The 57,671-nt window shown below is 38.3% G+C and carries 53 protein-coding genes and 1 riboswitch (1 of these 54 cut by a window edge); of the genes, 41 read left to right on the forward strand and 12 right to left on the reverse strand.

Going from position 1 to position 57,671, the window contains the following annotated elements:
- The first annotated feature begins 61 nt into the window (after positions 1 to 61).
- The 12 genes from BM137_RS04730 to BM137_RS04795 all read left to right on the forward strand — a co-directional run bounded on the left by BM137_RS04730 (position 62) and on the right by BM137_RS04795 (position 6,269).
- Positions 62 to 259 (forward strand): helix-turn-helix transcriptional regulator, encoded by a 198-nt coding sequence (locus BM137_RS04730; RefSeq protein ID WP_092480012.1) that lies wholly within the window; start codon positions 62 to 64, stop codon positions 257 to 259.
- Between the two features lie 2 nt (positions 260 to 261).
- Complete coding sequence (locus BM137_RS04735; protein WP_092480013.1) at positions 262 to 708, forward strand: hypothetical protein; 447 nt, start codon at positions 262 to 264, stop codon at positions 706 to 708.
- A gap of 29 nt (positions 709 to 737) precedes the next feature.
- Positions 738 to 1,175, forward strand: coding sequence for a hypothetical protein (locus tag BM137_RS04740; RefSeq protein WP_092480014.1), 438 nt, complete (start codon positions 738 to 740; stop codon positions 1,173 to 1,175).
- A 60-nt stretch (positions 1,176 to 1,235) separates the two neighbouring features.
- Positions 1,236 to 1,616 (forward strand): hypothetical protein, encoded by a 381-nt coding sequence (locus tag BM137_RS04745; RefSeq protein ID WP_092480015.1) that lies wholly within the window; start codon positions 1,236 to 1,238, stop codon positions 1,614 to 1,616.
- A gap of 211 nt (positions 1,617 to 1,827) precedes the next feature.
- A complete protein-coding gene (locus BM137_RS04750; RefSeq protein WP_092480016.1) occupies positions 1,828 to 2,193 on the forward strand; it encodes a hypothetical protein in 366 nt (121 codons plus the stop codon).
- A 224-nt stretch (positions 2,194 to 2,417) separates the two neighbouring features.
- Positions 2,418 to 2,948 (forward strand): SF0329 family protein, encoded by a 531-nt coding sequence (locus BM137_RS04760; RefSeq protein WP_092480018.1) that lies wholly within the window; start codon positions 2,418 to 2,420, stop codon positions 2,946 to 2,948.
- Positions 2,945 to 3,388 (forward strand): hypothetical protein, encoded by a 444-nt coding sequence (locus BM137_RS04765; protein WP_092480019.1) that lies wholly within the window; start codon positions 2,945 to 2,947, stop codon positions 3,386 to 3,388. The genes BM137_RS04760 and BM137_RS04765 overlap by 4 nt, the downstream gene beginning before the upstream one ends.
- A gap of 136 nt (positions 3,389 to 3,524) precedes the next feature.
- A complete protein-coding gene (locus tag BM137_RS04770) occupies positions 3,525 to 3,920 on the forward strand; it encodes a hypothetical protein (protein WP_143084236.1) in 396 nt (131 codons plus the stop codon).
- A gap of 45 nt (positions 3,921 to 3,965) precedes the next feature.
- Positions 3,966 to 4,301 (forward strand): hypothetical protein, encoded by a 336-nt coding sequence (locus BM137_RS04775; RefSeq protein ID WP_092480021.1) that lies wholly within the window; start codon positions 3,966 to 3,968, stop codon positions 4,299 to 4,301.
- Positions 4,302 to 4,441: 140 nt separating this feature from the next.
- Positions 4,442 to 5,335 (forward strand): SDR family oxidoreductase, encoded by an 894-nt coding sequence (locus BM137_RS04780; RefSeq protein ID WP_092480022.1) that lies wholly within the window; start codon positions 4,442 to 4,444, stop codon positions 5,333 to 5,335.
- Positions 5,336 to 5,540: 205 nt separating this feature from the next.
- On the forward strand, positions 5,541 to 5,726 hold the full coding sequence (locus tag BM137_RS04785) for a hypothetical protein (protein WP_092480023.1): 186 nt from the start codon (positions 5,541 to 5,543) through the stop codon (positions 5,724 to 5,726).
- A 276-nt stretch (positions 5,727 to 6,002) separates the two neighbouring features.
- Positions 6,003 to 6,269 carry a hypothetical protein gene (locus BM137_RS04795; protein ID WP_092480025.1) on the forward strand — a complete coding sequence of 89 codons (267 nt, stop codon included), beginning with the start codon at positions 6,003 to 6,005 and terminating at the stop codon, positions 6,267 to 6,269.
- A gap of 158 nt (positions 6,270 to 6,427) precedes the next feature.
- On the opposite strand, the gene BM137_RS04800 is transcribed toward BM137_RS04795, so the two are convergent.
- A complete protein-coding gene (locus tag BM137_RS04800) occupies positions 6,428 to 6,850 on the reverse strand; it encodes a hypothetical protein (RefSeq protein WP_092480026.1) in 423 nt (140 codons plus the stop codon).
- A 267-nt stretch (positions 6,851 to 7,117) separates the two neighbouring features.
- On the opposite strand from BM137_RS04800, the gene BM137_RS04805 reads away from it, so the two are divergent.
- The 7 genes from BM137_RS04805 (at position 7,118) to addA (ending at position 18,544) form a co-directional block, all read left to right on the forward strand.
- A complete protein-coding gene (locus BM137_RS04805; RefSeq protein ID WP_092480027.1) occupies positions 7,118 to 7,579 on the forward strand; it encodes a hypothetical protein in 462 nt (153 codons plus the stop codon).
- Between the two features lie 35 nt (positions 7,580 to 7,614).
- Positions 7,615 to 8,319 (forward strand): tRNA (adenine(22)-N(1))-methyltransferase, encoded by a 705-nt coding sequence (locus tag BM137_RS04810; RefSeq protein WP_092480028.1) that lies wholly within the window; start codon positions 7,615 to 7,617, stop codon positions 8,317 to 8,319.
- Positions 8,316 to 9,437, forward strand: coding sequence for a Nif3-like dinuclear metal center hexameric protein (locus BM137_RS04815; protein ID WP_092480029.1), 1,122 nt, complete (start codon positions 8,316 to 8,318; stop codon positions 9,435 to 9,437). The genes BM137_RS04810 and BM137_RS04815 overlap by 4 nt, the downstream gene beginning before the upstream one ends.
- Positions 9,438 to 9,522: 85 nt before the next feature.
- Positions 9,523 to 10,758 (forward strand): peptidase T, encoded by a 1,236-nt coding sequence (gene pepT, locus BM137_RS04820; protein WP_092480030.1) that lies wholly within the window; start codon positions 9,523 to 9,525, stop codon positions 10,756 to 10,758.
- Positions 10,759 to 10,761: 3 nt separating this feature from the next.
- The gene (locus tag BM137_RS04825) at positions 10,762 to 11,022 is read left to right on the forward strand and encodes a DUF1294 domain-containing protein (RefSeq protein WP_092480031.1); all 261 of its coding nucleotides are present in this window, start codon (positions 10,762 to 10,764) and stop codon (positions 11,020 to 11,022) included.
- 117 nt (positions 11,023 to 11,139) lie between these two features.
- Entirely contained in the window at positions 11,140 to 14,757 is a 3,618-nt protein-coding gene (locus BM137_RS04830) for a PD-(D/E)XK nuclease family protein (protein ID WP_092480032.1), read from the forward strand.
- Between the two features lies 1 nt (position 14,758).
- Positions 14,759 to 18,544, forward strand: coding sequence for a helicase-exonuclease AddAB subunit AddA (addA, locus tag BM137_RS04835; protein ID WP_092480033.1), 3,786 nt, complete (start codon positions 14,759 to 14,761; stop codon positions 18,542 to 18,544).
- Between the two features lie 410 nt (positions 18,545 to 18,954).
- Here the strand turns inward: addA and BM137_RS04840 are convergent, their stop codons facing one another.
- From BM137_RS04840 to BM137_RS04850, 3 genes are read right to left on the reverse strand one after another with little or no spacing between them, the layout of a single operon-like run.
- Entirely contained in the window at positions 18,955 to 20,166 is a 1,212-nt protein-coding gene (locus BM137_RS04840; RefSeq protein ID WP_092480034.1) for a putative glycoside hydrolase, read from the reverse strand.
- A gap of 1 nt (position 20,167) precedes the next feature.
- The gene (locus BM137_RS04845; protein WP_092480035.1) at positions 20,168 to 21,004 is read right to left on the reverse strand and encodes a polysaccharide deacetylase family protein; all 837 of its coding nucleotides are present in this window, start codon (positions 21,002 to 21,004) and stop codon (positions 20,168 to 20,170) included.
- Between the two features lie 20 nt (positions 21,005 to 21,024).
- A complete protein-coding gene (locus tag BM137_RS04850; RefSeq protein WP_092480036.1) occupies positions 21,025 to 21,654 on the reverse strand; it encodes a YkyA family protein in 630 nt (209 codons plus the stop codon).
- A 239-nt stretch (positions 21,655 to 21,893) separates the two neighbouring features.
- Here BM137_RS04850 and lspA point away from each other — a divergent pair, with 239 nt between their 5' ends.
- From lspA to pyrR, 3 genes are read left to right on the forward strand one after another with little or no spacing between them, the layout of a single operon-like run.
- A complete protein-coding gene (gene lspA / locus BM137_RS04855) occupies positions 21,894 to 22,364 on the forward strand; it encodes a signal peptidase II (protein WP_092480037.1) in 471 nt (156 codons plus the stop codon).
- Positions 22,365 to 22,385: 21 nt separating this feature from the next.
- On the forward strand, positions 22,386 to 23,297 hold the full coding sequence (locus BM137_RS04860; protein ID WP_092480038.1) for an RluA family pseudouridine synthase: 912 nt from the start codon (positions 22,386 to 22,388) through the stop codon (positions 23,295 to 23,297).
- A 34-nt stretch (positions 23,298 to 23,331) separates the two neighbouring features.
- Positions 23,332 to 23,883, forward strand: a complete 552-nt coding sequence (gene pyrR, locus BM137_RS04865; RefSeq protein WP_092480039.1) for a bifunctional pyr operon transcriptional regulator/uracil phosphoribosyltransferase PyrR — start codon at positions 23,332 to 23,334, stop codon at positions 23,881 to 23,883.
- Between the two features lie 322 nt (positions 23,884 to 24,205).
- On the opposite strand, the gene BM137_RS04870 is transcribed toward pyrR, so the two are convergent.
- Positions 24,206 to 25,912 (reverse strand): NFACT RNA binding domain-containing protein, encoded by a 1,707-nt coding sequence (locus BM137_RS04870; RefSeq protein WP_092480040.1) that lies wholly within the window; start codon positions 25,910 to 25,912, stop codon positions 24,206 to 24,208.
- Positions 25,913 to 26,112: 200 nt separating this feature from the next.
- Between BM137_RS04870 and BM137_RS04875 the strand changes: the two genes are divergently transcribed.
- From BM137_RS04875 to BM137_RS04925, 11 genes are all read left to right on the forward strand, one after another.
- A complete protein-coding gene (locus BM137_RS04875; RefSeq protein ID WP_092480041.1) occupies positions 26,113 to 26,811 on the forward strand; it encodes a carbonic anhydrase family protein in 699 nt (232 codons plus the stop codon).
- 419 nt (positions 26,812 to 27,230) lie between these two features.
- Positions 27,231 to 28,220 carry a tryptophan ABC transporter substrate-binding protein gene (gene trpX, locus BM137_RS04880; RefSeq protein ID WP_092480042.1) on the forward strand — a complete coding sequence of 330 codons (990 nt, stop codon included), beginning with the start codon at positions 27,231 to 27,233 and terminating at the stop codon, positions 28,218 to 28,220.
- A gap of 24 nt (positions 28,221 to 28,244) precedes the next feature.
- The gene (locus BM137_RS04885) at positions 28,245 to 29,138 is read left to right on the forward strand and encodes an ABC transporter permease (RefSeq protein WP_092480043.1); all 894 of its coding nucleotides are present in this window, start codon (positions 28,245 to 28,247) and stop codon (positions 29,136 to 29,138) included.
- A complete protein-coding gene (locus tag BM137_RS04890; RefSeq protein WP_092480044.1) occupies positions 29,138 to 29,947 on the forward strand; it encodes an ABC transporter ATP-binding protein in 810 nt (269 codons plus the stop codon). The genes BM137_RS04885 and BM137_RS04890 overlap by 1 nt, the downstream gene beginning before the upstream one ends.
- A 219-nt stretch (positions 29,948 to 30,166) precedes the next feature.
- Positions 30,167 to 30,628 (forward strand): MarR family winged helix-turn-helix transcriptional regulator, encoded by a 462-nt coding sequence (locus BM137_RS04895; protein WP_092480045.1) that lies wholly within the window; start codon positions 30,167 to 30,169, stop codon positions 30,626 to 30,628.
- A gap of 4 nt (positions 30,629 to 30,632) precedes the next feature.
- Positions 30,633 to 30,947, forward strand: coding sequence for a hypothetical protein (locus tag BM137_RS04900; RefSeq protein ID WP_092480046.1), 315 nt, complete (start codon positions 30,633 to 30,635; stop codon positions 30,945 to 30,947).
- A 93-nt stretch (positions 30,948 to 31,040) separates the two neighbouring features.
- Positions 31,041 to 31,637: an ECF transporter S component gene (locus BM137_RS04905; protein ID WP_092480047.1), complete on the forward strand. Its 597-nt coding sequence runs from the start codon at positions 31,041 to 31,043 to the stop codon at positions 31,635 to 31,637.
- Positions 31,638 to 31,788: 151 nt separating this feature from the next.
- A complete protein-coding gene (locus BM137_RS04910; RefSeq protein WP_092480048.1) occupies positions 31,789 to 32,430 on the forward strand; it encodes a YrrS family protein in 642 nt (213 codons plus the stop codon).
- Positions 32,431 to 32,574: 144 nt separating this feature from the next.
- Positions 32,575 to 33,789: a YcjF family protein gene (locus BM137_RS04915; protein WP_092480049.1), complete on the forward strand. Its 1,215-nt coding sequence runs from the start codon at positions 32,575 to 32,577 to the stop codon at positions 33,787 to 33,789.
- A gap of 29 nt (positions 33,790 to 33,818) precedes the next feature.
- Positions 33,819 to 34,394 carry an RNA 2',3'-cyclic phosphodiesterase gene (thpR, locus tag BM137_RS04920; RefSeq protein WP_092480050.1) on the forward strand — a complete coding sequence of 192 codons (576 nt, stop codon included), beginning with the start codon at positions 33,819 to 33,821 and terminating at the stop codon, positions 34,392 to 34,394.
- 1 nt (position 34,395) lies between these two features.
- On the forward strand, positions 34,396 to 35,025 hold the full coding sequence (locus BM137_RS04925; protein ID WP_092480051.1) for an NUDIX hydrolase: 630 nt from the start codon (positions 34,396 to 34,398) through the stop codon (positions 35,023 to 35,025).
- Positions 35,026 to 35,061: 36 nt separating this feature from the next.
- Here BM137_RS04925 and BM137_RS04930 read toward each other — a convergent pair whose 3' ends face one another.
- Positions 35,062 to 36,462, reverse strand: a complete 1,401-nt coding sequence (locus BM137_RS04930) for a YfcC family protein (RefSeq protein WP_092480052.1) — start codon at positions 36,460 to 36,462, stop codon at positions 35,062 to 35,064.
- Between the two features lie 152 nt (positions 36,463 to 36,614).
- A riboswitch (Lysine riboswitch) is annotated at positions 36,615 to 36,760 on the reverse strand.
- A 202-nt stretch (positions 36,761 to 36,962) separates the two neighbouring features.
- Between BM137_RS04930 and BM137_RS04935 the strand changes: the two genes are divergently transcribed.
- The 8 genes from BM137_RS04935 (at position 36,963) to BM137_RS04970 (ending at position 47,192) form a co-directional block, all read left to right on the forward strand.
- On the forward strand, positions 36,963 to 38,738 hold the full coding sequence (locus tag BM137_RS04935; protein ID WP_092480053.1) for a sensor histidine kinase: 1,776 nt from the start codon (positions 36,963 to 36,965) through the stop codon (positions 38,736 to 38,738).
- Positions 38,716 to 39,453, forward strand: a complete 738-nt coding sequence (locus BM137_RS04940; RefSeq protein ID WP_092480054.1) for a LytTR family transcriptional regulator DNA-binding domain-containing protein — start codon at positions 38,716 to 38,718, stop codon at positions 39,451 to 39,453. Before BM137_RS04935 ends, BM137_RS04940 begins: the two co-directional genes overlap by 23 nt.
- Positions 39,454 to 39,593: 140 nt before the next feature.
- Positions 39,594 to 41,075 (forward strand): carbon starvation CstA family protein, encoded by a 1,482-nt coding sequence (locus tag BM137_RS04945; protein WP_092480055.1) that lies wholly within the window; start codon positions 39,594 to 39,596, stop codon positions 41,073 to 41,075.
- Between the two features lie 423 nt (positions 41,076 to 41,498).
- Positions 41,499 to 41,972 (forward strand): hypothetical protein, encoded by a 474-nt coding sequence (locus BM137_RS04950; protein ID WP_092480056.1) that lies wholly within the window; start codon positions 41,499 to 41,501, stop codon positions 41,970 to 41,972.
- Between the two features lie 145 nt (positions 41,973 to 42,117).
- Positions 42,118 to 42,807 (forward strand): SatD family protein, encoded by a 690-nt coding sequence (locus BM137_RS04955; RefSeq protein ID WP_092480057.1) that lies wholly within the window; start codon positions 42,118 to 42,120, stop codon positions 42,805 to 42,807.
- Positions 42,804 to 43,553 carry a DUF3307 domain-containing protein gene (locus tag BM137_RS04960; protein WP_092480058.1) on the forward strand — a complete coding sequence of 250 codons (750 nt, stop codon included), beginning with the start codon at positions 42,804 to 42,806 and terminating at the stop codon, positions 43,551 to 43,553. The genes BM137_RS04955 and BM137_RS04960 overlap by 4 nt, the downstream gene beginning before the upstream one ends.
- Before the next feature lie 146 nt (positions 43,554 to 43,699).
- Positions 43,700 to 46,594, forward strand: coding sequence for an insulinase family protein (locus BM137_RS04965; protein ID WP_092480059.1), 2,895 nt, complete (start codon positions 43,700 to 43,702; stop codon positions 46,592 to 46,594).
- A 55-nt stretch (positions 46,595 to 46,649) separates the two neighbouring features.
- Positions 46,650 to 47,192 (forward strand): cysteine hydrolase family protein, encoded by a 543-nt coding sequence (locus BM137_RS04970; RefSeq protein ID WP_092480060.1) that lies wholly within the window; start codon positions 46,650 to 46,652, stop codon positions 47,190 to 47,192.
- A gap of 1,244 nt (positions 47,193 to 48,436) precedes the next feature.
- On the opposite strand, the gene BM137_RS04975 is transcribed toward BM137_RS04970, so the two are convergent.
- The 6 genes from BM137_RS04975 to parE all read right to left on the reverse strand — a co-directional run.
- Positions 48,437 to 49,366, reverse strand: a complete 930-nt coding sequence (locus tag BM137_RS04975) for a manganese-dependent inorganic pyrophosphatase (RefSeq protein WP_092480061.1) — start codon at positions 49,364 to 49,366, stop codon at positions 48,437 to 48,439.
- Between the two features lie 51 nt (positions 49,367 to 49,417).
- On the reverse strand, positions 49,418 to 50,365 hold the full coding sequence (locus tag BM137_RS04980; protein ID WP_177192498.1) for a LysR family transcriptional regulator: 948 nt from the start codon (positions 50,363 to 50,365) through the stop codon (positions 49,418 to 49,420).
- A 104-nt stretch (positions 50,366 to 50,469) separates the two neighbouring features.
- Complete coding sequence (pflA, locus tag BM137_RS04985) at positions 50,470 to 51,240, reverse strand: pyruvate formate-lyase-activating protein (protein ID WP_092480063.1); 771 nt, start codon at positions 51,238 to 51,240, stop codon at positions 50,470 to 50,472.
- A 69-nt stretch (positions 51,241 to 51,309) separates the two neighbouring features.
- A complete protein-coding gene (gene pflB / locus BM137_RS04990) occupies positions 51,310 to 53,538 on the reverse strand; it encodes a formate C-acetyltransferase (protein WP_092480064.1) in 2,229 nt (742 codons plus the stop codon).
- A 295-nt stretch (positions 53,539 to 53,833) separates the two neighbouring features.
- Positions 53,834 to 56,305, reverse strand: a complete 2,472-nt coding sequence (parC, locus tag BM137_RS04995; protein ID WP_092480065.1) for a DNA topoisomerase IV subunit A — start codon at positions 56,303 to 56,305, stop codon at positions 53,834 to 53,836.
- A protein-coding gene (gene parE, locus BM137_RS05000) for a DNA topoisomerase IV subunit B (RefSeq protein ID WP_092480066.1) crosses the window boundary here: on the reverse strand, positions 56,295 to 57,671 show its 3' portion. It continues 621 nt past the right edge of the window; the window shows 1,377 of its 1,998 coding nt (coding positions 622-1,998); its start codon lies off the right edge, out of view — the gene reads right to left on this strand; its stop codon occupies positions 56,295 to 56,297. The genes parC and parE overlap by 11 nt, the downstream gene beginning before the upstream one ends.

The following is a 57,671-nucleotide window of genomic DNA, read 5'->3' on the forward strand; positions in this document are numbered from 1 at the left end:
AAAACTGTATGTTATAATTGTCTAAATGTAAAATATAGTTGTCATTAAAAGGAGCAGATATATGGCTAAAAACATTCGATTAAAGACAGCTCGTACACAAAAAGACCTCTCCCAAGAACAACTAGCAGATGCAGTGGATGTCACTAGGCAGACGATCAGTGCTATTGAAAGAGGAGATTATAATCCAACGATCAACTTATGCATCAAGATTTGCAAAGTACTGGGTGTAACATTAAATGATTTATTCTGGGAGGAATAATAGTGAAAAAATATGATGAATATCAAATTTTCATGAAGTACAAGTGCGCTAACCATTCTTTTAATCTTCTTACTGGTCTACTGTTGGTGAATGCTTTCTTAGGAGTCCGATTAGGTTCCCGATGGGAATGGGGAACAATGAAAGAGGTAGAGGTACTGGTGATTCTGCTTATAGCATCGCTGTTCAATACGATTATCAGTGTTTACCATAATGCGTGGTACACAAAAGTGAATGAAAAACGAGGGTATATGTGGTTTTTCTTGATAAGTGGGATTATAAATTTAACTTTTACTATTGAATATTTCATTTCTAATCCAAATAGTCTTCTGATTAATGGCAAAATCGGATTTGAAATTTTTAAACTCATGCCTGCATTATTAGGATTATCTATCTCAATCCCTTACTTTATTCGAGAATGGAATGAAAAAAGGATGGAAAAGAATGAGTAAATAATCAATCACATGGAGGAGGAATAAAGATGAAGGATTACGATGAGTATCAAAAAATAATGCGATATAAATATGGATACTATTCATTTATTTTACTCTTAGCTCTTTTATTGCTGAACGAATTTATTATGACTTCCCCCGATCCTCAATGGGGAGAAACTAATGGGCTTGAAACATTATTTATTATGGGTATAGTACTTTTTGTTTTTAACATTGCTACTATTTATCATAATGCGTATTTTAGTAAAAGAGAGAACGTCGCTTGGTATCTGTTATTCGATGTCCTAATGAGCGCGTTTTATATATTTATTCTTTTCTCTAATAAAGCAGGATTTCCTGACAATTTATTTATTGAAGGAAAATTAAGTTTCAATTCTTTTAATCTTTTAATTGGACTGATATTTTTAACTCGACCTATTACTTATTTGATCAGGAAAGGAATAGACAAATTTAGGGATAAAGAGTAGCGTAGTAATAGAGATAACTTTTTATCTTGAAGCTTATGTAAAATTAGGAGGAGAATTTTAATGTCCATTAAAATAATCAGAAAAACCGGATTTATGGGTATGGCAGTTCGTTTAGCAGTAAAAGTAAATGGAGAAAAAATTGCTAAAATATCTCATCAAGAATCTTTACAATTAAATATTAAAGAAAAAGAAGCTTTATTAAGAGTTTCGCAGTTAGGGACTATAAGCAACGAGATAAAAGTTAATGATGGAGATGTAATTGAAGTCAAAATGTCAAATTGGAGTTATCTCTTCGTTTTTTTATTATTTTTCAATATATTATTAAGTTCTTTAAACATACATTCTGGTTATCAAATAGCTGTAATGGCTATTGTAGTTATATTATGGCTGCTAACTCTGTTTGTTCTTAACGGTTTTCGGTTGAGGAAAATAAATGAATAAAAAAATATTTTCTCAAAATACATACAAGTAACCATTCATAAATTGAATGGTTATTTGTTTAGGCTTTTTTTCTAAAAAAACTATTGTATCTGGACTACTTCAATAAGAACATCTTAAACAAAGTGAGTTTTTTATACAAATTGTTATTTCACTTTCTTTCAACTAAGGTATAATGATGTTGTGAACGTTATCACAGAAAGTGGTGTGTAAGATGAGTAACAGAGACCATCAAAATAAATACGATAAAGAGAATAATATTTCCAGTTCTATGTATGACCGGGTAAACGCGAGTCAGACATCAGGTAATACAAATACTAATCGTACTACTGGCAGCATGAACAACAGTGACGAAAAAGCACCAGATCCTTCTTCATTTTCTACGACACTGTTTAATTATATATTTCGCTTAGTATTTACTTTAGGTTACATTTTTATTGGACTATGGGTCTTTAAGGATTACTTTTATGGAGAGAGCATTGATCAATTACTGCCTTCAGTAATTTTACTATTTGTTTCAATCGTTTTAGGCTTTATTTCTACAAAAATGATTCAAAAAGCAGTTTATAAATACAAATAGAATGGAGTGTCGATTGATGAAAATTCTTTTGAAACGATTCTGGAACCATATGACTCAACCCAGCTCAGTCATGTGGGCATTCATGTATTCTCTTTTTACCTATTTTATAAGTAGCCCCAGCACAAAATACTTAAGTTTTATTTTTTTAGCTATTTCTATAATCTTTTTAGCAGGAATGATTTATCAAAAGAAAAAGAATCCTACTATTTAGAGGAGGGAATGATATGCCTGACCAGCATTGGAGTAAGCTAAGGAAAAGGTTAGAAAATTTAATTTGTGAATCCTTAAGAGATCGCGTCAAATTCACGGTAACAAATTATCGTAAGGCTCATGATCAACTGGGGAGAGCTTTCATTTCTGTCGACAAAAATGAAGTGTTCAATATGTGTACTTTAACCTCTAATAATGCGCTTTTTGAAAAAGAAGAAGAACTTCTGGATGATCTCCAACTGAAATATGACGTATTTAATAAAGAACAAAACTGCAGTATTCAAAATAAATCTCATGAAATAATCACGACAGAAGGAATTTTTGCTCAACACGATTTTTTTGAAGCTGTAGAAAAATATCTCAATTCTTCTATTGAAGTATCCTTGCAGTCAAATCATATCATCATTAAGATTCTATCTTTGATTGATAGAAGAGTTGGGAAAAGAACGTTAAAAAAGATGGCGGATTTTATAGCACAAGAAAAAGAAATCGTTCAATACTTTTATCATTTACGTTGTGAAGCAGAAGGGCTAGAAAACATATGAAGAGAAATATAAACCGAAATATAAAAGGAAACAAATACAAGAATTTAATCAACCAACTCAGTGAATCTGCGGTCACTTTTTCTTTTGTAACTAGGGAAGACATCGGCATCAGTGATAACTCTATAAGAATCATAGAACGATTAACAGATTACCTTGTGAATTCTTATCCCACAAACGCGTGGTTGACCAATGAAGTTATAGATAGCCCTATTATTGGTCATATTTATTTTTATAAATTGAATTCAGAAACTAAAAATATTTTATTAGAAGTTTCGAACTCCTTATTTGAGTGGGGTGACGATGCTATAAGTGATTTACCCGAAGATATAGCATTTTACGATAAAGAGGAGAAACCTCTCTTATATGTTAACGGGCATGAAAATTACGCGGTGATAGAGGCATTATCCTTAAAAGATTATCTTAAAATAGTATTGCTTTAACAATGTATATTTTTAATAATTAGTAAATTAGAAAATGTAAATGTCCCAAATTGTCTATGAATATATACTTCTGAAGTTGAGAATTCAGTAAGATTAAACTAGTTTCTAAACTAAAAATAGGGAGATGAAAATGTCTATGAAAAAAACAACTTTTTATGGTTTGTTTGTGTTAATTCCGACAATTTTGATGATTGGTTACCGATACTTTTTACAAGTAACAGAAGAAGCTTTTTTGAGAGGTGAATTTATTTCAGAACCCCATGTTCAGGTGCTTTATACCTTAACTCCTACTTTCTTGGTTATGTTACTAATCTTTATCGCGTTATATTCAGTAAAATATATGAGAGAAGTGAATTTTCGTTTGATTGCTTTTGTTTGTTTCGCAATTTATTTGACGCTGTCTGTCTCTCATTTATTCACACCAATTTTGATAGAAAATGTTTCAGCGATTAGATATCTTTTACAAGATTTTCCTAAATATGCGGGGTTTTATGGTGGGATTTTTGTATACTCTATATTCCATAAAAAATAAAGTTGATTAAAGAGCCTTTATTTCTATTGAAAGGGAGATGTTCATTTGGCAGAAGAAGTTGTTTATTTTGAAGTGTTGAATGAGAAAGATTTACTAGAAGCGTTTCAACGCAAAGAAGACTACATATTGATTAAAGGTGAATACAATCAGGAAGTAAAAAGATTAGTAGACACCAAGTTGTCTGATGAGGAGCTGTTAGGGCTTGAATTAGGTTCTTCAGGACTGATCTATATAATTTCAGAATTGGTTTATAAATTATTAAACGCATTCAGCGATGAGCCAAAAACAAAGAGAACATTAGAATATGCTATTAGACAGTACAATGCAAAATTTGATGAAAAAAAGAGAATTATTTTGTATTTAAGACAGCTTGACTATTGATAAAACACATAACAGTTTTCCTAAAATCGATGTTTGGGGAGAACTGTTTTTTATTGATAATGTGATGCGTATCAATAGCCATATAAAAATTATCTTGTTATCCTTATTTATGTAATCATAAAAAAGGGAGATGACTTTTGATGGAAAACTCACATTTAACAGATCCACGTAACAAGTATTATGCGGATAAATTTCCGGAACAAGAACAAAATACCCCAGCATTACAAAGTAAGATGGAGCCTAGACCAGATTGCGGTGAAGAATCGTATAAAGGGTATAACCGACTTGAAGGACGCAACGCTTTAATCACAGGCGGCGACTCAGGTATGGGACGAGCAGCTGCTATAGCTTATGCTCGAGAAGGTGCCAATGTGGCGATTCATTTCTTCCCAGGTGAAGAAGAAGACGCGAATGAAGTAAAAGAATTGATCGAAAAAGAAGGCAGAAAAGCATTGCTATTGCCATATGACTTGCGTGAAGATGGGGCAGCAACAGAAATCGTTGAAAAAACGGTTGGGGCTTTTGGCGGCTTAGATATATTAGTATTGAACGCTGCTCAGCAAATTGCTCGCCCTTCGTTAAGCGATTTGTCGATGAAACAAGTACACGATACGTTCAAAGTAAATATCATCAGTATGTTTGAATCTGTAAAAGCTGCAGAAGAACATTTAAAACCAGGAAGTGCGATCATCACGACAACTTCCGTTCAATCATTTAATCCAAGCGAACCATTAATGGACTATGCGTCTACAAAAGGTGCAATCAGCAACTTTACAGTTTCCTTGTCTTCTTACTTTGCATCAAAAGGCGTGCGCGTCAATGGTGTAGCACCTGGTCCAATTTGGACACCGCTGCAATTGGACAATGGAAAACTAGAAGGGCAAGTTCCTGAATTTGGACAAAACAGCCCACTTGGACGTGCAGGACAACCTGTCGAATTAGCTCCAGTCTATGTTTTACTGGCATCAGATGAAGGAAGCTATATCACTGGTCAAATCTATGGTGTAACGGGTGGGCAACCAATCGATCTATAAACTTGATATTGATTATCGAAAAGCCTGAAACATTTCTGTTTCAGGCTCTTTTTATGTATCGTTTGAGAATTTCTATATTATATTGCAACTAACTATAGTCAAAAGAGACAAGGAGGTTTAAAATGATAGTAATAAATCACGGTTATTATTTATACATATCAGCATACAGAAAAATTTATGATATTCCATAAATGGAGGTCACATGATGTCAGTTAAAACGACTGTTCAAACAATACTCAATTTTTTAGCACTCGATATTATTTTTAATCCAATTGCAAATGCAGTTATTCCTATTAATGGAATAGGTGTCTTCTTGAGCTTTACTTATTGGGGGATATTGGCTCTTTTCGCATACATAGTGACTCATTTCTTGAATAAACAAACACGATGATTTCTATAAAATGTACAAACTTCGTTAGCCAAATTAATCAGAAAAGAGGTTTTTTTAGTGGGAAAGAAAGTTATCAGTTTTATTCTGCGTATATTGATATTGGTTATTTTTTATATCTGGGCTTATGAATATTTATTAGATAGATCTATGTCTGCTTTGTTTATCGTTATCGGCGTTGTAATAGTGCCTGAAATAATTCTATTCTTTTGGAGATTGTTCAAAAAAAGACGCAGTACTCCTGACGCAACTAAATAATGAAATGGGGCCTAGTTTAAGATGAAATCCACAAGATTGTATGTTAGCTTACGAATAGCGATTTTTGTATCGATGTTATTACTCTTGATTCCATATTCTATGCACAAGATAACTTTCGGTACTTGGCAAGTGTCAACTTATATCCTATTAGCTGGAAACTTTACTTTGATTGCTTTGAGGCATTATAAAAATCCCGTTCAAGGAGCTAAATTTGCTGTCGTTTTGAACAGTTTAGTAGCTGTCTCTTTCTTAATTGCAGCTTTTTACTGGGCTGTTTTTATTATTTGAAGATGAAGAAAAAGTTTTATTACAACTGAGAGAAGAAGGACAAAAAAAACAATAACTTTTCAATTATCAACTACCTATAAACAACACTACACCCCTCGTACTTATCTAAATAAGATAGGCACGAGGGGTGTAGTTTTTAGTATAATTAATATATATATTTATTTCTGGATTAAATTCAGAAAGGACTGCGTATTTTTCACTTGAATATCTGATCCAAATTGGTCATTTACCATTTCAATGAATTCAGTTAACCAAGATCCAGATGGATAATCAACTTCAAAATCACAGTTCAAGCCAAAAAAATCGACAGAATAATCAATATCGTATTTGTAACTTAATAAACCCTCAGCAAAAGACAATATCCATTCTTTTTGTTTTTCAGTTAAATCGTCTAATACACCAACTTTTACAGAAAAGTCATTGTCTGAAGGCTCGAAGGAATCATCAAATAGAGCTTTTCCATAAGACTCAGGAGTACGATTTTTTGTATCGGTTATTAGGAAGTAAGCAATCGTTTCGGAATTTTCATCAAAACGGTAAAACTCATGCTTCTCCGTTAAAAAGTATCTTGAAAAATTCAAGAGACCACCTCTTTTGTAGATAATTCCGCAATTTTGGTTTCCAACGAATGAATATCATTGTTTTATTGCCTTCTCGTTATTTTATCCGTTTACAGAACACTAATCAATAGTCTTAGATTTTATAATCGGTTTAAGACCATCATATAATACTCGTCCACATGTTTATTCGTAAAGGATATCTAACTAAAAAATCATACTTATCTAAGTAATTTCACTGAAAAACTGCTATACTGAAAAGGAACGAAAGTATGAGTGAGGAGCAATTACATGTTATCATTTGAAGAAAAAAAGGCTATTTTTGACAGCTACCCAGAACTAACAGCTACACCTGTATCCATGAACCGAGTGAATTATCATTTTGAAGGAAGTGCTATTGCCAAAACGATGGTCGTACGTTTCTTACACCCAAATGGCAATGCCTTGATTTATGCAGGGTACATGCCTAAAGAAGAAACGGAAAAAGAAGGGTATATTTCTGTTTTAGAAGCTTCTGAAGCGGAAATCAGAGACCTAGTAGATAAAGCTTTAGAGTATTTGAAGAAAAAAGAAAACGGCTATGAAGTGGGATACCAAGAATTATGGACCAATCATTACGGCGAAAAATTGATTTTGCAGTATGATCACCCTATGTGGGCTGTACTCGTTGAGAACGGACAAATCGAAGGCATCTTCAAATCTAAAGAGGCAGCTGAAGGCTACTTGATGGATGAAGGATTCTTGGAAGAGTAATTTAAAGAAATTGTACGTGGAGGAACGTTGTTGATATGGATGAAAAAAATTTGTCTTTGCGTCTGGAAAAAGTCGCAAACTATGTCAGAAAAAATGATCGTTTGGCAGACATCGGTTCAGACCATGCTTATTTGCCTAGTGCATTAGTCTTGAATGGAACGATTGACTATGCGATAGCAGGAGAAGTAGTGGATGGACCTTATCAATCTGCTAAATCGCATGTTTCTGAATTGGGATTTGAAAATAAAATCGATGTTCGTTTTGGAGACGGACTGGACGTCGTAGAGTTGGAAGATAATATTACAGCCATCTCGATCTGCGGAATGGGCGGCAGCTTGATTGCGTCTATTTTAGATAAAGGTTTCAACGCCGGGAAATTGAGTGGAAAAGAACGTTTATTGTTGCAGCCGAATGTTGGAGAATATACTTTGCGCAAATGGTTGGTCGAACATGATTACAAAATCGTTGCTGAAGACTTATTGGAAGAAAATCATAAACTGTATGAGATTATGGTTGCTGAGAAGAGCGATCAGCCTGTAGAGGCAACAGAAGCTGATTTGCAATTCGGATTTTTATTAAAAGAGGATCAAACGCCATTGTTCAAAAAGAAATGGCAACAAGAATTGCAGAAAAATCAGTATATCCAAACCAGTCTTGAGCAATCAAAGTCAGATCAGACAGAAAAACTTAAAATCGTGAAAGAGACAATTCAACAAATAGAGGAGTTGTTAAAGGCATGAGAATAACTGGAAAAGAACTTGTACAAAAATTCGAAGCATTTGCACCGTCTCATTTAGCTGAAGAGGGAGACCCAATCGGCTTGGCAGTTGGAACGTTAGACAAGCCAGTTTCGAAAATGATGGTCACATTAGATGTGCGTCCTGAAGTGGTGGCAGAAGCGATTGAAAACGGAGTGGATTTTATTTTTGCACATCATCCGCCGATTTTCCGTCCTTTAAAAAATTTGACGAGTGATATTCCGCAAAACAAGATGTTCCATGATTTAATCAAGCATGACATTACGGTTTATGCAGCACACACCAATTTGGACATTACAGAAAACGGGATGAACGACTGGTTGGCAGAAGCAATCGGTTTATCCGACACAGAAGTAATGACAGAAACGACAAGGGAGTATTATAAAAAATTGGCTGTGATGGTGCCAGTTGAAAACGCTGCTGAAGTACGAGATGCTTTAACAGCTGCTGGAGCTGGACAAATCGGAACGAATTACGTCGATTGCAGCTACACGATTAAAGGAACGGGAAGATTCACGCCGATAAAAGGGGCGTATCCAACCATTGGGGATGTCAATGAAGCGGAAGAAGTGACGGAATTAAAAGTAGAAGTTGTCGTGCCGAATCGTTTAGTGAAAGCCGTAGAACAAGCGCTGATTCAAGCTCATCCTTATGAAGAACCGGCTTATGATCTATACACGATCGAAAATTTATACGACAGTTTTGGGTTAGGCCGTGTAGGAAATCTAGCAGAACCGATGACATTCATTGATTTTGCTCAAAAGATGAAAGAAACGTTCCAAGTAGAGGGACTGCGCTATATCACGGGTGATGAAAACCAGCTCATCCAACGAGTAGCCGTTTGTGGAGGTGATGGCGGCAAGTTTTATGCCGACGCACTCAAAAAACAAGCGGATGTCTACATCACTGGAGACGTGTATTACCACGTTGGACATGATATGGAAGCAGACGGCCTTTCTGTTATAGATCCAGGACACCACATTGAACAAATTTGCAAACCGAAGCTGGTCGAGTTGTTTACAGAATGGAAATCCGAATTGGATTGGGATGTAGAAATCGTCTCTTCCTCTTTGAATACAGATCCGTTTAAATTTTTGTAGACTAGTACTTGCACAAAAGGACTATAGTAAGAGATAATATTCTAATAAGAATCATCATTACCGCAATGGAAGGAAGTTAATGCACATGTATGAAAATCTAATCCCACGTTTTATCCGCTATGTCAAAATGGAAACTCGTTCAGACGAAACTAGTACAACGATTCCAAGTACACAGTCACAAGTAGAATTTGCTGAAAAATTGATGGAAGAGTTGAAAGAAATCGGCTTGTCTGATGTTTCTTTCAACACTAAAAACGGTTTTGTAACAGCTACCGTTCCAAGTAATGTCGATGAAGACGTTCCTACGATCGGATTTATTGCGCATATGGATACAGCTGATTTCAATGCAGAGAATGTATCTCCGCAATTCCACGAGAACTACGATGGAGAAGCAATCGTTTTAAACGAAGCAGAAAATATTGTACTTTCTCCAGAAGATTTCCCCAACTTGAAAAATTATGTTGGCCAAACATTGATCACAACAGACGGCACTACTTTACTAGGTTCTGATGACAAATCAGGTATCGCTGAAATCGTGACCGCTATGGAAACATTGATCAACGATGAGAACATCAAACACGGAAAGATTCGTGTAGGGTTTGGACCCGATGAAGAAATCGGAATCGGAGCGGACTTATTTGATGTAGAAGAGTTTGACGCTGACTTTGCGTATACGATGGATGGCGGTCCAGTAGGAGAGCTGGAATTTGAAAGCTTTAATGCAGCTTCAGCAATCGTTACGATCCAAGGGAAAAACGTCCACCCAGGTACGGCTAAAGGAAAAATGGTGAATGCCATCAAATTGGCGATGGCTTTTGATGCTAAATTGCCTCAAGATGAAGTTCCAGAGAAAACTGAAGGCCGTGAAGGTTTCTATCACTTACTAAACATCTCTGGAGAAGAAGAACAAGCTCAGTTGTCTTACATCATTCGTGATCACGACAGAGCAAAATTTGAAGAACGCAAATCAACGATTGAACAAATCGCAAAAGAAATGAATGAGACATTAGACAGCGATCGCATCCAAGTGGTCTTGAAAGATCAATACTACAATATGGGTGAAATCATCGAAAAAGATATGCGTCCGATCGAGTTGGCTAAAGAAGCGATGGAATTCTTGAACATCGAACCGGTTATCGAACCGATTCGTGGCGGAACAGACGGCTCGAAAATTTCTTTCATGGGTCTTCCTACACCAAATATCTTTGCCGGTGGAGAAAACTTCCACGGTCGTTACGAATTCGTAGCGGTTGAAAGTATGGAAAAAGCTACCGATGTCATCGTGGCTATTGCTCAATTGAACGCTGCTAAAGGAGCATAGAACATGCTCTTAGTGTTTTATTTCCTTTTGGTGAATGTATGGCTATTTATTCTAATGGGCATCGATAAAAAAAGAGCCCAACGGAATCAATGGCGGATTTCCGAAAAAAGTTTGTTGCTGCTGGGTTCAGCTGGCGGAGGTTTAGGCGGTCTACTCGGTATGAAACGGTATCGACACAAAACTAAGCGAGCAACCTTCAAATTTGTTTATGGGATAGGCTTCCTGATTATGGTAGGGAGTTTAGCTTACGCTCAATTAAGATAAATTAGAGAACGAAAAAAGCGGACAAGTGTTCTGTTTTTTTCGTTCTCTTTAGTTATTAGACAGTTGGATATATGGTAAAATAGAGAAAGAATAGTCAAAAAATAGGCGGTGAAATTCGTGGGATTACAATTTAGATTAGGAAGAGCCAATACAGATAAACGAGATGGCATGTTGGATGAAATTTCGGAGCTGTTAAGTGAAAATAGAGAAACACAAGTGTTTTATCTTGTGCCGGAACACATCAAGTTTGACGCTGAAATGACGGTCTTAAAAGAATTAGGGGAAAGAGAACCATTTAATCGCCAAGAATTGCTGGGAATGATGGACGTCCAAGTCCTCAGTTTCAGTCGTTTAGCTTGGTTTTTATTGCAAGATTCAGATCTGTATGCACGACCACAACTGACACAAACAGGATTATCAATGCTGTTAAGAAAATTATTGCTGCAATATGAAGAACAGTTAACTATTTATAGAGGCGAAGTACGGAAAAACGGATTTATCCAAAAACTGAGTGATTTGTTTTTTGAGTTGCGCAGCGGACGTATCTCAACAGAAGATTTAGCCCAAATGGTGCATTTATTAGGCGAAACACTTCAAGAAGCTGACTTTAAGTTAAAACTGCAAGATATCTCGTTAATTTACCAAGCATATGGAGAAGCAGTCAAAGGCAAATACATCGAGTCAGAAGATGTGATCACAGCACTTATTGACAAAGTCCGTACCATGGATATGTCAGACACCTATGTTTATATCGAAGGATTTTACCAATTTACAGCTCAAGAACAAGAACTGATCTTGGCTCTGATGCAACAAGCCAAGAAAGTGACGATAGCATTGACGTTAGACAAGCCCTATCCAACTGAAAAACCAGATTTGTTAAGTTTGTTTCGAGTTACGGGAACGACGTATTACAAAATCTACCAAGCTGCCCGTACTAACGGGATTAAAGTTTACTTAGACAACATCATCTCTTCAAAAAACAATCACTATTGCGGAGAACTCAATCAGTTAGAAGAATATTGGGTGGAAAGCAACGAATTGTCTCCTGTTCAATCAAAACAGATAGCAGACCATTCTACGATGGGCGAGTGTATCGAAGTATGGGGAGCGGAAAACAAACAAGCAGAAGTCAATCATGTGGCTACTGAAATCATCAAATTGGTCGCCAGCGGGAAATACCGCTACAAAGACATTCTAGTTTTGGCGCGTAACCCAGAAGAATACCGTACGCTTCTGGAACCAACATTTGACAAGCATCATATTGAAATGTTTTTTGATAGTGCAGAAGTCATGTCTCACCATCCATTGAGTGAATTATTAGACGCTTTATTCGCGATCAAAAAGAACAATTGGCGTTATTCAGATGTGATGCGCTTTTTAAGAACGGAATTGTTCTTGCCGGCTTTTACAGCGCCATTGACTACTGATCGTCTGGTACGCACGAAACAATTCATAAAACATGCGCAGCAATATAGAGATGCAGTAGATATTACAGAAAATGTCGTTTTGGCGTATGGATACGAAGGGTACCATTGGACGAAAAAAGACCCATGGAAATATACCCGGTTCCATTATGACGAAACGGATTTCCAATCAGATGCAGACGTTATTTTTGAGCAGACAGCCAATCAAATCAAAGATTTTTTAAACCATACATTGGTTCCGTTTTTTAAACGTCTGGATAAAGCTGAGACCAGTATGGATGCTGCCCGTATTCTTTATCAATTTTTAGAGTCTAATGGTGTTCCGGAACAACTGTTGTTCTGGCGTGACCAATTGATCGAACAAGAGGATTTGGAAGGGGCACGAAGACACGAACAAGTGTGGCAAGTGTTTACCGAGATGTTAGATGAATACGTGGAAGTGCTAGGCGAGCAAGAATTTGACGAAGAAAGCTTCCGCATGATCTTGATTACTGGGTTTGAGAATGCTTCTTACAGCATTGTCCCTCCGACGATCGATCAAGTAATCTTTTCAGGGTTAGCCGGAACTAGGATTGGTACGGCTAAAGTGACGTTCATTCTCGGAATGACTAATGTCAATTTGCCGATCAAAGCAGAAAACAAGACGATGCTGACAGAAGAAGACCGTTCGCTGATTGAAGGCTATCTCGCAACGGAAGAGAAATACTTGAAACCATCTGTTGAATCTCAAATGGCTGCGGAACCTTTTATTGCGTACCAAGCCTTTCTTGATTCTTCAGACAAGTTGTATTTGACTTACCCAACCAGCAGCGAAGCAAAAGAAAGTCCAAAACTGTCTCCATATGTTCAGCGGATCGCGGATCATTTTTCATTGAAGATCCAACCGAAACAAGCGGATATTACTTCACTGACAGAATTGACCAAAGAAACGGTGCTGTCTTTTATCGGTTCACGAGAAGCAACTATGGGACAACTTTTAATGGTATTGAGAAAAGCACAAGACAGCCAAGATGATTTACATCCGTTTTGGAAAATGTTGTACTTGTACTTTAAAAATAATGACCGCACAGCTAATCGATTCAAGCGTCTTGTGGCGAGCTTGCGTCAAAAAAATATCCCGATTCCATTGACAGAAGATCTGGCAGAAAAATTATATGGAAAAGACCTGTATTTATCCGTTTCTCAACTTGAATCGTATTATGCAGATCCGTTTTCTCACTTTTTGACGTATGGATTGAAGCTACGAGAACGGAATGTCTTCGAATTATCACCGGCAGGAACGGGAGAATACTTCCATGAAGCCTTGGATTTGCTGTTCAAAACGCTGATCGACCGAGATGTGACATTTGACCAACTGGATAATCAAGCTTTGGAGCGATTGACAGAAGAAGTATTGGAATCTCTAGTTTCTAAAAGCAAATACCAGATTTTATCTGCGTCTAACCGTATGCATTACATTCGCGAGCAATTAGCCAAAACCATCAAGCGAGTAGCATGGGCGATTCAACATCAAAGTAGACGGACCAATATGGAAAATGCGAAAACAGAAGTGCTGTTTGGGCGAATTGCTGCTCAAAAAGGGATCGAAGGGCATGTTTTCCCATTGGATAATGGCGGAGAACTGCATTTGAGAGGGAAAATCGACCGAGTGGATGCGATGGAGATCAACAACAAGCATTACTTGTCTGTAGTCGATTACAAATCCAGTAAACACTCGTTTAGTTTTATTGATGCTTACTACGGATTAGCCATGCAAATGCTGACGTATTTAGATATTGCCGTAGAACACTCCGATGAATTGATCGGCAAGAAAGCTGTTCCAGCTGGTGCTTTTTACCTGCAAGTGCAGAATCCATTCCTTAAAGAAGGAACGTTCAGCGATGAAGATTCGTACCGAGAATCTTTATTGAAGCTGTATAAAATGGACGGGTTTTTATTGGATGATGAAGACATGCTGGATGCGTTGGATCTGACGGTTGAACCGAAGAAAAAATCGCTGATCTATCCATTTGAACAATTGGCTAAAGGGACAATGAAGTCCAACAAGTTTGTGACCCTGGATGATATTGAGACGTTACTGAACTTCAATAAACGAAAAATCATTGAAGCCGGAAACAATATCATCAAAGGAGACACGCGGTTGAGTCCAATCAAAGAGAAAAGTTCGTTTATCTCTTCGGTGAACGGTCCCTTAAAAGCTGTTTCGTTCTTCGATGCTGCTTTGTATACGGAAAATAAATACCGTCGAATGGAAAAATTAAGTATGGAAGAGATACTGGAACGCATGAAACGAGAAGGAGGACTGCTGTAAGATGAGAGAGTTACCCTTAAAACCTGAAAATAGTCGTTTTACAGATGATCAATGGCAAGCCGTTTACGATTCTGGGACCAATTTATTGGTCTCTGCTTCAGCCGGCTCTGGGAAAACGACCGTTTTAGTTGAACGAGTAATCGAAAAAGTCAAAGCAGGAACAAATGTGGACGAATTGCTGATTGTTACTTATACAGATGCAGCAGCTCGAGAAATGAAAGAGCGTATCCAATCTGCTTTACAAAAAGCAATCACTGGTGAAAGTTTGATTAGTCAAAAAAGACATCTCGTCAAACAAATCCCGATGCTGTCTCAAGCTTCGATCAGTACGATTCACTCATTTTGTTTGCAAGTCATCCGCCGATACTACTACTTGATCGATTTGGATCCTGTCTTTCGTTTGCTGACCGACTCGACTGAGATCGTCTTACTGCAAGAAGATGTATGGAACGATGTCAGAGAAGAATTATATGGCGAAGAAGACAGTTTATTCAAGACATTGACGAGTACGTATTCAAATGACCGTACCGACAGCGGACTACAAGATCTAGTCTTTTCATTGTTTGAATTTTCTCGTGCCAATCCTAATCCGGAATTATGGCTGGAACATTTAGGAGACTTATATGAAGTCGATGAAGCTTCTTTTACAACCAGTACGTTATTTACTGACTTGCTCAAACCTCAAATCAGAGAAATCTTAGTTGGGCTGGAAGAACAATACAACTACGCAATCAGTATGGGCGAGAACAGTGACGACCTTATCGCCAATAAAGAACTATTGGAAGCAGAAGGCAATCATATTGCTGAATTGCTGCGCTTGCTGAATGAAGGGAATGTCGAAGCGATCTATCAGTCGATGCGTTCATTTGAATTTGCTCGATGGAAAAGTCCTAAAAAGAATGCCGATGAAGAAATCAAAGAAGTCGCACAAGACATGAAGTCAATTCGCGATCAGAATAAGAAACGGTATCAAACAATGAAAGATGAGTATTTTTCAGCACCTCTGGCAGATCAAATCGAGTTGATGCACAAAACCGTGCCTTTGATCAAAGAGATGAGCCGAGTCACGCAACTATTTTCTACAGCTTATACAGCTAGAAAAAGAGAACGGAACTTGCTCGATTTTAATGACTTGGAACATTTGACGTTAAATATCTTAGCACAATTTGATGAGGGGACATGGACTCCGACTGAAGCGAGTATGCATTATAGAGAGAAGTTTAAAGAAGTGATGGTAGATGAGTACCAAGACGTCAACCAACTGCAAGAGAATATATTGTACTGGCTGACTCAGCAAGAAACAGATCACGGTAATTTCTTTATGGTGGGGGATGTCAAACAATCCATTTATTCGTTCCGTCTAGCTGACCCTGGATTGTTTTTGAAAAAATACGAATCTTATGGAAACAACCAAGACGGTGAGCGGATCATCTTGGCAGATAATTTCCGTTCCAGAGGAGAAGTCCTTCAATTCATCAACTTATTGTTCATACAATTGATGGATAAATCGGTTGGACAAATGGAATACGATGAAGCGGCCAAATTGGTCCAAGGATTTACTGATTTTCCTGCTTCCCAAACTCATCAGCCCGAAATTCTTATTTTTGAAAAGGAAACCGAAGACGAAACAGAACTGGAAGAAGAGATGGACGAGTTCGGAATTGAAACAAAAACAGAAGGCGAATTGATGATGGTCGGACAAAAAATCAAATCGCTGATTGATGAAGGATTCCCAATTTACGATAAAAAGAATAAAACTCATCGTCCGATCCAGTATTCAGATATCGTGCTATTGACACCGACTAAGAAAAACAACGCGACCGTTCAAGCTTTGTTTAAACAATTAGGCATTCCTTTACTGGTCAATGATACACAAAATTATTTCCAGACGACTGAAGTGACGATCATGATGTCGTTGTTGAAAGTCATTGATAATCCGTATCAAGATATTCCACTGGCTAGTGTGCTGCGTTCACCTCTAGTAGGACTGAACGAAAGGGAAATGGCGTATATCCGGATCACGAAGAAAACGGGTGACTACTATGATGCCGTTTTGACGTTTTACCGTGAATACCCGGGAACGACGAAAGAAACCTCTTTTACAGATCGACTGTATGAAAAAATCGGTTTGTTTTTAGAGCGAATGAATACGTGGAGAGAAATTGCTCGCAGGGGATCTATCGTGACGCTGATTTGGAGTATTTATCAAGAAACGGACTTCTTGGATTATGTCGGTGGAATGGCTTCCGGAAGACAGCGGAAAGCCAATTTGCATGCGTTATACGAACGAGCAGCTAGTTACGAACAGACCAGCTTTAAAGGATTGTTCCAATTTGTCCGTTTTATCGAAAAAATGCAGCAAAAAGATAAAGACTTGGCTGAACCAACCGCTCTTTCTGAAGATGAGAACGCCGTTCGGATCATGACGATCCATGCGAGTAAAGGATTGGAATTTCCAGTGGTTTTTGTTTTAGATTTGACGAAGAGGTTCAACTTGCAAGATACGATGAACAGTTATGTGTTCAATGAACATTTGGGAGTAGGAACAGAGTACAAAGACTTGCAAAAGAGAGTCCGTTTTACTACTCTTCCAGAAACAGTTCTTAAAGTTGAGAAAAAGAAAAAATTATTGGCGGAAGAAATGCGTAAATTATATGTAGCCTTGACTCGAGCAGAAGAAAAACTGTATTTAGTCGGTTCCTATAAAAATGAAGAAGCCGCTTGGAAAGATTGGGGCGTCGTCAGCTCTCATCAACAAACCGTATTGCCGAGCGACTTGCGCTTAACAGCCAATAGTCTGATGAAATGGATTGGGTTGGCGATCGTCCGTCATCCAAACAGCCAGAACGATTTCTTGCACATTACGGCTAAAAATGGAGAAGTACAAAAACATCCTGCTTCATTCAGTGTTCATTTTACGAATGAAAAAGAACTGCTTCAGCAAAATGAAGCATTAGAAGTAGATTTTGATGCTGTAAAATGGTTGGAGCAATTAGAAGCCGCTCCAGTTGTAGAACTGAGTGATCCTTTGCATCAAGAGTTTAAGGAAGTCAAACGACTATTGGAGCATAAGTACGCTCATCAAGCTGCAACTCATACGACGAGTTATCAATCTGTATCTGAAATTAAGCGTATGTTTGAAGAGCCTCATGAAGGGCAACTGGCGAAAATCGATATCAGTCAACCCAGAAATCAAAATCGGTATACAGAAGACAAATTGAGAAGACCCACTTTCTTAACGGAAACGACAGCTCCAACAAGTGTGGAGATCGGGACAGCGACTCACTTGGTGCTGCAATCGATCGATTTGCACCAAACACCGACGCTTGAATCTGTTCGTACGTTGATTGCTGAACTAATCGAGAGAGGATTGCTGCAAGAAGAGACCGCAAAACGAATCGAAGCCGAAAAAATCGTCGCCTTTTTCACTACACCAGTCGGGGAATTGATTGTGAAAGATGCCGAATACGTTAAGAGAGAAAAAGTCTTTTCTTTATTGATGAGTGCGTCATCTATTTTTTCCGATATGGATGATAGTGTGAAAGATAAGGTTCTGATACATGGGATCATTGATGGATACATCGAATATTCTGACTATGTAGTCTTGTTCGATTACAAAACTGACCGTTTAGAGCGGTTTAAAGAACGAGCAGAAGAAGAGATGCTCAACAAATACAAAGGGCAATTGCTTTTGTATAAGTCTGCCTTAGAATCCATCCTAGACAAACCCGTCACAGCCGTTTATTTATGCTTGTTGGACAACGCAAGCGTAGTAGAAGTGAAATGATTTCAAAAGTAACGAGAAGTTAAGAAAATAGTTTTTCAAAAACCTACAATCTCACATAAGACAACGATCAGCAACTTAAATATCAAGTTGCTGATCATTGTCTATTTTGTCATATAGGACACGTTCCTGAGAGGATTAGATGTTTTGTGTTATTTTTAAGCTAGGTAAAAACTGGAGGAGGATACATATGAAAAAATTTTTAAAAGAAAATTGGCGGGTTATGATAGGAGGAATAATATCTGGATTTGTTATTGCAGAATTAATGAGAGCTTTTGTCTTTTGATACAGAAGTAGAAAGTAACACTATCCATCCTAAACACGTAGTAAAGTAGTGATGGAACGTGAAAGAGAATTGAATATAAATAAAAAGAGGCTGAGAAAAATTATTTTCCCAGTCTCTTTTTGTATGGTTATTCTAAATCGTAATTAACATCTCTAGTGTAAGTGTTGCCTGCGTCCCATAATAAGAACTCATTGACACCGGCTTCTTTCAAGGCTTTGATTTGAGCTTCGATTTCCGCTGGTCCATATTCTCTGTAGTTTCCCGCTCCTAAATAAGAAGCTGTGAAATCTTGCAGCCATGGACGAGATTGAGGAGGGGTATCTAATTTGCCTAATACGTCATTTTCGACTTTCATGTATTCGGAAACCAGCTTATACGGTTCCAGATCGGGTTTAGCGATTCCGAAATATGAACCCCAGTGACTTGGATAGATCATTGAAGAAATCACGTCTACATTTTCTGAGATCTTAGAGAAGTTTTGTCCTATTCCTGGTGCTTCAGGAACAGTAGCAGAGTATCCGAAAATATCTACAGAAACGTCTACGCCATAAGGTTCCAATTCTTTTTTAGCGTATTTCACAAAGTCGGTTACAGCTTCTACACGTTGTTGAATATCATCCAGCCCTTTTTCTTGATAACCGCCGTAAGTATACTTCAGTTCATCAGAACGAGTCTCGAAACCTTCAGGGAAACGGACATAGTCAAATTGGATTTCTTTGAATCCCATTTTGGCAGCTTGTTTAGCGATCTCTACGTTGTATTCCCAAACTTCTTGAGAGAACGGATTAACAAAACTTTCTCCACGTCCGTTTTTCCATACTGAACCGTCTTCATGCGTGAAACTCAATTCTGGAAGAGCTTCTGCTAAACGGGTATCTTTAAACACTACTACACGAGCGATAGGGTAGATTTGGTGTTCTTCCATATGCTTCATCATTTGAGCAGGATCAGAAACGTAATTTTGAGTATTTTCTTTGATCAATGGGTTATCAGATTTCAAATCAAATGTCATATCCCCGAAATCATCTTTCACATCAATAACCATTGCGTTCAACTCGGTGTCATTCAATAACTTAGTCAAGTCTGCTAAGCGGGCACCGCCTGCCGAATGACCCGTCAAATAAATCCCTTTAACGCCATCTTCGGGATAAGCAATATTAATCCCACTATCGTAAGCGAATTGGCTAGGAAACTTCTCAGGAATCGTCAATAAAGATTCATTGTGGATCGTTAATAATTGTGTTTCAGATTTTTCTTCTGCAGTTGCTTCAGTCGAAAAAGCAGCCATCAACAACGCAGCAGAAACTGGAATAAACCATTTTAAACGGTGTTTTTTCATCTTACTCTTCCTCGCTTTCTGGTGAAGCAATTAATGTAGGGTCTACAAAACTGTAGCCTTTTTCTTCTAGGCCTTCAATGATCGGAAGGATTGCTTCATTTGTCCATTCTCTATCATGCATTAAAATATTGGCTCCGTTGTACAATAATTCAGTATTCAATGTAATGTCGATCAATGATTCAGCATCTTGGTAACCGGGTTGGAAATCATATCCAAACGTCCAATTCATCAACGTCATGTTTTCTGCTTCAACGATTTCTCTGGAAACATCTGTATTCGCACCATGAGGGGCACGGAAGAAGCGCGGTTTTTGACCAGTGACTTCTTCAATCAATTGACTAGTCTCTAGGATTTCAGCTTCTTGTTCCTCAGGCGAAATCGTCTGTAAGTTTTGATGCGTTTGAGTATGGTTGCCAATCTCAAATCCTAATTCATATATTTCTTTTAATGCTTCTTTTCCTTCGTCAGATTCTATGTACATCCCATTTACGAAGAATATGGCAGGTGCATCGATTTCTTTCAATTTGTGCGCGATCTCCACGCTGTATTCGTCAGGTGCATCATCGAACGTCAATAGAGCGACTTTTTCTTCTCCAGCTGCTTCAGCAATCGGTTCAATAGCATAATTGGTTTGATTCACTTGGTAACGATACTCTACATCTTCTTCAACTGGCTCTTCTGATTCTGATTCAGCTGTTGATTCCGATGAGCTTTCTTGTTCTGCGACTTCACTTGAAGCAACAGAAGAAGATGTGTCAGTTTCTTCAGCCGTTTCTTGGTTGCACCCTGCCAGTAGGACGGTGCTGAATAATGCAAAAGCTACTAATTTGTGTTTCATCTTTCAGCCTCCTGATCGGTTTATTTTTGTGATTCTTCTAAAGCAGCAGTTGCTTCAGTACGAGAAGTTTGTAACTGGACCAATTGGTCATCTAATTGAATCAATAAATCATTCGTTCCTGCGTGACTTCCATTGATTTGCTCAATGCCGGACTCTAGAGTTTGATAAGTCGCATCTTCTGCAGTGAGGGATTGGAAGTATTTTTCTTGTTCTTCTAAAGAACCATTGTATTGTTCAATAAATTGATCCAAGGTACTTTTAACGGTTTTTAGATTATCTTCCACAGCAGTCAGTTCTTCATCAGGCAACTCTTCGTTGTCGATTTTAGTCAATTCATCCAAATGAGTTTTTAAGTTTTCACTAGATTCTTTCAAGCTGTCTAAATCGGTTTGACGAGTCTCAATATTTTCAAAGATAGAAGCTGAGCCGTCTTTTAATGTGCTCAATTCTTCATCTTCCGTCAATGTTTTTTCAAATTCACTTTGTACGGAAGCCTCTTTGGAAGTAATGGCATTCAATTTTTCTACAATCGTACTTTCTTCTGTTTCAATTTGAGCAGTAATGTCTTCGGCTTGTGCAAAGCCAGTATCGCAGCCTGCTAGAGCAGTACTGATTCCCAGTAAACCTGCAGCGCTAAGTAATTTTTTCATTGTTTAACTCCCTTTATGACTTGACGTATGTTTCATTCGTTGAAAACGAACTTGGTCTAATTATAGCAAACGCTTTTCTCATCACCAAAGGAAAAGCTGTTTTTTGGAGAAGTTCTCATATTTATGCCATAAAATGAAAGGCTATTCATAAGGGGTTTTAAAAATAAAACTGTCTCTTACCTTCAGAATCATGTAAAATAGGAATGTGTTATGATTAGAGAGTGGAGTGAGGGTTTGAAATGTATATATATTATATCTTAGCTGTTTTGATGGTGGGCTTAGATCAATGGACAAAAATACTTACTGTTGATAATATTGCGTTGTATGAAACGATTGAATTCATTCCAGGTGTATTGTCATGGACCTATATTCAGAATGATGGTGCTGCATGGAGTATATTAGAAGGACAAATGTGGTTCTTTTATATCGTAACATCAGTCGTTCTTGTAGTGTTGGTTTATAACATGCAGAAGTATGGAAAAGGCGACCGCTTATTCTCATGGGCGCTGACCTTTATTCTAGCTGGTACGATTGGAAACTTTATTGATCGCTTGAGATTGCAGTATGTCGTTGATATGGTCAAATTGGAGTTCATTAATTTTCCGATATTCAATCTTGCAGATAGTTTATTATCCGTGGGAGTCGTGTTATTGGTAATTTATGTCTTTGCAGGCGAAAGAAAAGAGAAAAAGAAAAAACAAACGGGTTAACTAAAAAAGGAGTTTACAAGCATGTCAAATGAATACGAAATTACAATAAAGCAGCAAAAGGGAAGAATCGACAAGGTATTAGCTGAGATCATTCCCGACAAAACACGTTCAGCGATTCAGTTGTGGATCAAAGATGGATACGTATTGGTGAATGATGAAGCCGTCAAAACGAATTACAAAGTTCAAGCAGGCGATGAAATCAAAATTACTGAACCTGAATTGCAAGAATTAGATGTAGTAGCAGAAAATATTCCATTGGAAATCGTATACCAAGATCAAGATGTGGTCGTGATCAATAAACCTCAAGGAATGGTTGTTCACCCTTCAGCAGGTCATCCAAACGGAACTTTAGTAAATGCTTTGTTGTACCATATCCATGATTTGTCAGGAATCAATGGAAAAATCCGTCCAGGAATCGTACACAGAATCGATAAAGATACTTCTGGGCTGCTGATGGTCGCAAAAAACGACTTGGCGCATGAAAAATTAGCGGCACAATTGAAAGACAAAACGAGTATTCGTGAATACGTTGCTTTAGTGCACGGAGTCATTCCTCATGAAAAAGGAACGATCGATGCTCCACTTGGCCGTTCAAAATTAGACCGTAAAAAACAAGATATCGTTGATGGCGGAAGAGACGCTGTGACGCATTTTAGAGTTTTAGAACGTTTCAAAGACTTTACTTTAGTTTCTTTAACTTTGGAAACAGGACGTACACACCAGATTCGTGTACACATGAAATACATTGGCTATCCAGTCGCTGGAGATCCTGTATACGGACCTCGTAAAACATTACCAGGAAACGGTCAATTTTTACATGCAAAAAAATTAGGCTTCAAACATCCTAAAAATAATGAAATGATGGTATTTGAAAAAGAGATTCCTGAGATATTTGAAGAAACTCTCAATAAATTGCGCAATATTTCAGAGTAATAGTTATTAATACGCAAAAGAACGGAGGAATACGATGGCTTATCAGTCTGAAGTAGAAGTAGTAGATGGTGCTGCGATGGGTCGAGCTTTGACGCGGATTTCTTATGAAATCATTGAACGCAATAAAGGGGTCGACAATATCGTTTTAGTCGGTATCAAAACAAGAGGGATTTTTATCGCTCAACGTATCGCTGAAAAACTGCAACAATTAGAAGGCGTAGAAATACCGGTTGGAGAATTGGATATCTCGTTATACAGAGATGATGTCCACACCAGTCGAGACACTGATCCTGAAGTGAAGGGAGCTTCTATGCCCGTTTCTATTGAAGGGAAACAAGTAGTCTTAGTGGATGACGTTCTTTATACTGGAAGAACCGTCCGTGCAGCTTTAGACGCTTTAATGGATATCGCTCGTCCTCAAAAAATCTTGTTAGCTGTCTTGATCGACAGAGGACATAGAGAATTGCCTATACGTGCTGATTTTGTTGGTAAAAACATTCCTACGTCATTGGATGAACAAGTGAAAGTGGCCGTAGAAGAAGTGGACGGAGAAAATCATGTCTTGATTCAAAAACTAGCTAACTAAGACCTGATTACTAAAAAGAATACAATAAACAACCCCGGCCTCATCACTTCTATCGGTGATGAGGTCGGGGTTGTTTATTTGAATAAAGATTTTTAGTTGCTAAGTGATGGTTGAAATTGCAGCAGGTTATCAAATACGGGGGTTCTACTAGATAAGTGACACCTAAAATAAGAGCGGCTTATCAAGTAGAGCGCTTCTACTTAACAAGTAGCACCTAAAATAAGAGCAGGTTATCAAGTAGAGTGCTTTCAGGCTTACAGATATACCCAAAGAGACGCTCAATGATTAAATTCCATTGAGTGTATTTTTGGTGTATACCCGTTTAAGACGATACTTTTAAGCGTTCAACCAGATCTTCGTCTGGAGTGACGTAAAGAGTCTGTTGTCCTTCATAAATCACGAAACCAGGTTTAGCTCCATTTGGCTTGCGGATTTTTTTAACGTCCACATAGTCTACTGGAACAGAAGCGGATAATCTAGATTTGGAGAAGTAAGCTGCAATGTTGGCTGCTTCTAAGAGCGTTTCTTCGCTTGGATCGCTGTCTTGAATGATGACATGTGAACCAGGAATATCTTTCGTATGCAGCCAAATATCCGTTTTGCGAGCTGTTTTCAGGGTCAATTGATCATTTTGAAGATTGTTTTTTCCTACTAAGATGGTTGTTCCGTCAGTGGATTTGTACTGATCCGGTTTGCTGGCTTTTTGGTTTTTTTGTTTCTTTTTCGTTTTCTTCTTCAAGTAGCCTTGTTGGATCAATTCTTCACGAATCTCAGCAACGTCTTTTGGAGTAGCTAATTCCAATTGAGTCGTAATAGATTCTAAATAGTCGATTTCTTCACGCGTTTGTTTAAGTTGTTCCGTGACAAAAATAACGGCATTTTTTAATTTCTGATATTTTGAAAAGTATTTTTGCGCATTTTGAGAAGGTGTTTTTCTCGGATCCAGCGTAATCGTTATCGGCTCATTGTCGTTATAGAAGTTTTGCAGTTCGACCGATTCTTGCCCTTTTGTTAATTCATGCAAGTAAGCAGTGAGGATTTCGCCTTTTATGCGGTACTCATCAGCTTGCTCAGTTTCATCTAAGGTGCGCTGCAATTTGGTCAATTTTTTCTTGTTTCGTGAAGTTTCAGTCTGTAGCACATGGAACAAGTTCGCGGCTTGTTGTTTTACACGATCTTTTTCGGCTTTATTGCGATAAATGTCATCCAGCAATTCACTAAGAGAAGAGAAGTGGGTTTCAGCACCATTCAAAGAAGCATAAGGCACTGGTGTAAACCACTCTTTGTTGTCAACAGTCGTTTTTGTCGGTTGCAGCTGATAGTCTTTGATCGTGTGAAAGAAACTCAAGAAACTATCTGGCAATTGAGTACGGTCATTTTGAGCTAGATGAGCTAATTCTTTAGCTGTATCTGTACCGATTCCTTGAAAATGACGTTGGATACTTTTTTCGATCGTTAATTCTTCAGCCATTCCTAAGTCGGTTGGGAATTTTTCTTTAGACACCTCAAATGGATTCAATTTATCTTGATGAGGCGGTTCAATATAAGTAGTGCCTGGCATGATCAAGCGGTAAGAATTCTGACTGCTGGGAATGTGTTTGATCGCATCTAAAATGCGCATCGTGTCTTGTTCGATAATGAAAATATTGCTGTGTCTTCCCATTAATTCCACAACCAGCATCACATTTTGGATATCTCCAATCTCATCGCGACTTTTGAAAAGAAATTTGATGATCCGATCATTTTCGACTTGCTCGATGTTTTCTAGTACGGCCCCTTCTAGATGCTTGCGCGCCATCATACAAAACTGAGGAGGCGTATCCGGGTTTTCATAAGGAATGCTCGTCAATTGAATACGGGCATAGCTAGGGTGTGCCGATAAAAGTACTTTTTGGTTCTTTCCATTCGCTCGTATAGCGAGGATCAATTCATTTTGGTAAGGTTGATGAATTTTTGAGACTCTTCCATTCACTAAAGCCTCTTTTAATTCAGCGACCATTGCATGGGTAAAAACACCATCAAATGACATGTGTATCCCTTCTTTCTGACTATTCATTCTTATCTGACCTTACTGCGGGAGATAAGTTGTCTATTAAAGATTATATCATTTTTAATGCCTCAAAAACAGCGAAGCCGCTTTGTTTTTTAACCGTAAAGTCAAATCACTTGAAATCAGTAGGGCATATTGGGTACAATATTCCTTGTTTTAACAAAAAAGAGGTGTAAAAAATGGAATGGAGTTACCAAGGACAAAATGGCCCAGAGTATTGGAGCCGATTATGTACAGATTTTAAAAGGGCAGAAGAGGAAGCCTCATGGCAATCTCCTATCTCTTTGAACACAGCAGCAACTCGTCAAGAACCTAAAAAAGACGATACGATTTTATTTAAAAAAGAAAAAGTCAAAATAAAAACTGACTTTTTCAATCATACGGTCCATTTATCACCAGCAGAAGGCAACGAAGCTTCTGTAGTTTTCCAGGATAAAATGTACGTATTACAAGACATCCATGCACATTTACCAAGCGAACATATAATAGATGACCATTCTTTCGAAATGGAGATCCATTTTGTGTATCGTTCTGACGATGATCAATTATTGGTGTGCGGTGTCATGGGACAATCTGATTACGGTGCTGTATCGCCTTTATCAGGAGATTTGTACAATCGATTTTTGAAAGAAGACTCACTAAAAAAACACTACACGCTTAATCTGGATTTAAATGTATTGATTCCTGACGATTCATCTTTTTATCATTACAGCGGATCACTGACGACACCGCCAACAATGGGACCAGTCACGTGGATCGTTATGAAACAGCCTATTTCTTTACCGACTGACTTTGTTAAAGCATTTGAAAAAGTCATTGGTCAGACTAATCGGCCATTACAACCGGTTAAAGAGAGAACGGTCTGTTTTTATCATTGATCAAAAAATGGTTGATTTTGGGCTTGACAGTTATTCACTGGAAGCGTACTATTGATTTACTATCATTTTAACGAAGAGGAGATTCAACATGAACCAACACTATCGCACTGTCCAACAATTACATATGGATTGGCAAAGCCAAAATAGATAGGTTGATTTATGAAAAATCATAGATACAACCTTCAGTGAACTGAACTTGTATCTATGTTGGTTTATTTGAGTCTACGATCAAAGCATACCCGCATAGAGTAATCTTATTCTATACGGGTTTTTGTTTGTCAAGAAACAGTCCCGCGCCTAGGCGAAGACTGTTTCTTTTTTTTATTTATTTGAAGGGGGATAACACATGATCAAGCTGACTAAACGATGGCGAAGCCGAGTTGATGTACTAGCGTATTACATTTAAAGGAGGAAATGACATGAAAAAAATGATTGGCTTCATCGCTATCTTAACGATTTTATTAACTTATGCTTTTATTTCCGATGTACGTTCCACGACGGAGACAGCACAAAAAGATTTGCCAGTAGTAGGACTATTGCAACTAACGAGTCATCCCGCTTTAGATTTAATCTCACAAGGGATCATTGATGCATTGAACGAGGAAGGATTTGTAGATGGGGAAACCATGATCTTAGATTTCCAAAATGCTCAAGGAGACCAAAGCAACTTAAATTCAATGAGCACTCGATTTGTGAGTCGAGATGCGGATATCATGATCGGCATCGCCACACCAGCTGCTCAAGCATTGGCAAATGCTTCTTCTGATATTCCAATCGTTTTAGGCGCTATTACGGATCCAGAAGCGTCTAATTTAGTGGCCAGTAATGAACAACCAGGTGGAAATATTACTGGTGTCAGTGATGCAACTCCAATAAAAGAGCAACTGAATTTATTGAAAGATTTGCTGCCAGACGCCAAAAATATTGGTATTTTGTATTCTTCCAGTGAAGACAACTCAATCGTTCAAGGGAAACAAGCTGAAGAACTGGCAAAAGAACTCGGTTTTGAAACAACGACCATGACCGTGTCTTCCACAAATGATGTTGCTCAAATCGGTGCTGCTTTGGCTTCTCAAGTGGATGCTATATGGGTTCCGACCGACAACACGATTGCAAGTGCAATGAATACACTCGTGTCAGCGACAGATGCTGAAGGGATTCCGATTATTCCAGCTGTAGATACGATGGTAGAGCAAGGAGGATTGGCGACTGTAGGATTGAATCAGTATGAACTGGGCAAATTGGCTGGTGAAATGACCGCAGCCATTCTGAAAGGCGAAATCGAGCCCGCAACGAGTCCGATTCAGTATTTGGAACAAGGAGATATTTTTATCAACCAAGAAAAAGCTGCAGAGTTAGGCATTACTATTCCGCAAAGCATCTTAGAACAAGCAGTCAACATAGACTAAAAAAGCGAAACGAGGGAATCATACATGGACTTAATCGTAACGGCCACCTCGCAAGGTCTCTTGTGGGGAACAATGGCATTAGGCATTTTTATTACTTATCGTATTTTGAATTTACCAGACATGACGGCTGAAGGTTCCTTTCCACTAGGTGCAGCCATCACTACTCAACTGATCATTAATGGAATGAATCCATTTCTAGCCACTTTTATCAGCTTTTTAGTCGGCATGCTGGCGGGATCCATTACTGGATTTTTGATCACTAAAGGAAATGTTCCAGGTTTACTAGCCGGAATCTTAACGATGACGGGTTTGTATTCTATTAATCTGCGCATTATGAATCGAGCTAATTTAAGTTTATTGGGACAGACACGTGTAACAGATATTTTTAAATCTTTAAATTTACCCAATCAATTCGATGCTATATTTTTAGGGTTGGCGATCGTTGTCATCATGATCATGCTGCTAGCTTTGTTCTTTAAAACAGAACTTGGACAAGCAGTCATTGCAACTGGAGATAATGAAAAAATGGCTCGTGCAATGGGAATCCCTACTAATCGCACTAAAATTATGGGGTTGATGCTTTCTAACGGAATCATCGCTATGGCTGGTGGATTGATTGCTCAAGACAATGGTTACGCAGATATCAGTATGGGCATTGGGACCATCGTTATTGGTTTAGCCGCTGTTATCATAGGCGAAGTGGTTTTTGGTAATTTGACCTTTATCAACCGTTTGATCTGTGTCATCCTAGGAGCGATCGTTTACCGATTGATTATTTTATTAGTTATTTTGATTGGCTTGAACCCGAATGACTTGAAATTGATCTCCGCAATTTTGTTAGCGATTTGTTTAGCATTACCAAGTATCCGCACGGCATTAAAATTGAACTTCTTCATTGGAAAGGAGCGTGTAGAGTAATGACTGATCAGCCTGTATTAAGTTTAAAAGAAATTTCCAAGACCTTTCAAAAAGGAACCGCAAATGAAAACCACGTGTTAAAAGCTTTATCTCTAGATGTAAATAAAGGAGATTTCATTACGATCATTGGTGGAAACGGATCCGGTAAATCGACTTTGCTGAATAGTATTGCTGGAAATGTTTTAGTTGATTCCGGACAAATCAACATCAACGATGACGATGTAACGAAGCTGAAAGAAGAGCGAAGAGCTGGAAGAGTCGGCAGAGTGTTCCAGGATCCTTTGATGGGAACAGCACCTCGTATGACAGTGGGAGAAAATCTCGCTATTGCGTTAAGAAGGGGACAGCGCAGAACCCTTAAATTTGGTTCTTCCGCTAAAGAACAAGACTATTTTAAATCATTATTAGAGCCGCTTGGATTAGGACTGGAAAATCGTTTGACGGCAGAAATGGGGTTGTTGTCTGGAGGGCAGAGACAATCGATCACGTTATTAATGGCTACGATGAAACGTCCAGAATTGCTGTTGCTTGACGAACACACAGCTGCTTTAGACCCTAAAACAGCTGAGACAATTTTATCTTTGACCAATCAGATCGTTGAACAAGAACAATTGCCGACATTAATGATCACTCACAATATGCAAGACGCATTATATTACGGCAATCGAATGATTATGATGAATAGAGGACAAGTAGTTGTTGATGTCAGCGGCGAAGAAAAGGCACAACTGACTGTTCAAGATGTTATGGAATTATTCCAGAAAGCTACAGCTGGAAATCAATTTTCAAATGAAATGCTGTTAGGTTAAACGCAAGTTATTGCAGTGATTGAAGGATGCAACAATTAAATAATGGAAACCACTCAAGGAATTCGACTCTATGAAGTCGGGTTCCTTAAGTGCTGTCAGGAGTTACATAAAATAGTTGATTTTACTCTGGATAAATATTGCTTTTAACTTTTAAATCCTATATAGTTGCTACATACAAATAGCGTATATATGCGTTTTATCGAAAGGGTGGTCAACTAAATGGATTACGAAGTTTCTAGTCATGATTTATTGGTCAAAATGGAAGAATTTCACAATCATTATGGTAAATTGATGCACACAGTTCTTTCTAAACATAGTGTCAATCAATCTGCTTTTTTAATTATGAAAACGATTAAAGACGAAAAAAAGACACTGAAAGAATTGACTGCCATTACGTCATTAGATAAGTCTACTTTAAGTCGTCAAGTTAATGCATTAGGCAAAAAAGGCTGGCTCTTGAAAGAGGTTGGCAGCGACAAACGTTTTTCTTATTTATCTTTGACGGAAGAAGCCCTTACATTGACAAACACCCTTCTGTTCGAGATTGAACAACAATTGGGGTATATTTTAAGGGGTTGGCCTACTGACGAGAAGCAATTGTTTCTGGTACTATTAGGGCGTGCTAATCGCAGTATGAGTCAGTTTGAAACTCAATTAAAAGAAGAAACAGCAAGGAGATAAACACATGGATTTTACTACATTAACTCATTTATCAAAAGAAGAATTGGCTCAAATGATCGTTGACCAATCTGAAGAGATCAAAAAATTGGAACAAGATTTGGATGCGGAAGTGGAAGAAAACCGATTCATTAAGAGTTTAGGATTTGTAGACGGCTACCAGGATTACCGTACTTACTTTATCCGTTACTTTGAAGACGAAAGCGAAGGAACAGCTAAAAAAGGCAGCATTTTCTTAGGACTGTTCAATGACTTTATCCAAGATTATGGAAGAGAACCTGTTATTGAATTGTTAGATCAATACATGGATGATTACATTTAAGGTGAAATCTTCTCCAGCTATTTTTCTTCGTGCGTTTTAATGGACGATTCGTTAAAATAGAGAGAAGAAGATGTTAAAAGAAAGGAAACCATCATGAAAAATACAAAAAACAAAGCTTATCGTATTGCGGTATTGGGTATTTTTACGGCTATTATTTTATTGCAAAGTTTTGTGCCGTTTCTAGGCTATATCCCTATTCCGCCTCTGAATCCGACGATCATTCACATCACAGTTATTATAGCCGCTATATCTTTAGGGACTAAAGAAGGCATGATCATTGGGGGAATCTGGGGAGTTGTTCGTTTGATCCGTGCTTTTGCAGCACCTCAAACACCTCTAGATCCATTGATTTTTACCAATCCGCTGATTTCTGTACTGCCTCGTATATTAGTTGGTTTGGTAGCTGGGCTGGTATTTTACACGTTTAGAAAAAAAGGCAAGCAAACCTTCGGAATGGCTTTATCCGCTGTCTTAGCTTCCTTAACGAACACAATAGTCGTGTTGAGTTTCATTTATTTATTCTATAAAGATGATTATGCGGCAGCTATTAACGTGGACAGCTCTAATCTGATGTATGTATTAGGTGGAGTCGTTCTAACAAATGGTGTAGCAGAAGCTGTAGCTGCTGGAATTCTGGGGCCGATTATTGCTAAACCGTTGTTACGGGTCGCTCCTAAGAAAACTAAGTAACGTCTTTGTTCTGTTAAAAAATAATTTCTTGTTCCTCGGTCATCTAAAAGTAATCTTTTCGAAATGATTTGTCATCCTCATCAATGGTATACTAATCTGTAGGAAAAGTGCATCACTTTTCAGCATCATCAGAATGAATGGAGAGATAAGAATGAAAGACCCTAAGAAACCTACACGAGCAAACAATAACCGCTCATCTAAAACGAAAGAACAGGCTATTACACGAAATATTACGATTGTCTTAGTCGTTATTCTTATTTTGAGTCTGCTTTTCCTAGCCTATACCTTATTCGGCGGCGGTGGAAATGATGATGAAAATTCATTTTTGGATAATTCAACAGAATCCAGCTCAGTAAGTTCCCAAAGTAGTGAAGAAGAAAGCAGTTCTGAGTCTGAGAGTTCAGAAAGTTCAGAGAGCTCTGAAGCAAGTTCTTCACAGGATAGTGAAGAATCTTCTGAAACGGAGTCGGATGAATCAGAGGATGAAGACGAAGAAGCAGTTGAAGGAGAGTGGGAGCCAGTAGGTACTGAGCAAACCGGAGAACACGTCACCAACTATTCTGAAGGATCGCAAGACCGCATCGAGATCAAGAGAGCTACTTCTGTGGCAACCGGTTTAAGCGAAAATGACATGATCGAATGGTGGGTCGGAAATGCCGGCGACCAACAAGTAGAAACAACAGTATCTAATAAAGACCAAACAGATACTTATCGTGTAGTATTGAAATGGGTAGATGGTCAAGGATGGCAACCACTTGAAGTCGAAAAGTTGTCCGATAATCCTTACAATTAAATGTGTGTCAAAAGAGTTGAGACCGTGTGTCTCGACTCTTTTTCTTTTACCAAACAACAACGCTTGATTCCTTTGGATCACCAAGTCGGTATGATAAACTAGAAGCAATCAAGATACTGCAAATAAGAGTTGGAGGTTAAAGCAATGAAGAAGCCGCCAGATTTCAATATAGTAGAAGATATTCTGCATAAGACAAAAGAAGAGGTTGCGAATATGCACCCTATCAATATTTTACTGGTAGGGAAGACTGGTGTTGGAAAGAGCACGTTGATCAATAACGTCTTTAGAGAACGGTTAGCTGCTACGGGAATTGGAAAACCGGTTACACAGCATTTGAGACGAATCTCTAAAGAAGGTCTTCCTATTGTGTTATACGATACAAAAGGATTGGAATTAAATGAAGAGACGCAAAAGCGGATCAAAAAAGAATTGTTCCAAACCATTAAGAATAAGAAAGAAGAAGGACCTAAAGAAGCCATTCATGTCGCTTACTATTGCATCAATGCAGGCTCGTCTCGCATTGAAGACATGGAATTAGAGATGATTCAAGAATTAAGCGAAAAAGTACCCGTTATCATCGTTTTGACTCAATCTATCGGTGAACCTGCTAAAGAATTCAAAGCGTATATAGAAAGTTTAAATTTAAATGTCGTCAGTGTATTAAATGTGATGTCAGAAGATTTCATGATCATGGAGGATTTATCCATACCGGCTTATGGATTAAAAGAATTGATCTTGACGACTCTTGAAATTATTCCTGAGGAAACAAAAGAAGCTTTTAATAATGCCCAGCAAGTAGATATCGCTCTTAAAGCCAAATCTGCTCGCACATGGGCGACAAAATACATTGTGTCTTCTTTTGGGATCGGATTTTTGCCGATACCATTTTCTGATGCCTCATTGCTTGTTCCTATGCAAGTGGGTCTATTGGCGCATATCACAGCAATATTCGGCATCTCCATGGACAAAGCAACGATCACCAGTTTAGTGGCGGCCATTGGAGGAACAAGCGGAGCTACTTACGCTGGACGTTATATCGTATCCAATGTGGTCAAATTTATCCCCGGAGCTGGAACGATTGCGGGAGGTATCATCAGCGGGACAACAGCATCCATTATAACGACAGCTTTGGCCATGAGTTATATTGAAGTTCTTTCTATTATTGCTCAAGGAGAAAAAGATGGAAAGTACCCTGACTTAGCTAATATTGAAACATTGATGCGGGAAAAATTTGAAGAGAGACTGAAGAAGTCCAGTAAAAAACAAGCGGTCGAAACCACTGAAACAGAGGATCTTTCGTCAACTGAAGTATCTAGTCCTAAAGAGAAGAAAAAATGGTGGAGAAGAAAGAAATCATAAGACTGACATGACGCAGGGGGTGAAAATGGATGCGTGTTTTTGTTGGGTTTGAACTGGACGAAACAGCAAAAAAGGCTCTTTTTAATGTGCAGCAGCAAATGATTCCTGCTGCAAAAAAAGGCCGTTTCACGGATAAACACAATTTTCATTTCACCCTTCAATTCATTGGTGAAGCCAATCCAAAAGAAATCGGTCAGTTAAGAACGATAGTCGCTGAAACAGCAGCTGAAACGAGCCCTTTTGATCTGTCAGTAGAGGTACTTGGTGCATTTCAAAAGAAAAAAGGCTTGATTCTATGGGCCGGTCCAAAAACAAGCGACCCATTGCTGCAACTGTATGAACAGTTGCATACTGTAATGAGAAAGAAATCGTTTATTATTGAAAAACAGCCTTACACACCTCACATCACTCTAGGACGAAACATTGGATGGAAAGAAAGCGCCAAAATTTCTTTCAACCCATCATTAGAGCATCCAATCCCCGTCCAATTAGAGTATTTGACTTTATTTGAAAGCGTACGCGTAAATGGTCGCTTAATGTATCGTCCTTTTGTGCGGTATCTCTTAAAGAGTTCAAAGAAATCTGCTGAAAGGAAGGAAGAATGATTTGATAGACAACATAGAAACGTTTTTCGCTCAATACCAGCCAAAACCGTTATACGTAACCAAAGAATACGCCGTACTCATCCCTATCATTGAAGTAGATGGTATTCCGCACTTGTTGTATGAGGTGCGCAGCCAACATATCTCCCAACCAGGAGACACATCTTTTCCTGGCGGCAGAGTTGAGCCGAATGAGACAGTTAAAGAAGCAGCGATTCGTGAAACTGTTGAAGAGCTGCAGATCCCAATCGAATCAATTCATGTCATAGGAGAAATGGATTACATCGTTCAAAACAACCGAGTGATCCATTCAGTATTAGCCGAAATCAAAGGGATAGACTTGCTGGATATTATTTGGAATGAAGAAGTGGAAGAAATTTATACGGTGCCGATCCAATACTTTATAGACAATGAACCGGATCATTATACGGTCTTAGGAATGATGAAGTACCCACCTGATTTTCCTTATGACCGCATTCCAAATGGAAAACAATACAATTTCGGAAAACCTAAAAGCACGATTCCTTTTTACAATTTAAGTGATCATTATTTGTGGGGCTTTACAGCTTCACTGACCGAACGGCTTATTCATTTGATCAAAGAAAATAAGTTGTTTGCAAATAAAAAAGAGTGAGGCCTTTGAGCCTCACTCTTTTTTATTTGCATTTAATTAGAACGGTCCGTATTGAATGTAGTTCGCGATCAATAAGAAAATCATTCCCATAACCAACCAAATCAACATCAATTTACCAATGAATTTCAACCAAACATCATAAGATACTTTAGCGATGGATAATTGAGCCATCAATACACCAGAAGTTGGGATAATCGAATCCATAAAACCATCACCGAATTGGAACGCTAAAACAGCAGTTTGACGTGTAATACCCAATGTATCCGCTAATGGAATCATTACTGGCATAGTAGCTGCTGCTTGTCCGCTTCCAGACGGAATAAAGAAGTTGATCACGATTTGAGTGATGTACATTCCAACGACTGCTAATGAATCCGGTAGAGAACTGATCAAATGAGACAAATAGTTGATCAATGTGTCAATGATCAATCCATCTTCCATAACCACTAAGATTGAACGAGCGATCCCTACAACTAATCCAGCGAAGACCATTTCTTTCGCTCCAACGACAAATGATTCTGCGATGTCGCTTGGAGACATTCTTGAAATCAATCCAGTTAAAATACCCATTCCAAGGAAAACTGAACCAATCTCGACAATAAACCAGCCGTATTGGAATACACCGTAACCAATAATGGCAAAACCGCCAATAAATACAATCAATGTAGCTAAATGTCTTTTAGTGAAAGCAGGAAGATTTTCAAAATCGATTCCTCCAGCAGTCACATGGGTACCTGCTTTGCGGTCATACAACAAGCTTGTTTCTGGATTTTTCTTTACTTTCTCTGCGTAACGCATCAAGAATACAGATGTAGCTACCCATAGAGAAAGAAGAATAATAATTCTAAAGCCGACTCCAGAAAACAACGGCAATTCAGCAATTTCTTGAGCAACTCCTACAGAGAAAGGATTCATGAATCCGGCGAAAAATCCGATGGCTGCTCCTAAAGAAATAATCGATACACCGACTAAGGCGTCATAACCTAGAGCCAATGCTAAGGCTACACCGATTGGGATAAATACAATCGTTTCTTCTGAAAGCCCCATTGTAGAGCCCAACACACCAAAGACTAATAGTAAAATCGGAATGACCCATTTTTCTTTTCCTTGCAGTCTTTTAACCAATAAGTTGATTCCAGAGCTGATCATACCTGAATCTGTGATCAATTGGAATGCTCCTCCTACGATGAATAAGAAGAAAATGATGTCAGCTGTCTCCGTCATTCCTTTTGGAACGGATTTTAATACATCAAAAAATCCTTGTGGGTTCGATTCAACGATAGTGTAAGAATCAGGAATAACCACTGTCCGTCCGTCAACTTCAGCACGTTCAAATTGACCGGCCGGTAAAACATATGTCATGATCGCCATAACGATCGTAAAAGAAAGTAGTGTCACGAATGTATGTGGAATTCGTGATTTTTTTTGTTGCAACATAATAATAAGTCCTCCTAGTATTTTATCGAAATCAATACTATTCATTAAAATGCTTTTGAAGAGGCAGCAGAAAAAGTAAAAAAAATACACAAAAAAGCTATGAGCAAAAGGGCCCATAGCTTTATTTGTACTAGACTATACCTTCTGCCCACAACATGAAGAGCGCTCCTATAGCAAATTTGGGCAATTTGCTTAGGCAGTGCTACGCTTATTCAGCGCAGCCCCAGTACATTAGCACTTCGGCGATAATTCCTTTCAGATACTCTTACTCTTAATTACCGCGACCTCTACATCACATTGAATAATATTCAGTTCATCAACAGTTACAAACTATACATCATCCTTAAAAAGATTGCAATCTTTTGGAAAGGTTTCTAATAAAAGCCATCGTTTTTCCCGATTTTAATAAATTGATGCATAAAAATACCATTATTTTTTTCGGAAATGGTGTAGACTAAGAGTAGAAAATAGTTTTTGTCTACTTTACTGGAGGAGTGCTTATGCTGTCATTATTTATCCTACTGCTTGAAAGAAGCGGTTTGATTATCTTATTAGCTTACCTGTTGATCAATATTTCTTACTTCAAAACAGCTTTAGCCAACCGAAAAGATTTGTCTGTTAAAATCAAATTAATCATGGTTTTTGGTGTGTTTGCATTGATCTCAAATTACACAGGAGTCGAGATCAACAAAGATCAACTGATCATGAACCAATTTGTCACTCAATTATCTGCAGACTCGGCTCTTGCGAACACACGGGTATTGACGATCGGTGTCTCCGGATTGATCGGGGGCCCACTCGTTGGGACGATTGTAGGACTGATATCTGCAGTAGTACGCTACTTCCAAGGAGGAGGAAACGTGCATATTTACGTTATTTCATCCTTATTGATCGGATTGTTTTCAGGCCATTTCGGTGGACGCTTTGTTAAAAAAGGAAACTATCCATCTGCCGTTGACGGGATAAAAATCGGCTTTTTGATGGAGTTGGTTCAAATGCTGTGTATCTTACTATTAGGCAGTTCATTCGCCGAGTCGTGGGAGCTGGTTCGTTTTATCGCCTTGCCGATGTTATTGACCAACAGTATTGGTACAGCAGTTTTCTTATCCATTATCGACACGAGTTTAAAGCAGGAAGAACAGACAAAAGCTGTCCAAACGCACGATGTGTTGCAATTAACGAATCAGACACTGCCTTATTTCCGTTCTGGGTTAAACGAAGAATCGTGTGAAAAAGCTGCAAAAACCATTAAAGAATGGATGAAAGTAGACGCTGTCAGTATCACCAATCAAGATCGAATTTTAGCTCATGTCGGAGCAGCCAGTGATCACCATATTCCATCTACCGAGATCATCACGGATCTGTCTAAGCAGGTGTTGAGTTCGGGCAAACTAAGAGAAGCGCATTCGCGCCAGGAAATCGGCTGCAATCGTTCTGACTGTCCTTTAGCAGCGGCTATTGTGATTCCTTTGCAGTCAAAAAATAAAACAGTCGGTACGTTAAAATTGTATTTTACGGATCCGTCAAAACTAACTTTTGTGGAACGTCAGTTAGCAGAAGGACTAGGCAATATCTTTTCTCAACAAATCGAATTGGGTGAAATAGAAGAACAAAGCAAACTCTTACAAGATGCGGAGATAAAATCTTTGCAGTCTCAAGTCAATCCGCATTTTTTCTTCAATTCAATCAATACGATCTCAGCCTTGATCCGTATAGATAGCGAAAAAGCTCGAACACTCCTGATTCAGTTGAGCAATTTTTTCCGATCCAATTTAACCGGGGCAAGAACCAATATGATTCCTTTAACCAAAGAACTGCAGCAAGTAGAAGCTTTTCAAACATTAGAGGAAGCTCGCTTCCCAGGGCGGTATAAATTAACGATCGACTACGACAAAGAACTGGAACAAACCTTGTTACCGCCTTTTTTGATTCAAGTGTTGGTCGAGAACGCTTTTAGACACGCGTTTAAACACCGTAAAACAGGCAATCACGTTTGGGTAGATGTTCATGGAGAAGAAGAAACAATCCAAATCAGTGTAAGTGATAATGGGGTAGGAATCGATCCTGCACTAGTTGATAAACTGGGCAAAGAGATCATTCCTTCTGAAAAAGGTTCCGGATCTGCATTGGAAAATCTAAATAAACGCTTGATCGGACTTTTTGGAGAATCGGCGAAACTGCAGTTTCAGTCCACAGCCCAAGGAACCACTGTATCGTGCAGAATTCAACGAAGAGAATTGGAGGAGGGAAAACATGCATACATTGATCGTAGATGACGAACCATTAGCTAGAAACGAATTGACCTATCTATTAAGACAGTGTCCTGAAATCACATCGATCAAAGAAGCCGAGACTATTGAAGAAGCTGTAGGTCATTTGATCGAAGGTCCAATAGAATTGATTTTTTTGGATATCCATTTGACGGAAGAAAGCGGGTTAACGTTGGCAGACAAGTTAAGTCGCTTAGAACATCCACCTATTATCATCTTTGCTACGGCTTATGACGAATATGCTCTTCAAGCCTTTGAATTAAACGCCCGAGATTACGTATTAAAACCTTTTTCGTTAGAGCGTGTTCAACAAGCAGTTAGAAAAGCCGCCCAAACTCATAGAGCAACGCAATCGTCTGCAAAAGAAAGAGTCTTTGAACATCCTGACGTTGGAACGATTCCTGTCCAAGTAGAAGACCGAATCTTTTTATTAAAAGTTGATTCTATCGTTGCAGTTAGTGTCCAACATGGAGAAGTCAGTCTCTATACGGACAATAAAGACTACACATTGAGTGGTACATTGAACACTTGGGAAGAACAACTGTCAATGTACGGGCTTTTTCTTCGTGTGCATCGTTCTTTTTTGATCAACACCGCGAAAATAAAAGAAATTCAACCTTGGTTCAATCACACCTTTCAGCTGACGATGTCAAATCAATTGAAAGTCCCTGTAAGCCGGTCCTATATGAAAGAATTCAAGGAAAAAATTGGATTGACTTAATAGAGTGAATCTTAGAACTGCAAGTGTGCATCTCAGCTTGCAGTTTTGCTATTTCAGCTACAAAAAGGCATTTTCCTCTTAGTATTGAGTACACTTATCTTGTGGAATGAAAGGGTGTACAAAAAAAAGGAGGAAAGAACATGATCACATTATTAGGCGGTATTGCTTTATTGATTATCGGATATTTTACGTATGGGAAATTTATCGAGAAAAACTTTTCGATCGATCCTAGTCGGAAAACACCTGCAGAAGTTCTAAAAGACGGGTATGACTTTGTGCCTATGTCAAAAGGAAAAAACGCTATTATTGAATTATTGAACATTGCAGGGACAGGTCCTATTTTTGGACCGATTATGGGAGCTTTATATGGACCGGTAGCTTATATCTGGATCATTGTCGGATGTATTTTTGCAGGAGCTGTTCACGATTATATGTTAGGCATGATTTCATTGAGAAATAACGGAGCACATCTGCCGGAATTGGCCAGTAAATACTTAGGTAAACCGGTCAAACACGTGGTCAACATTTTTACTATGCTGTTATTGATGCTAGTAGGAACGGTATTTGTTACTTCGCCAGCCAACTTGATCAACAGCATCACGCCAAATTGGTTAGGATTAGGCGCTATTGTGGTATTGATCTTTGTGTATTACATTATTTCTACGATTTTGCCGATCGATAAGGCTTTAGGAAAAGTATACCCATGGTTCGGTGCGATATTGATCATTAGCACGATCGCAATCGGAATCAGCTTATTATTCAGCGGCAGTCCTATTCCAAATCTAACCATCCATACCATTCAAAATTTCCATCCAGGTGGTTTAGCGATTTTCCCAGCCCTTTTCTTTACAATTTCTTGTGGAGCCTTATCTGGATTCCATGCGACTCAAGCACCAATGGTTTCTAGAACCAGCACGAATGAAAAAGAAGGACGTTTTACTTTTTACGGTATGATGATTGCTGAAGGAGTCATTGCGATGATCTGGGCAGCAGCTTCAATGAGTTTATTTGATGGACAAACGTTGAGTCAAATGATTGATGCGGGTACAGCCTCACTAGTTGTCAACGAAGTATCCATCATGCTGCTAGGAAATGTTTTTGGGACAATTGCCATTATTGGGGTAATCGTATTACCGATTTCTTCAGGATTGTCCGCATTCAGAAGTTTACGAACGATATTAGCCGATTACTTGAACATCAAACAAGATACGATCAAAAGAATTTTGATGGTCACGATTCCTTTGTATTTGATCTCCTTTATTTTAACCAATATGGATTTCAATATTCTATGGAGATACTTCAACTGGGCAAATCAAGTGACAGCCGTAATCTCTCTATTGGTTTCCACGCGTTACTTGTACCTTAAAGGAAAAAACTATTTAGTCACGTTATTGCCAGGAGCGTTTATGCTTTACGCAGTAGTGGTTTATATCTTAAGTGAACCAATCGGATTAAGAATGGGCTTAACGACTATGACTTTTGCAGCAGCCGCTGTTCTTTCAATAGGTATTTTATGGGTATTCTGGACATCCGGCAAGAAACAAAAAGAGCAAGTCGATCCAGATGGAGAGCTGCTCAATGACCAATTGCCGATCGGAACTTTTTCCGCTGAAAATGCTTAGTTCGATATCCTATACAATTCAGTAAAAAATCCAGGTAGTAGGGTAGGATAAGAGTCATGTATCAAAAGTGGATTTACGTACCCTTAATTCAACTATCAGATCAAAAAAAGGAATGCAAATTAAACTTGTGTTTCTTTTTTGGTGCTGATTTTACCTAAAAGGGAATGAAAATCGATTTTACGTTCCCATTTCTCTATAAGAAGAAGTCAAAAGGGAACGTAATTATGAAAGAGTGTCATATATAATACCAGCAGCGAAACTATCTTCCGTCTCTCGTTTGACATAATTTTATTATGGTAAACTAAATTGATAACTTTTTCACTAATTTAAACAAATACTCTAAAAAAGTATTGATATGGATTCAAAAAGATGCTAAAATCAAGTTGTGAAGTAATGAACAAACAACTTGAAGGAGTGTTCAATATGCAAAAAGAAATGATGGCATTACAACTATTTTTCCGAAATGGCGATACACTAATCATCAACCGCGAAGTGATTGGGGACTTATGGATCAAACAAGTTACGACGTCTTACGGCAGAATCAACGGCAGTGACTTTCAAGAAATCCATCCGTGCCAATCGTTCAAAATCGAATTGTTGCCAGAAGCTGACCGCGTAGACTCTGAAAATATCAATTTAGGCAGCCTTGAAGTGGGCATGTTTGAACGCATCAAAAAATACTCTGATATTGAAACGATGGACATCTTATATAAAAATCCTACTGGCAATGAAGCCGATATGATCCAATCAGAACGAATCTATTTCCCTTATGAAGCACAAGACGTTGATGGACTAGACAACAAGCATCAATCTACACACATGGGTGAGAATGGACACTTGTACGTGTTAATCGACCCGTCTAAAACAGTGACGGAAGTATTTGAATCTATCCGTTAAAATCAGCCCCCTTATTAAATGGCCCAAGAACTAACTTGTTCTAGGGCTTTTTTTGCCGTTAAAAAAGCTTTACTCTATTTAATAAACGTTTTATGATTCCTGTATAAGGGAATCATATGGTACAATGAGGAAAAGGAGTGAGGTTATGAACCAGCAAAACGAATTACTGACTTATGCAGCTGTTATAGGAGACATTAAAGACTCCCGGACACTCAGTAATCGAGAAGCAGTTCAAGAGAGATTTCGTTCTGTTTTACAATCCATCAATCAAACTTATGCAGAGGATATTGCTGCTGAATTCGTCATTACATTGGGAGACAGTTTTCAAGGGCTCGTTAAAAACAAACGAGTGGTTTTAACGATTTTATTTGAGATCGAGTTAGCTATGTCTCCAGTCGAGTTTCGTTTTGGCATTGGACTAGGAGAGATCAGTACACCTATCCAGCGAGAGAACTCATCCGGAATGGATGGAGCAGCTTATCATCGTGCACGCCAAATGATCGACACGATCGAAGCCAACGAAGCCAAATATGCTACCAGTGAAACCAATACTATGATTTGTTCAGGAACGGGGTATCAACCTACAGATAACCTACTGAATGCAGTCTTGTCTTTAGGGACGGCATTGAAATCAAAGTGGACCCAACGCCAGAAAGAAATTATGTATACGTATTTTTTACACGGCGAAAATCAATATAAAACCGCAGATGCTTTAAACATCGGGCAGTCTAGTGTCAATAAAGCGTTAAATGCGGCTAAATATTATACTTACAAGACAGCTTTATCTGATGCGAGCTTGTTTTTAGCCCAACTAGATAAGGAGGAACTGGCTTGATTTTCAGCACATTACTTACGTTTTTCATTGGACATCTTCTGGGCGACTTTTATTTTCAATCTGCTGCATTGGCTGTGCAAAAAGACCATTCTATCCCTCGATTGCTTCAGCACAGTTTAATGTACCTCATTTCAATGGTTGGGGGGACTTTGCCTGTATTTGGAAGTTCTCTTATCTTACCAGCCTTTTTGATTTCTGTCGGGCATCAGATTATTGATGGAAGTAAATTTTTACTCGTGCAAAAAGGGCTCTTGAAGCCTATTCAAGAAGCTGTCATTTATCTTGTCGATCAACTGTTGCATGGTCTTGTCATTATAGGGGTTACAGTTTACCTCATGGAAAGTTCCTTATCTATTACCTATTTGCCAGAGACAACGCATTTTTTAAGGCTGTTAAATGGAGATATCACAGTAGTCTTGTCTTGGGTATTGATTTTACTCCTGATAGTGCAACCTTGCAGCATCACGATCAAAAAAGTATTGAATCATTATCGACCGAGAAATGAAGCAGTCGTTGAAGAAGACGGCTTGCCGAATGCCGGTGCTTTGATAGGAGTCTTTGAACGGATTTTTATTTTATTGATGCTGTCAGCCAATCAATTTACCGCCATCGGCTTTGTATTGACTGCTAAATCGATTGCCCGCTACAATAAAATTTCGGAAAGTCCTCAATTTGCAGAATACTATTTATTGGGCACATTGCTCAGTACCTTATTGATCGTTATCAGCTATTTTATCATTTTCTAAAGATTCGCTAAAGAATGAATCATTCGTCAAGATTCATATTTTAGCGAATCTTTTTTTGTAAATAAATACCTTAACCTCTTAGCAAAAACAAGAACAATGGTATACTACTAGTAAGTAATAAAATGAAAAAAGAAAAGAGGCTTTTTATGACATTCAAACAAATCGATACTCAAGACTTGCCGGATATTCAATCTGTAGGAAAGTTGTATGAACACATAGAGACGGGTGCTCAAGTCTTGTACTTAGAAAATGAAGATACTAATAAAGCTTTTACCATTGGTTTTAAAACACCTCCTTATAATGATAATGGGATTGCTCATATCATTGAACATTCTGTTTTGAACGGTTCACAGAAATACCCGTCAAAAGAACCCTTTGTGGAATTGATCAAAGGCTCATTGAATACGTTTGTCAATGCAATGACATTTTCAGACAAAACGATCTATCCAGTGGCTTCAACGAACCAAAAAGATTTCATGCATTTAATGAGTGTGTATTTGGATGCCGTATTCAAACCCAACTTTTACTCTAATCCGCAAATATTGGCTCAAGAAGGGTGGCATTATCATTTAGAATCAGCAGAAGAGGAATTGATCTATAAAGGGGTCGTATATAATGAAATGAAAGGGGCAACAGCTTCTCCAGATCGACAAGTTCAACATCAATTGACACGTCAGTTGTATCCGAACAGTATTTATCGTCATGAATCAGGAGGAGAGCCTTACGCAATTCCTAGTTTGACGCAGGAAGAGTTCATTCAATTCCATCAAACGTATTACCACCCAAGCAATTCATTGACAGTGTTATATGGAAAAATCGATGAACAAGAAACGTTTGCTGCATTGGAAGCTTACTTCGATGGGGCAGGGAAGGTAGAAGAAGCGGTTGATTTATCCTTTGAAGCGGCTAAGCCGGAAGAAGAGCTGGTAGAGAGTACCTATTCAATCACAACAGGAGATGATCCGACAGGTAAAGATTATTTAGCTTTAGGTTGGCATGTTGCTGAACCGGATGATGTGTTGGATCGATTTGGTCTAGAAGTAGTAGAAGAACTGTTATTTGGTCATAATCAATCTCCACTTAAAAAAGCTTTATTGGATGCAGAGATAGGAGGAGATATCTCTGGTGGAGCAGCTGACTTTGGTTATCCAACAGCTTTTATGATGACGGCTAAATATTCTGATGCGTCTAAGATGCCTCAGTTTAAAGAAATTGTAGAAAAGACATTGACTCAGTTGGTAACGGAAGGGATTGATCCTGAGCTGATTGATGCAGCATTGAATAAGATCGCATTTCAAACGAAAGAAGCGGCTATATCAGAAGATAGTCCAAGAGGAGTGATCTACGCAATCAATGCGTATCGTTCTTGGTTGTATGAAGAAACTCCTTATGCGAATCTGCAATTTACGACTTATTTAGAACAGTTGGGAGAATTAGCAAGAGAAGGGTACTTTGAAAAACTGATCAAACAAAAGTTGCTGGAGAACTCTTTGCATACAGCTGTCGTATTAAAAGCCGAACCTGGTAAAAGCGATCGGATAGAAGCTGAATCTCATGCAAAATTACAAGAGTATAAAGCCAGTTTATCTGAAGAAGAGATTCAAGAACTAGTTGATCAAACACAATCATTGATCAAACGTCAAGAAACACCAGATAAACCGGAAGATTTGGCGAAAATCCCTACATTGACGAAAGAAGATTTGAGTACGCATGTAGAGGATTATCCTTTAACTGAAAGCTCGTTTTACGCAGAAACCAGCTTTTATCAAGCGGAACAATTCACAGCTGGTATCGACTACATTAGTTTGTATGTGGATCTCAAAGACGTGGAAACTGAAGATTATGTATGGTTAAGCCTATTGAGTCGGTTAGTTGGTAAGTTGGGGACTAAAACGTATGATTCAGCTGCTTTACAACGTCAATTGGATCTGTATACTGGTGGAATATATGGGAATATCACCATTCACGAGGATACTTCAGGTGAGTTGAAGCCGTACTTTGTATTGAGAGGAAAAGCATTGGAATCTTCTTTAAATGAATTGGTCTTATTGATGCAAGAAATCTTATGCCATACACAATTTGAAGAAGAAGCAGAGATCACTACAGTGGTTCAGCAACTGATTTCTCAATTTGAGCGGATGATTCAGTCGCGTTCTCACGTGTTAGCTGCTAACCGTGGACTCAGCCAAGTAAAAGCTTCTGCGAAATTGAATGAAATGGTCAGCGGAATGGATCAATTCCACTTTTTGAAAAAAGTTCTTAGCGACTTGCAATCAGGAAAAGCAGATAAAGTAAAAACACAACTTGGAGAAATGTTGCAACGATTGTCAAATAAACGCCGTCTGCATGTCTTGTATGTAGGAGAAGCAGAACGAGCAGAAGAAGTAAAAGAAGCCCTTCAAACGGCCTTTAATGACCTTCCAGAAGCTGCATTAGGGCATCCGGCGATTATTAAACCCGGAACCAAACAAAATGAAGCTTTCGTAACCGCTCAAGACGTCAATTATGTAGCCATTGCTTCAGATGCTATGGATTCATTTGCTTATACAGGTACTGCCAAAGTGTTAGCGACGACTATTCGTTACAGCTATTTATGGAACGAAATCCGAGTCAAAGGCGGTGCTTACGGATCTATGTACAACCATCAACGAAATGGAAGCTTTGCTTTAAGTTCTTACCGCGACCCTAACATTCGCAAAACATTGGCTGCTTATAAAGGTTTACCCGGTTATATCGAGCAAATAGAACTTTCCGATAGTGAGTTGCTGAAATATATTATTGGAACTATCAGTCCTATGGAACAACCTAAATCAGCGTTCAGTAAAGGTTTAACAGCTTTTAATCGTTTGAAAACAGGGCTTACAAAAGAAGAGCTGGTTCATTTGAAAGAAGAGATCTTAGCAGCTGACTCAACAGCATTAGCAGAGCTCCATAAGGACCTGAAAGAAGTCTTAGAAGACAGTACAATTGTCGTTATCGGTAATAAGACTCAAATCGAAAAAGAATCAGATTTGTTCGACACAGTAAAAGAATTGTATTGATTTTAAAGCAGAGTAGATATATAAATAACGTAAATCAGTTGAAGGAGGGAAAGACATGCCAAAAGAAGCTTTATTGATCGTAGATATGAGTGAAGACTTTGTAGCCGATAACGGAACATTGACCGTCGGCAAACCAGGACAAGTTATCGTACCTTATATCAAGCAATTAGCAACAGAATTTTTATCAAAAGGAAACATCGTCGTCGTTTCAATGGATGCTCACCAACCAGATGATCCTCATTTTGAACTTTGGCCGCCTCATAATGTTGTGAATACCAAGGGTCAACAGTTATATGGAGACTTAGATACATGGTTTCAAGAAAATAAAGATCATGAACAGGTTATTTATTCGCCAAAAACAAACTACAATGCGTTCTTCCAAACAGGACTAGCAGATGAATTGAGAGAGTCAGGCGTAGAGAAAGTTCATATCGTAGGCGTAACAACAGACATCTGTGTCTTCTTAACCACAGGAGGAGCAGACGCAGAAGGGTTCAAAACGACTGTTCATAAAAAAGGCGTCGCTACTTTTACTGATCTAGGAGAAACTATGCTGAATCATATGGAAAGATGCTTCCACACGGAAATCATCGAATAGAATAAGTCAAAAGCTGTTTAAAGAATGTTTTTTGTTCTTTAAACAGCTTTTTTGCATACTCCACACAAATTTAAATAGACCTTTAAAACCTCTAAAATACAGCTTTTCTACAAGGGAAGAGGGGGCTGGGGCATAGGGTGAATAGATGATGAATAGAGAAAAAGGAACGAAATACCCATAAAACGAACCTGTCAGAACGCTTGATAAACACATGCTCTCAGGTATTGGTGTAATTAAAGCTGCACAGCAAATGAATACAATAATTGTCAGCAGCAAAAAAAATCCAATTATGTTTAACTTGCTATTAAACAGATACTAAACAGCTATTAGGATTAAATAAAATCTTATTTTTGTAAAGTTTGTACAAATCCTGTTTACTAAGCAATTTATGAAATCTAACAAGTAAATGGATAACTTGGTTTATAAATTTATACTAACTGATTAATACTTAGTTCAATGAGTTGGATGAAATTCTATTCAGCAATTAAAAAAAACTAAACTATTCGAAGCTAACGTAGTATGATAATTTAGCAACAAAGCTTTAAATACAAAAACTAAATCCCGCAAGAAATTCCTAACTAGGAAAAAATAGTTAGACGAACTAAATGTAAACTTAGAAAAAATGTAAAAATAGCTGAATTTTATCTAACTGAACTATATAACACTAAAATAATTTATTTAAAGGTTAAAAGAGAGAGAAGAAAGCTAATTGAGGACTTGTAGATCAAGCACCTGAATTCACCTTTTTCCTAGTTTACATAATATATATTATACAAAGTAGTTTCTAGAGTCGATTCCACAAGATAACTTTAAAATTTTGCTCTTTTTTGGTCTTTTAGTTCTTTTTCATACTTGCTGTTAGAAAATTATTTTTCTTTTGCTTGTTTTTAGTATCTGCACTAATTTAAATTCTAACTGGCTATTGATTTTGTTTTTATTCTGACTGACTATCTAATGATCTAAAATGCTTTCTTTAATCAGTTCAATTTTTAATAATCAACTAACTGTTTGTTATTATTTTTTAAACTCACGTATTTTACTGTTTGAAGTTTTCTTGGCTGATCCGATTAATTTCGTTCTTATTATGAATCCTATTTTGCTGATGATTTGTTTCAGTTTTGATTCTGTGTTCTCAGGACGTTTTTAAGCTCATTTCAACTTCATTTGCATACACTTGTCCGTGAAATGATTCTTAAGCAAATAAAAAACCAACCGCTATAAATAACGATTGGTTTTTTATTTGCTTATTTTGTTAAGGCTTCAGTTAATTGTGGAACCACTTGTTTCTTACGTGATACTACACCTTTTAACAAAGCTTTGTTGTTTTCTAATTTCACGCCGAAAGCATCTTCAACAGCAATGATTGGATTTCCTAATGCTAACACCATTGAATCACTGTCTAGGATGTTTGTTACTACAAGAATGAATAAATCGTAGTTGTTTTCTAAATTCGCTTCTTGGATAGCTTTTTCCAATTCGCTTTGTTTAGCAAATACATCTTCGATATCAACTACATTGATTTGTGCGATACGTACGTTTTTGTCACCCATTGGGAAACTCTTAGCGTCCATATCGATCATTTCTTCAGCAGTCTTAGTGCCCATGTTTGTTCCGGCTTTTAACATATCCAGTCCATAAACATCTAAATCAACTTCAGCGATACCTGCTAATTCTTTAGCAGCTGCTTCATCTTCAGGTGTAGACGTTGGTGATTTAAATAACAACGTATCTGAAACGATTGCAGACAACATGATACCAGCAATGTGTTTAGGAATTGTTACGTTATTTTCTTTAAAGATTTTCAAGATAATCGTTGCTGTACACCCAACCGGTTCCGCACGGTAATAAAGCGGGTTCGCTGTATCAATGTTCGAAATACGGTGATGATCTACAACAGACGCAATCTCTACTTCTTTGATATCTGAAACACTTTGTTGTGCTTCGTTGTGGTCTACTAAGTATACCGTATTTGTTTCATTTGCTGCTGTTTCGATCACTCTAGGAGCTTCCACACCAAAGTAATTTAAGGCATAAGCAGTTTCTTCTCCAATTTCCCCTAAGGCTACTGCTTCTGTTTCTTTACCCAGCTCATTTTGCAAATAAGAAAATGAAATAGCAGATGCTATTGCGTCTGTATCCGGGTTTTTATGTCCAAAGACTAAAATTTTGCTCATTTTATTGTGACACTCCTTTATTTTGATTCTCACCTTTTATAGTAGAACAAATTAGCTTTTTAGTCTAGAGGCAGACTCTTTTTCTTTAGAAAATTTATCAAAATAAAGGAAAAAATTCTTCATCCTGTCCAAATGAGCTTTATCTTTTTTAAAGACAAAGGCTAGATTATATGTAATAGGCGGATCAAACGGCAACATATACTGGTTTTTGGCTAATGGATTAGCGTCTATGTATGACTTAGGCAAAGCAGTATAGTGTCCTGATCGCTGGCTGAACAGTTGGAGCTGTCTAGGAGACGAAAAATAACCGGATATCTCCGGGAAATTAAGGTTCTGATAAACGAAACTGGCCTTTAAAGTGCCATTTATGTAAAATTTATTTGGGTAAAATACCCACTTGTTCTGTAACGTTTCTTTTAAGTTTATCGATGATTTATCGCTCCAAGAATCATTTTGGTGGATAAGAAACAATTCCTCTTTGGCAATCAGTTTAGATGCATACCGGTTCCAATTTTTTATAATCTGATCCGGAAGGCATAAGATTGCCAGGTCTAGTTGATTCTTCTCTAATTGCTCCCATAATTCTTCTCTAGGGACAATACTCAAAGAAACTTTTCCACGAGAATTTTTCCAGTGATAATAAGCAAGGAACTCCACAAAGATTTCATCCCCTATGGAGGGCAATACCCCTACTTTTAGGTGACCCGATTCTTCTCTTTCGATAGAATTTATTTCGTCTAAAGCATTCTTAAATATCGTTTGCACAGATTGGGTTGCTCGTGCCATACTTTCTCCGGCTTCAGTCAAACGCATTTCTTTGCCTTTGAAATAGAACAATGGAGCGCCTATAGCGTGTTCGAACTTTTTGATTCTCTGGGTCAAGGCAGGTTGAGAAATGCCTAATTTTTGTGCTGTTTGCGTATAATTCATTGTTTCCGTCAACTCAGAAAAATAATCTAATGTCTTGCCGGAAAAAATACTTTTATCTCCTAAGTTCATTAAGTTTTCCTTCACTTCCTTTTGCGTCTGTAACCCCTTTATCATAAACAGCTATATAAAAAAGAGCAATCAAATTCATGCTCTTTTCATCAATAATTTAGGGATTATTGAACAAATTGGTACAATTTGTAATCGTCTACATGCAAAAGCCGATTAGCATTTTCAATTCTTTCTGCTGTAGGCGGTTCTATCCCGTCTAATTTGTACGGTATGTTCAATGCAGCATACTTGTATGCGCCTAATTTATGGTAAGGAAGAATCTCGACTTTCACTACATTTTTTAATGATTTTATAAATTGGTCTAGTCGAATCAAATCTTCATCGAAATCTGAACGTTCAGGAACCAGCACGTGTCTGATCCATACAGGTTTTTCAATCTCTGACAAATAACGAGCCATATTCAAGATATTAACGTTAGAATGCATCGTCAATTTTTTATGTTTTTCATCATCAATGTGCTTTACATCAAATAGCAATAGATCCGTATACACCATCAATTCTTCAAATCGGCTGAAAAAAGGTTCGTCATAAGTGAAAGGCTGGCCGCAAGTATCTAATGTGGTATGCACCCCTTCTGCTTTAGCCAACTTGAAATATTCAATCAAAAAATCAATATGCAGCAAAGGTTCTCCACCACTCACTGTAATACCGCCTCTTTGCCCCCAATAGTCTTGATATTGCAAAGCTTCTTTAAGCAATTCCTCAGGTGTATAAGGTGTACCTCCGCCGATGTTCCAGGTATCCGGGTTATGGCAAAACTCGCACCTCATCCGACAGCCTTGCATAAATGAAACAAAACGAATTCCCGGTCCATCTACCGAACCAAAGCTTTCATTTGAATGTACATACCCTATGACAGGCTTCTTCTCTTCCATAACGGTTACTCCTTTATTAAAGAAGAACCAGGAAACCATTTTCCCAGCTCTTCTCTCTTTTTACTGCCCTTACATATTTTCGTGCATTGTTCGATTGATAACGTCTAATTGTTGCTCACGAGTCAATTTGATAAAGTTTACGGCGTATCCTGATACACGAATCGTCAATTGAGGGTAATTTTCAGGATGTTCCATCGCATCCATCAATGTTTCTCGGTTAAAGACGTTTACGTTTAGGTGATGTCCGCCTTTTGTCACATACCCATCTAACATGCTGGCAAGGTTTTCTTGTTGGATCACATCTTCTTTTCCTAACGCTTTTGGAATGATGGAGAACGTATTTGAAATGCCGTCTAAAGAATATTTGTACGGCATCTTAGCCACAGACGTCAAACTCGCTAAAGCTCCATGTGTATCTCTTCCGTGCATTGGGTTGGCACCTGGGGCAAACGGTTCTCCTGAACGACGTCCATCTGGTGTATTCCCTGTTTTCTTACCATAAACAACATTTGAAGTGATTGTTAAGATTGAAGTTGTATGAGTTGCTCCTCGGTATGCAGGATGTTTCTTCACTTCATTCATGAATGTTTTCAATAACCAAATACCGATGTCATCTGCGCGATCGTCGTTGTTTCCGAATTTAGGGTAATCTCCTTCGATACTGTAATCGACGACTAATCCATTTTCATCACGGATCGTTTTAACTTTAGCGTATTTGATCGCTGAAAGTGAATCAATCGCTACGGAGAATCCGGCAATTCCTGTGGCCATTGTTCTTAAGATTTCGCTGTCATGCAAAGCCATTTCGATACGTTCATAAGAGTATTTGTCATGCATATAATGAATGACATTCAATGTGTTCAAGTACAACCCGGCAATCCATTCCATCATCGCTTGATATTTTTCCATGACTTCATCATAATCCAAGTATTCTGATGTGATTGGTTGGTATTTAGGTCCAACTTGTGTTTTAGATTTTTCATCGATACCACCGTTGATCGCATACAACAATGTTTTAGCCAAGTTGGCGCGAGCTCCGAAGAATTGCATTTGTTTTCCGATTCTCATAGCAGACACACAACAAGCGATGCCGTAATCGTCTCCCCATTCTACACGCATGATATCGTCATTTTCGTATTGGACAGCACTGGAAGCAATCGATACTTTCGCGCAATAGCGTTTGAAGTTCTCTGGTAATTGTTTAGACCATAGAATCGTCAAGTTTGGTTCAGGAGCTGGTCCTAAGTTGGATAAAGTGTGTAAGAAACGGTAACTGTTTTTTGTGACCATGTGACGTCCATCAATCCCTACGCCGGCAATAGCTTCTGTAACCCATGTTGGATCTCCTGAAAACAAATCATTGTATTCAGGTGTACGGGAGAATTTGACCAAACGCAATTTCATCACAAAATGGTCAACGATTTCTTGAGCTTCTTCTTCCGTCAATACACCTTCTTTTAAGTCACGTTCAATATAGATGTCTAAAAATGTAGAAGTACGTCCTAATGACATAGCTGCCCCGTTTTGTTCTTTGACAGCGGCTAAATAACCAAGGTACAACCATTGGAAAGCTTCTTTTGCAGTTCTGGCTGGTTGAGAGATATCAAACCCGTAAATGTGGCCTAATTCTTTCAATTCAGCTAATGCACGAATCTGTTCACTCAATTCTTCTCTGTCACGAATAATATTTTCACTCATTGTGCCAAAGCCGGTGTTATCCAAGTCTTCCTTCTTTTTCTCGATCAAGTAATCCACACCATATAAAGCTACACGTCTATAGTCCCCAATGATACGTCCGCGACCATATGCATCCGGCAGGCCAGTAATAACTCCGCTTCGTCGAGCTGCACGCATTTCTTCTGTATAGGCATCAAATACCCCTTGGTTATGTGTTTTGCGGTAATCACGGAAGATATGAGACACTTCAGGATCTATCTTATACCCATAAGACTCTGCTGACAGTTCGCTCATGCGAATTCCGCCAAAAGGCTGCAAGCTGCGTTTGAATGGCTTTTCTGTCTGGAATCCAACGATTTTTTCTAAGTCTTTGTCTAAATACCCAGCATCATGTGAAGTAATCGTAGAAACGACCTTTGTGTCCATATCTAAGACACCGCCAGCTTGTTGTTCCTGACGGTTTAAATCAGACACTTGATTCCATAATGTTAATGTCTCTTGTGTTGGTCCTGCCAAAAATTCATCTGTTCCATCATAAGGAGTATAGTTTTGTTGAATAAAATCCCTTACATTTACTTCTTCCTTCCATACTTTTCCTTTGAATCTCTTCCATTGTTCCATATAGTAACCTCCATTAATAAAATGATTTAACGCAATAAGTATTTCTACAAGCTCATTATATCACATATTAAAAAAATAGAAACTATTATCTGTTGAATTTTTTGAACAAGTTGTTGTATCCGACACGTGATGATTTTGCATTTTTTATTGTTATAACAACTTTTTCATTTTGTGAACACCATCATTATCTGTTTATTTTTAAATAGATACGATTATCACATGAAGTGAGTTTTAGTTATTACAATTGAAAGAAAGCAAAAAAGAACTAAACCAGGTACGGTTTAGTTCTTTTGGTCTATAAGGTGGGTTCTTCCTTGATATGAACGATATTAGACTCTTTGATCGCTTTTGGTTCTCCATCAGCGGTTTGGTCTAAAACAAAGGAACCATTGCTGTATCGATCGCTGGAAGCATAATTCTTCGGTATCACATCAATTACTTTGTCTTTCGTTGTGATGATCGAGTATGACTCATTTTCTTCATGAGTGACTTTTGCCACTAAAGAAACACGATGAGGATTTTTCTTCAATTCTCTAAAGACAATCAATCCACGTTGAGCTCGAGCTAAAGGAGCAAACTCTCTTAAGTCCATTTTCTTGACGGCCCCTCTTTGAGACACGACCAGCGCTTCTACTTTAGGAGCTTCATTGTCGATCAAGAGTCCATTTACTACATAGTCTTCTTCTTTTAAATTGATTGAACGGACACCACTTGCTTTAGCACCTACTACAGGCACTTCACTTAACGCGTAACGTAAGCCAAATCCACGATGAGTCACAAGGAAAACATCTTGCATCAAGGTATTTTCACTCATTTCAACATTTACTAACCGATCCGTTGGTGTTTTCAACTTCATGGCAGACGTCGTTTTCGACTTGTAACTTCTCCAAGGTTTAAAGGCTTCAACCTCGGTTTGTTTGATGAACCCTTCTTTTGATACTAACGTAAAAGTAGGTCCTGCAGAAAATTCTTTGAATCCAAACGCTTTTAGAACTCTCTCTTCCGGTTCTAAACTGATGTATTGAGAAATGTGGTCTCCCATGTCTTTCCATTTCACATCCACCAATTCATGGATTGGACGATAAATGACATTCCCTCTAGTGGTAAAGATCAATAAATGATCCAACGTCGTCAGTTTATCTACAAAAATCGGATAGTCGCCTTCCTTCATTCCGATTTGTTCAGCAGGAGATGCCGTATAAGACCGAAGACTTGAACGTTTGATATAGCCTTCATTCGTGACAACGACAACTACTTCTTCTTCAGAGATCAACACTTCTTTATTGATCTTCAACTCTTCGATTTTTTCTTCCAATTGTGTCAAACGAGGAGTGGCGTATTTCTTTTTGATTTCTTTCAACTCAGCTTTGATGACACGTTTCATTTCTTTTGGAGTACTCAATATTTTTTGGTAACTTTCAATGGCTTTCTTCAATTCGTCAGCTTCTTTTTCCAACGCCGTAACGTCTGTATTCGATAAGCGATACAGTTGCAAAGAGACGATCGATTCTGCTTGGATCTCTGTAAAACCGAATGCATTCATAATGTTTTCTTTGGCATTCTTTTTATCTTTACTCTTACGAATAGTAGCGATTAATTGATCCATAATCGAAACAGCTTTGATCAACCCTACTACAATGTGTTGTCTGTGTTCCGCTTTACGCAGCAAATGACGAGTACGTCTAGTGACGATCTCTTCTTTGTGCTCTAGATACGCTTCCAACATTCGAGCGATACCTACTTGCATCGGACGTTTATTATCGATAGCGACCATATTGAAGTTGTAGTTGACTTGCAATTCGGTATTTTTCAGCAAGTACGTTAAAATACCTTCAGCATTCGCTTCTTTTTTCAGTTCTATAACAATTCTCAAGCCTTCTCTATCTGTTTCATCACGTACTTCTGAGATACCGTCGATTTTTTTGTTCAAACGAATCTCGTCTATTTTACGCACTAAATTGGCTTTATTGACTTCATAAGGAATCTCAGAGACAGCAATCTGCTGTTTTCCGCCGCGCAGTTCTTCAATCTCCGTTTTTGAGCGAACGATGATTTTCCCTCTGCCTGTCTCGTAGGCTTTTCTTATTCCATCGATCCCTTGGATAATTCCGCCTGTCGGAAAATCAGGTGCTTTAAGGTATTGCATCAATTCTTTTGTCGTTGCTGTAGGATGATCGATATAGTATACCGCTGCATCAATAACTTCACTCAAATTGTGAGGAGGGATGTCAGTCGCATACCCGGCAGAGATTCCAGTAGCTCCATTGACCAGCAAGTTAGGGTAACGCGCTGGCAAAACAGTAGGTTCTTCTGCCGTATCATCAAAGTTTAAAATAAAATCAACGGTTTCTTTATCGATGTCTCTAAGCAATTCATCTGAAAAAGAAGACAAACGAGCTTCCGTATACCGCATCGCTGCAGGAGGATCGCCGTCCATGCTCCCGTTATTCCCGTGCATTTCGATTAAAACTTGACGTTGTTTCCAGTCTTGGCTCAAACGAACCATCGCTTCGTATACACTAGAGTCCCCATGAGGATGGTAGTTACCAATAACGTTTCCGACAGTCTTAGCAGATTTTCTAAACCCTTTTTCTGAGGTGTTTCCTTCCACATTCATAGAAAAGAGGATTCGTCTTTGTACAGGTTTTAATCCATCACGTATATCAGGCAGCGCACGCTCTTGAATAATGTATTTGGAGTACCGTCCAAATCGATCTCCCATAACTTCTTCTAAAGTAAGTTCTTGAATATCGTTTCTATTCTCCATCTATGGCACTTCCTTCATCTTCTAATTCATTATCGTTCATAATTTGAGAGTTTTCTAAAATGCTTCCGCCTTCTTCAAGTGAAAACTCTACATGTGATTCGATCCATTTCCGTCTTGGCTCAACTTTATTCCCCATCAAGACAGACACACGTTTTTCAGCTTGGGCCACATCGTCGATGCGGACTCGAATCAAGGTTCTCGTTTCAGGATTCATGGTCGTGTCCCACAATTGATCGGCATTCATCTCTCCTAAACCTTTATAACGTTGCAAGACATAATTTTTACCGAATTTTTTCGTAACATCCACCAATTCATCATCTGTCCAGGCATAAGCGATCTTTTCGTTTTTGCCGAAACCTTTAGACAGTTTATATAAAGGCGGCAATGCCAAGTAGACTTTCCCTGCTTCGATCAATGGCTTCATGTAACGGTAGAAAAACGTCAGCAGCAGTACTTGAATATGAGCTCCATCGGTATCCGCATCTGTCATGATGATGACTTTGTCGTAGTTGCAGTCTTCAATAGTGAATTCTGGTCCGACACCTGCACCAATCGTATAGATCATGGTGTTGATCTCTTCATTTTTCAAGATGTCTTGGATGTTGGCTTTTTCCGTGTTGACGACTTTCCCTCGTAAAGGCAAAATCGCTTGGAATTTACGGTCTCGACCTTGTTTTGCTGAACCGCCGGCTGAATCTCCCTCTACCAAGTACAATTCATTCTTTTTAGCATTTTTCCCTTGAGCAGGTGTTAATTTACCAGATAAAAGGGCATCGTTCTTCTTGCGTTTTTTCCCCGTTCTGGACTCGTCACGGGCTTTACGCGCTGCATCACGAGCTTCTCTTGCTCGAATAGCTTTACGAACCAATTGCTGGCTCAATTCGCCGTTCTCTGTTAAATAGTAATTCATTTGGTCGCTGATAACCGCGTCAATCGCCGAACGAGCTTGAGGAGTACCCAATTTGCTCTTTGTTTGTCCTTCAAACTGCAGCAAGTCTTCTGGTACTCGAATAGAGATAACCGAGGCCAATCCTTCACGGACGTCAGTACCTTCTAAATTCTTGTCTTTCTCTTTCAATAAGCCTACTTTTCGGGCATATTCGTTGAAGGTTTTCGTTAAGGATGTTTTCATTCCCGCTTCATGAGTACCGCCGTCTTTTGTCCGTACATTGTTAACAAAAGACAAAATGTTTTCAGAATAGCCGTCATTGTATTGGAAAGAAAATTCCACTTCGATCCCATTACTTTCACCAGCAAAGTAGGCTACTGGAGTCAAGATGTCTTTGTCTTCATTTAGATAATCAACAAACTCTTTAATTCCTTCTTTATAGTGGAAAATTTCTTCTTTGTCGCTTCGTTCATCGAT

Source organism: Desemzia incerta (assembly GCF_900115825.1).
Lineage (GTDB): Bacteria > Bacillota > Bacilli > Lactobacillales > Carnobacteriaceae > Desemzia > Desemzia incerta.

What these genes read in the sequence shown, in the direction of transcription:
- BM137_RS04815 (WP_092480029.1), top strand. Translation starts at nt 8,316, where the DNA reads ATGAGAATAACTGGAAAAGAACTTGTACAAAAATTCGAAGCATTTGCA.
- BM137_RS04750 (WP_092480016.1), top strand. Translation starts at nt 1,828, where the DNA reads ATGAGTAACAGAGACCATCAAAATAAATACGATAAAGAGAATAATATT.
- BM137_RS04895 (WP_092480045.1), top strand. Translation starts at nt 30,167, where the DNA reads ATGGATTACGAAGTTTCTAGTCATGATTTATTGGTCAAAATGGAAGAA.
- BM137_RS04770 (WP_143084236.1), top strand. Translation starts at nt 3,525, where the DNA reads ATGAAAAAAACAACTTTTTATGGTTTGTTTGTGTTAATTCCGACAATT.
- pepT (WP_092480030.1), top strand. Translation starts at nt 9,523, where the DNA reads ATGTATGAAAATCTAATCCCACGTTTTATCCGCTATGTCAAAATGGAA.
- addA (WP_092480033.1), top strand. Translation starts at nt 14,759, where the DNA reads ATGAGAGAGTTACCCTTAAAACCTGAAAATAGTCGTTTTACAGATGAT.
- pflA (WP_092480063.1), bottom strand. Translation starts at nt 51,240, where the DNA reads ATGGAAGAGAAGAAGCCTGTCATAGGGTATGTACATTCAAATGAAAGC.
- BM137_RS04900 (WP_092480046.1), top strand. Translation starts at nt 30,633, where the DNA reads ATGGATTTTACTACATTAACTCATTTATCAAAAGAAGAATTGGCTCAA.
- BM137_RS04730 (WP_092480012.1), top strand. Translation starts at nt 62, where the DNA reads ATGGCTAAAAACATTCGATTAAAGACAGCTCGTACACAAAAAGACCTC.
- pyrR (WP_092480039.1), top strand. Translation starts at nt 23,332, where the DNA reads ATGGCTTATCAGTCTGAAGTAGAAGTAGTAGATGGTGCTGCGATGGGT.
- BM137_RS04795 (WP_092480025.1), top strand. Translation starts at nt 6,003, where the DNA reads ATGAAATCCACAAGATTGTATGTTAGCTTACGAATAGCGATTTTTGTA.
- trpX (WP_092480042.1), top strand. Translation starts at nt 27,231, where the DNA reads ATGAAAAAAATGATTGGCTTCATCGCTATCTTAACGATTTTATTAACT.
- BM137_RS04805 (WP_092480027.1), top strand. Translation starts at nt 7,118, where the DNA reads ATGTTATCATTTGAAGAAAAAAAGGCTATTTTTGACAGCTACCCAGAA.
- BM137_RS04845 (WP_092480035.1), bottom strand. Translation starts at nt 21,004, where the DNA reads ATGAAACACAAATTAGTAGCTTTTGCATTATTCAGCACCGTCCTACTG.
- BM137_RS04965 (WP_092480059.1), top strand. Translation starts at nt 43,700, where the DNA reads ATGACATTCAAACAAATCGATACTCAAGACTTGCCGGATATTCAATCT.
- BM137_RS04885 (WP_092480043.1), top strand. Translation starts at nt 28,245, where the DNA reads ATGGACTTAATCGTAACGGCCACCTCGCAAGGTCTCTTGTGGGGAACA.
- BM137_RS04975 (WP_092480061.1), bottom strand. Translation starts at nt 49,366, where the DNA reads ATGAGCAAAATTTTAGTCTTTGGACATAAAAACCCGGATACAGACGCA.
- BM137_RS04930 (WP_092480052.1), bottom strand. Translation starts at nt 36,462, where the DNA reads ATGTTGCAACAAAAAAAATCACGAATTCCACATACATTCGTGACACTA.
- BM137_RS04905 (WP_092480047.1), top strand. Translation starts at nt 31,041, where the DNA reads ATGAAAAATACAAAAAACAAAGCTTATCGTATTGCGGTATTGGGTATT.
- BM137_RS04950 (WP_092480056.1), top strand. Translation starts at nt 41,499, where the DNA reads ATGCAAAAAGAAATGATGGCATTACAACTATTTTTCCGAAATGGCGAT.
- BM137_RS04870 (WP_092480040.1), bottom strand. Translation starts at nt 25,912, where the DNA reads ATGTCATTTGATGGTGTTTTTACCCATGCAATGGTCGCTGAATTAAAA.
- BM137_RS04970 (WP_092480060.1), top strand. Translation starts at nt 46,650, where the DNA reads ATGCCAAAAGAAGCTTTATTGATCGTAGATATGAGTGAAGACTTTGTA.
- BM137_RS04910 (WP_092480048.1), top strand. Translation starts at nt 31,789, where the DNA reads ATGAAAGACCCTAAGAAACCTACACGAGCAAACAATAACCGCTCATCT.
- BM137_RS04940 (WP_092480054.1), top strand. Translation starts at nt 38,716, where the DNA reads ATGCATACATTGATCGTAGATGACGAACCATTAGCTAGAAACGAATTG.
- BM137_RS04760 (WP_092480018.1), top strand. Translation starts at nt 2,418, where the DNA reads ATGCCTGACCAGCATTGGAGTAAGCTAAGGAAAAGGTTAGAAAATTTA.
- parC (WP_092480065.1), bottom strand. Translation starts at nt 56,305, where the DNA reads ATGGAGAATAGAAACGATATTCAAGAACTTACTTTAGAAGAAGTTATG.
- BM137_RS04890 (WP_092480044.1), top strand. Translation starts at nt 29,138, where the DNA reads ATGACTGATCAGCCTGTATTAAGTTTAAAAGAAATTTCCAAGACCTTT.
- pflB (WP_092480064.1), bottom strand. Translation starts at nt 53,538, where the DNA reads ATGGAACAATGGAAGAGATTCAAAGGAAAAGTATGGAAGGAAGAAGTA.
- BM137_RS04745 (WP_092480015.1), top strand. Translation starts at nt 1,236, where the DNA reads ATGTCCATTAAAATAATCAGAAAAACCGGATTTATGGGTATGGCAGTT.
- BM137_RS04945 (WP_092480055.1), top strand. Translation starts at nt 39,594, where the DNA reads ATGATCACATTATTAGGCGGTATTGCTTTATTGATTATCGGATATTTT.
- BM137_RS04765 (WP_092480019.1), top strand. Translation starts at nt 2,945, where the DNA reads ATGAAGAGAAATATAAACCGAAATATAAAAGGAAACAAATACAAGAAT.
- BM137_RS04825 (WP_092480031.1), top strand. Translation starts at nt 10,762, where the DNA reads ATGCTCTTAGTGTTTTATTTCCTTTTGGTGAATGTATGGCTATTTATT.
- BM137_RS04860 (WP_092480038.1), top strand. Translation starts at nt 22,386, where the DNA reads ATGTCAAATGAATACGAAATTACAATAAAGCAGCAAAAGGGAAGAATC.
- BM137_RS04840 (WP_092480034.1), bottom strand. Translation starts at nt 20,166, where the DNA reads ATGAAAAAACACCGTTTAAAATGGTTTATTCCAGTTTCTGCTGCGTTG.
- BM137_RS04740 (WP_092480014.1), top strand. Translation starts at nt 738, where the DNA reads ATGAAGGATTACGATGAGTATCAAAAAATAATGCGATATAAATATGGA.
- BM137_RS04915 (WP_092480049.1), top strand. Translation starts at nt 32,575, where the DNA reads ATGAAGAAGCCGCCAGATTTCAATATAGTAGAAGATATTCTGCATAAG.
- lspA (WP_092480037.1), top strand. Translation starts at nt 21,894, where the DNA reads ATGTATATATATTATATCTTAGCTGTTTTGATGGTGGGCTTAGATCAA.
- BM137_RS04935 (WP_092480053.1), top strand. Translation starts at nt 36,963, where the DNA reads ATGCTGTCATTATTTATCCTACTGCTTGAAAGAAGCGGTTTGATTATC.
- BM137_RS04785 (WP_092480023.1), top strand. Translation starts at nt 5,541, where the DNA reads ATGTCAGTTAAAACGACTGTTCAAACAATACTCAATTTTTTAGCACTC.
- BM137_RS04955 (WP_092480057.1), top strand. Translation starts at nt 42,118, where the DNA reads ATGAACCAGCAAAACGAATTACTGACTTATGCAGCTGTTATAGGAGAC.
- thpR (WP_092480050.1), top strand. Translation starts at nt 33,819, where the DNA reads ATGCGTGTTTTTGTTGGGTTTGAACTGGACGAAACAGCAAAAAAGGCT.
- BM137_RS04850 (WP_092480036.1), bottom strand. Translation starts at nt 21,654, where the DNA reads ATGAAAAAATTACTTAGCGCTGCAGGTTTACTGGGAATCAGTACTGCT.
- BM137_RS04875 (WP_092480041.1), top strand. Translation starts at nt 26,113, where the DNA reads ATGGAATGGAGTTACCAAGGACAAAATGGCCCAGAGTATTGGAGCCGA.
- BM137_RS04980 (WP_177192498.1), bottom strand. Translation starts at nt 50,365, where the DNA reads ATGAACTTAGGAGATAAAAGTATTTTTTCCGGCAAGACATTAGATTAT.
- BM137_RS04780 (WP_092480022.1), top strand. Translation starts at nt 4,442, where the DNA reads ATGGAAAACTCACATTTAACAGATCCACGTAACAAGTATTATGCGGAT.
- BM137_RS04810 (WP_092480028.1), top strand. Translation starts at nt 7,615, where the DNA reads ATGGATGAAAAAAATTTGTCTTTGCGTCTGGAAAAAGTCGCAAACTAT.